This is a genomic window from Paracoccus thiocyanatus (genome assembly GCF_900156255.1).
Lineage (GTDB): Bacteria > Pseudomonadota > Alphaproteobacteria > Rhodobacterales > Rhodobacteraceae > Paracoccus > Paracoccus thiocyanatus.
Map to the genome: position 1 here is coordinate 55,715 of NZ_FTMK01000011.1, position 52,305 is coordinate 108,019.

General features: G+C 67.4%; 45 protein-coding genes, 1 tRNA gene and 2 pseudogenes (1 of these 48 running past the window's edge). 20 read left to right on the forward strand and 28 right to left on the reverse strand.

Going from position 1 to position 52,305, the window contains the following annotated elements; translation table 11 throughout:
• Both acnA and F3H32_RS09910 read left to right on the forward strand, forming a co-directional pair.
• Positions 1–1,948, forward strand: the 3' portion of a protein-coding gene (gene acnA / locus F3H32_RS09905) for an aconitate hydratase AcnA (protein WP_149765713.1). The gene continues 812 nt to the left of window position 1, outside the view; only the last 1,948 of its 2,760 coding nucleotides appear in the window; the start codon falls outside the window, past its left edge; the stop codon is at positions 1,946–1,948.
• A gap of 241 nt (positions 1,949–2,189) precedes the next feature.
• Entirely contained in the window at positions 2,190–2,804 is a 615-nt protein-coding gene (locus F3H32_RS09910; protein ID WP_149765714.1) for a hypothetical protein, read from the forward strand.
• A 169-nt stretch (positions 2,805–2,973) separates the two neighbouring features.
• On the opposite strand, the gene rpsD is transcribed toward F3H32_RS09910, so the two are convergent.
• On the reverse strand, positions 2,974–3,594 hold the full coding sequence (gene rpsD, locus F3H32_RS09915) for a 30S ribosomal protein S4 (protein ID WP_115754848.1): 621 nt from the start codon (positions 3,592–3,594) through the stop codon (positions 2,974–2,976).
• Positions 3,595–3,804: 210 nt separating this feature from the next.
• On the opposite strand from rpsD, the gene F3H32_RS09920 reads away from it, so the two are divergent.
• The 5 genes from F3H32_RS09920 to F3H32_RS09940 all read left to right on the forward strand — a co-directional run bounded on the left by F3H32_RS09920 (position 3,805) and on the right by F3H32_RS09940 (position 7,656).
• Positions 3,805–4,176: a HesB/IscA family protein gene (locus F3H32_RS09920; protein WP_115754849.1), complete on the forward strand. Its 372-nt coding sequence runs from the start codon at positions 3,805–3,807 to the stop codon at positions 4,174–4,176.
• 101 nt (positions 4,177–4,277) lie between these two features.
• Positions 4,278–5,018 (forward strand): triose-phosphate isomerase, encoded by a 741-nt coding sequence (gene tpiA / locus F3H32_RS09925; RefSeq protein WP_149765715.1) that lies wholly within the window; start codon positions 4,278–4,280, stop codon positions 5,016–5,018.
• Positions 5,019–5,148: 130 nt separating this feature from the next.
• Positions 5,149–6,195, forward strand: a complete 1,047-nt coding sequence (locus F3H32_RS09930) for a methionine ABC transporter ATP-binding protein (RefSeq protein WP_149765716.1) — start codon at positions 5,149–5,151, stop codon at positions 6,193–6,195.
• The gene (locus F3H32_RS09935) at positions 6,185–6,859 is read left to right on the forward strand and encodes a methionine ABC transporter permease (RefSeq protein WP_149765717.1); all 675 of its coding nucleotides are present in this window, start codon (positions 6,185–6,187) and stop codon (positions 6,857–6,859) included. The genes F3H32_RS09930 and F3H32_RS09935 overlap by 11 nt, the downstream gene beginning before the upstream one ends.
• A 17-nt stretch (positions 6,860–6,876) precedes the next feature.
• Positions 6,877–7,656 (forward strand): MetQ/NlpA family ABC transporter substrate-binding protein, encoded by a 780-nt coding sequence (locus F3H32_RS09940; RefSeq protein ID WP_149765718.1) that lies wholly within the window; start codon positions 6,877–6,879, stop codon positions 7,654–7,656.
• Between the two features lie 111 nt (positions 7,657–7,767).
• On the opposite strand, the gene F3H32_RS09945 is transcribed toward F3H32_RS09940, so the two are convergent.
• From F3H32_RS09945 to coxB, 10 genes are all read right to left on the reverse strand, one after another.
• Entirely contained in the window at positions 7,768–9,168 is a 1,401-nt protein-coding gene (locus F3H32_RS09945; RefSeq protein WP_149765719.1) for an FAD-binding oxidoreductase, read from the reverse strand.
• Positions 9,168–9,749, reverse strand: a complete 582-nt coding sequence (locus F3H32_RS09950; RefSeq protein WP_149765720.1) for a GNAT family N-acetyltransferase — start codon at positions 9,747–9,749, stop codon at positions 9,168–9,170. The genes F3H32_RS09945 and F3H32_RS09950 overlap by 1 nt, the downstream gene beginning before the upstream one ends.
• Positions 9,749–11,014 carry a M16 family metallopeptidase gene (locus F3H32_RS09955; RefSeq protein ID WP_149765721.1) on the reverse strand — a complete coding sequence of 422 codons (1,266 nt, stop codon included), beginning with the start codon at positions 11,012–11,014 and terminating at the stop codon, positions 9,749–9,751. Before F3H32_RS09955 ends, F3H32_RS09950 begins: the two co-directional genes overlap by 1 nt.
• Positions 11,011–12,399 (reverse strand): threonine synthase, encoded by a 1,389-nt coding sequence (gene thrC / locus F3H32_RS09960; protein ID WP_149765722.1) that lies wholly within the window; start codon positions 12,397–12,399, stop codon positions 11,011–11,013. Before thrC ends, F3H32_RS09955 begins: the two co-directional genes overlap by 4 nt.
• 10 nt (positions 12,400–12,409) lie before the next feature.
• The gene (locus tag F3H32_RS09965) at positions 12,410–13,081 is read right to left on the reverse strand and encodes an SURF1 family protein (RefSeq protein ID WP_149765723.1); all 672 of its coding nucleotides are present in this window, start codon (positions 13,079–13,081) and stop codon (positions 12,410–12,412) included.
• Between the two features lie 63 nt (positions 13,082–13,144).
• Complete coding sequence (locus F3H32_RS09970) at positions 13,145–13,969, reverse strand: cytochrome c oxidase subunit 3 (protein WP_115754859.1); 825 nt, start codon at positions 13,967–13,969, stop codon at positions 13,145–13,147.
• 34 nt (positions 13,970–14,003) lie between these two features.
• Positions 14,004–14,594 carry a cytochrome c oxidase assembly protein gene (locus F3H32_RS09975; protein ID WP_149765724.1) on the reverse strand — a complete coding sequence of 197 codons (591 nt, stop codon included), beginning with the start codon at positions 14,592–14,594 and terminating at the stop codon, positions 14,004–14,006.
• Entirely contained in the window at positions 14,591–14,875 is a 285-nt protein-coding gene (locus F3H32_RS09980) for a hypothetical protein (protein ID WP_223191404.1), read from the reverse strand. The genes F3H32_RS09975 and F3H32_RS09980 overlap by 4 nt, the downstream gene beginning before the upstream one ends.
• Positions 14,869–15,798 carry a heme o synthase gene (gene cyoE, locus F3H32_RS09985; RefSeq protein WP_149765725.1) on the reverse strand — a complete coding sequence of 310 codons (930 nt, stop codon included), beginning with the start codon at positions 15,796–15,798 and terminating at the stop codon, positions 14,869–14,871. The genes F3H32_RS09980 and cyoE overlap by 7 nt, the downstream gene beginning before the upstream one ends.
• A 9-nt stretch (positions 15,799–15,807) precedes the next feature.
• Positions 15,808–16,704 carry a cytochrome c oxidase subunit II gene (gene coxB, locus F3H32_RS09990; protein ID WP_149765726.1) on the reverse strand — a complete coding sequence of 299 codons (897 nt, stop codon included), beginning with the start codon at positions 16,702–16,704 and terminating at the stop codon, positions 15,808–15,810.
• 159 nt (positions 16,705–16,863) lie between these two features.
• Between coxB and tldD the strand changes: the two genes are divergently transcribed.
• The 3 genes from tldD to F3H32_RS10005 all read left to right on the forward strand — a co-directional run bounded on the left by tldD (position 16,864) and on the right by F3H32_RS10005 (position 21,997).
• Positions 16,864–18,285: a metalloprotease TldD gene (gene tldD, locus F3H32_RS09995; RefSeq protein WP_149765727.1), complete on the forward strand. Its 1,422-nt coding sequence runs from the start codon at positions 16,864–16,866 to the stop codon at positions 18,283–18,285.
• A 103-nt stretch (positions 18,286–18,388) separates the two neighbouring features.
• The gene (dprA, locus tag F3H32_RS10000; protein ID WP_394349618.1) at positions 18,389–19,657 is read left to right on the forward strand and encodes a DNA-processing protein DprA; all 1,269 of its coding nucleotides are present in this window, start codon (positions 18,389–18,391) and stop codon (positions 19,655–19,657) included.
• Between the two features lie 102 nt (positions 19,658–19,759).
• On the forward strand, positions 19,760–21,997 hold the full coding sequence (locus tag F3H32_RS10005) for an OmpA family protein (protein WP_149765729.1): 2,238 nt from the start codon (positions 19,760–19,762) through the stop codon (positions 21,995–21,997).
• 283 nt (positions 21,998–22,280) lie between these two features.
• Here the strand turns inward: F3H32_RS10005 and phoB are convergent, their stop codons facing one another.
• The 11 genes and pseudogenes from phoB to F3H32_RS10060 form a co-directional block, all read right to left on the reverse strand.
• A complete protein-coding gene (phoB, locus tag F3H32_RS10010) occupies positions 22,281–22,970 on the reverse strand; it encodes a phosphate regulon transcriptional regulator PhoB (RefSeq protein WP_115754865.1) in 690 nt (229 codons plus the stop codon).
• A 3-nt stretch (positions 22,971–22,973) separates the two neighbouring features.
• A pseudogene (gene phoU, locus F3H32_RS10015) lies at positions 22,974–23,456 on the reverse strand (phosphate signaling complex protein PhoU); the annotation flags it as partial.
• Positions 23,455–24,079: pseudogene (locus F3H32_RS10020) on the reverse strand (phosphate ABC transporter ATP-binding protein); the annotation flags it as partial. The pseudogenes F3H32_RS10020 and phoU, both read right to left, overlap by 2 nt.
• Positions 24,080–24,099: 20 nt before the next feature.
• Positions 24,100–25,443, reverse strand: coding sequence for a phosphate ABC transporter permease PstA (pstA, locus tag F3H32_RS10025; protein WP_149765730.1), 1,344 nt, complete (start codon positions 25,441–25,443; stop codon positions 24,100–24,102).
• Entirely contained in the window at positions 25,440–26,630 is a 1,191-nt protein-coding gene (pstC, locus tag F3H32_RS10030; RefSeq protein ID WP_149765731.1) for a phosphate ABC transporter permease subunit PstC, read from the reverse strand. Before pstC ends, pstA begins: the two co-directional genes overlap by 4 nt.
• Before the next feature lie 75 nt (positions 26,631–26,705).
• Complete coding sequence (locus F3H32_RS10035) at positions 26,706–27,740, reverse strand: substrate-binding domain-containing protein (protein WP_149765732.1); 1,035 nt, start codon at positions 27,738–27,740, stop codon at positions 26,706–26,708.
• Between the two features lie 276 nt (positions 27,741–28,016).
• Positions 28,017–29,117, reverse strand: a complete 1,101-nt coding sequence (gene aroC / locus F3H32_RS10040; protein WP_149765733.1) for a chorismate synthase — start codon at positions 29,115–29,117, stop codon at positions 28,017–28,019.
• Between the two features lie 135 nt (positions 29,118–29,252).
• Entirely contained in the window at positions 29,253–30,584 is a 1,332-nt protein-coding gene (locus tag F3H32_RS10045; protein WP_149765734.1) for an HlyD family type I secretion periplasmic adaptor subunit, read from the reverse strand.
• Positions 30,581–32,518, reverse strand: coding sequence for a type I secretion system permease/ATPase (locus tag F3H32_RS10050; RefSeq protein WP_223191405.1), 1,938 nt, complete (start codon positions 32,516–32,518; stop codon positions 30,581–30,583). Before F3H32_RS10050 ends, F3H32_RS10045 begins: the two co-directional genes overlap by 4 nt.
• Positions 32,515–34,551, reverse strand: coding sequence for a hypothetical protein (locus tag F3H32_RS10055; RefSeq protein WP_149765735.1), 2,037 nt, complete (start codon positions 34,549–34,551; stop codon positions 32,515–32,517). The genes F3H32_RS10050 and F3H32_RS10055 overlap by 4 nt, the downstream gene beginning before the upstream one ends.
• A 108-nt stretch (positions 34,552–34,659) precedes the next feature.
• A complete protein-coding gene (locus tag F3H32_RS10060; protein ID WP_149765736.1) occupies positions 34,660–36,465 on the reverse strand; it encodes a hypothetical protein in 1,806 nt (601 codons plus the stop codon).
• A 609-nt stretch (positions 36,466–37,074) separates the two neighbouring features.
• Between F3H32_RS10060 and F3H32_RS10065 the strand changes: the two genes are divergently transcribed.
• The 4 genes from F3H32_RS10065 to pdxY all read left to right on the forward strand — a co-directional run bounded on the left by F3H32_RS10065 (position 37,075) and on the right by pdxY (position 39,944).
• Complete coding sequence (locus tag F3H32_RS10065; RefSeq protein WP_149765737.1) at positions 37,075–37,779, forward strand: helix-turn-helix transcriptional regulator; 705 nt, start codon at positions 37,075–37,077, stop codon at positions 37,777–37,779.
• Positions 37,776–38,291 (forward strand): hypothetical protein, encoded by a 516-nt coding sequence (locus F3H32_RS10070; RefSeq protein WP_223191406.1) that lies wholly within the window; start codon positions 37,776–37,778, stop codon positions 38,289–38,291. The genes F3H32_RS10065 and F3H32_RS10070 overlap by 4 nt, the downstream gene beginning before the upstream one ends.
• 67 nt (positions 38,292–38,358) lie before the next feature.
• On the forward strand, positions 38,359–39,111 hold the full coding sequence (locus tag F3H32_RS10075) for an MOSC domain-containing protein (protein ID WP_149765738.1): 753 nt from the start codon (positions 38,359–38,361) through the stop codon (positions 39,109–39,111).
• Positions 39,108–39,944 carry a pyridoxal kinase gene (gene pdxY, locus F3H32_RS10080; protein ID WP_149765739.1) on the forward strand — a complete coding sequence of 279 codons (837 nt, stop codon included), beginning with the start codon at positions 39,108–39,110 and terminating at the stop codon, positions 39,942–39,944. Before F3H32_RS10075 ends, pdxY begins: the two co-directional genes overlap by 4 nt.
• A gap of 71 nt (positions 39,945–40,015) precedes the next feature.
• On the opposite strand, the gene F3H32_RS10085 is transcribed toward pdxY, so the two are convergent.
• The 5 genes from F3H32_RS10085 to F3H32_RS10105 form a co-directional block, all read right to left on the reverse strand.
• The gene (locus F3H32_RS10085) at positions 40,016–42,328 is read right to left on the reverse strand and encodes a Tex family protein (protein WP_149765740.1); all 2,313 of its coding nucleotides are present in this window, start codon (positions 42,326–42,328) and stop codon (positions 40,016–40,018) included.
• Positions 42,329–42,398: 70 nt separating this feature from the next.
• Positions 42,399–42,848: a hypothetical protein gene (locus tag F3H32_RS10090; RefSeq protein ID WP_223191407.1), complete on the reverse strand. Its 450-nt coding sequence runs from the start codon at positions 42,846–42,848 to the stop codon at positions 42,399–42,401.
• Positions 42,849–43,192: 344 nt separating this feature from the next.
• A complete protein-coding gene (locus F3H32_RS10095) occupies positions 43,193–43,381 on the reverse strand; it encodes a hypothetical protein (protein ID WP_149765741.1) in 189 nt (62 codons plus the stop codon).
• 171 nt (positions 43,382–43,552) lie between these two features.
• Positions 43,553–43,637 (reverse strand) — tRNA-Leu (locus tag F3H32_RS10100).
• Positions 43,638–43,685: 48 nt separating this feature from the next.
• Complete coding sequence (locus tag F3H32_RS10105; RefSeq protein WP_223191408.1) at positions 43,686–45,404, reverse strand: NAD(P)H-hydrate epimerase; 1,719 nt, start codon at positions 45,402–45,404, stop codon at positions 43,686–43,688.
• Between the two features lie 154 nt (positions 45,405–45,558).
• Here F3H32_RS10105 and F3H32_RS10110 point away from each other — a divergent pair, with 154 nt between their 5' ends.
• The 6 genes from F3H32_RS10110 (at position 45,559) to F3H32_RS17715 (ending at position 51,959) form a co-directional block, all read left to right on the forward strand.
• Positions 45,559–45,897 (forward strand): P-II family nitrogen regulator, encoded by a 339-nt coding sequence (locus F3H32_RS10110; protein ID WP_115756996.1) that lies wholly within the window; start codon positions 45,559–45,561, stop codon positions 45,895–45,897.
• Positions 45,898–45,974: 77 nt separating this feature from the next.
• Entirely contained in the window at positions 45,975–47,381 is a 1,407-nt protein-coding gene (gene glnA / locus F3H32_RS10115) for a type I glutamate--ammonia ligase (RefSeq protein ID WP_115756994.1), read from the forward strand.
• Between the two features lie 694 nt (positions 47,382–48,075).
• Complete coding sequence (locus F3H32_RS10125) at positions 48,076–49,002, forward strand: Hint domain-containing protein (RefSeq protein WP_223191409.1); 927 nt, start codon at positions 48,076–48,078, stop codon at positions 49,000–49,002.
• Between the two features lie 99 nt (positions 49,003–49,101).
• Entirely contained in the window at positions 49,102–50,418 is a 1,317-nt protein-coding gene (gene purB, locus F3H32_RS10130) for an adenylosuccinate lyase (protein ID WP_149765742.1), read from the forward strand.
• A gap of 59 nt (positions 50,419–50,477) precedes the next feature.
• Positions 50,478–51,536 (forward strand): flagellar motor switch protein FliG, encoded by a 1,059-nt coding sequence (locus tag F3H32_RS10135; protein ID WP_149765743.1) that lies wholly within the window; start codon positions 50,478–50,480, stop codon positions 51,534–51,536.
• A gap of 279 nt (positions 51,537–51,815) precedes the next feature.
• On the forward strand, positions 51,816–51,959 hold the full coding sequence (locus F3H32_RS17715; RefSeq protein WP_188128639.1) for a hypothetical protein: 144 nt from the start codon (positions 51,816–51,818) through the stop codon (positions 51,957–51,959).
• On the opposite strand, the gene F3H32_RS10140 is transcribed toward F3H32_RS17715, so the two are convergent.
• A partial coding sequence (locus F3H32_RS10140) for a transposase (protein ID WP_223191410.1) occupies positions 51,956–52,305 on the reverse strand: 350 nt, incomplete at its 5' end. The genes F3H32_RS17715 and F3H32_RS10140 overlap by 4 nt on opposite strands.

Consider the following 52,305-nt stretch of genomic DNA (forward strand, 5'->3'; position numbering starts at 1 on the left):
CACCGACCTGGTGCTGAAGGTCGTCCAGATGCTGCGCAAGAAGGGCGTCGTCGGCAAATTCGTGGAATTCTACGGCGAGGGGCTTGACCACCTGCCGCTGGCCGACCGCGCCACCATCGCCAACATGGCCCCCGAATACGGCGCGACCTGCGGCTTCTTCCCCATCGACGCCGAGACGCTGCGCTACCTGCGCAATACCGGCCGCGACGAGGACCGCATCGCCCTGGTCGAGGCTTACGCCAAGGAAAACGGCTTCTGGCGCGGCTCGGATTACCAGCCGATCTATACCGACACGCTGCACCTGGACATGAACGACATCGTCCCGGCGATCTCGGGGCCCAAGCGCCCGCAGGACTATACGCCGCTGAACCTGTCCGCCCGCGCCTTCTACAAGACCGTGGCCGAATATCGCGGCGTGGACATGTCGGTCGCCGCCGAGGAAATGATCGAGGAAGGCGGGGGCGTTGTCGCCGCCTCGGGCACGGATGTGCGCAAGACCGCCCCGGTCGAGGGCAAGGATTACACGATCCGCGACGGTTCGGTGGTGATCGCGGCGATCACCTCCTGCACCAACACCTCGAACCCCTATGTGATGATCGGGGCCGGGCTGGTGGCGCGCAAGGCGCGCGCGCTTGGCCTGACCCGCAAGCCCTGGGTCAAGACCTCGCTGGCCCCCGGCTCGCAAGTGGTGGGCGAATACCTGGAGGCCGCCGGGCTGCAAGAGGACCTGGACGCCATCGGCTTCAACCTGGTCGGCTATGGCTGCACCACCTGCATCGGCAACTCGGGACCGCTGGGCGATGCGGCGATCTCCAAGGCGATCCATGACAACGACCTGGTCGCCACCGCCGTGCTGTCGGGCAACCGCAACTTCGAGGGCCGCATTTCGCCCGACGTGCGCGCGAACTACCTGGCCTCGCCGCCGCTGGTCGTGGCCTATGCCCTCGCCGGCGACGTGAACATCAACCTGACCAAGGATCCCCTCGGCCAGACCCCCGAAGGCAAGGACGTCTATTTGAAGGACATCTGGCCCAGCTCGCAGGAGGTCGCGGAACTGGTCGAGGCCACGGTGACGCGCGAGGCGTTCCAGACGAAATATGCCGACGTGTTCAAGGGCGACGAACGCTGGCAGGCGGTCGAAATCACCGACAGCGAGACCTATGACTGGCCGCCCAGCTCGACCTATATCCAGAACCCGCCCTATTTCCGCGGCATGTCCAAGGAGCCGGGCCAGATCAGCGACATCCAGGGCGCCCGCATCCTGGCGATCCTGGGCGACATGATCACCACCGACCACATCTCGCCCGCCGGTTCGTTCAAGCCGACCACCCCGGCCGGCCAATACCTGACCGAGCGCCAGGTCGCGCCCAAGGACTTCAACAGCTACGGCTCGCGCCGCGGCAACCACGAAGTGATGATGCGCGGCACCTTCGCCAATATCCGCATCCGCAACGAGATGCTGGAGGGCGTCGAAGGCGGCTATACGCTGGGCCCGGACGGGCAGCAGACCTCGATCTTCGACGCCTCGATGGAATACCAGGCGCAGGGCACGCCGCTGGTCATCTTCGGCGGCGTGGAATACGGCGCCGGCTCGTCGCGCGACTGGGCGGCCAAGGGCACCAACCTCTTGGGCGTCAAGGCGGTCATCGCCGAAAGCTTCGAGCGCATCCACCGCTCGAACCTGGTTGGCATGGGCGTCATCCCCTTCGAGTTCACCGGCGGCGAGACCCGCAAGTCGCTGAACCTGAAAGGGGACGAGGTGATCTCGATCGACGGGCTGGCGGGCGCGTTCAAGCCGCTGTCACTGGTCCCCTGCACCATCCGCTATGCCGATGGCAGCGAAAAGGTGATCCAGCTCAGGGCCCGCGTCGATACCGAGGTCGAGATCGAATACCTGGAAAATGGCGGCGTGCTGCATTACGTGCTGCGCAACCTGGCAAAAGCCTGAGCCAGGGCCATCGGGCAGGAATGACCGGCCGTCCCTTCGGGGGCGGCCTTTGCTTTTGCGCCGCCGTCCCAGGCGTATTTGAAGAACGAAGAAGGCCGGGGCCAGCCGGATCGGCCGGCGGAGTATTTGGGAAACGGTGAAACGCAGCGCCGTTCACAATCGGGCAAGCGCAGAGCGAGCGGCTTGCAGGGCGACGAGGCATTCTGGCAAATCGGCACGCAGGGCAGATATGGGGCAGGCGATGCGCGGGCTGGTGGTGGCTTTGATCGGGACGATGGGATTTTCGCTGCCCGTGGCGGCGCAGGAGAAGCCGGCCAGGGACGAGCGGCTCTGGACCTGCGAGACCTCGATCGCCGGTGAGAAGACCGAGATCAACTATGTCCGCGACGACGCGTTTCGCGCGAATGTCGGTCGGCTGGAGAAGAACTTCTCCGGCTGGGGGCGGATCTCCTGCCCCGGCTACGTCACCCTGCGCGAGATCCTGCGGCGCAACCAGATGGCGGATGACGGCAGCTATTGCCTGCTTTGGGACAAGCAGCACGACACCTATGTCGGCGCGCAGAAAGGGCCGCGCAAAGGCAATGCGCTATGCCGCAAGACCTTTTGCGAACGGGTGAACACGGCGCGGCAGGCGACCTTCCGCAATGCCAATGCGCTGGCGCTGGCCGGCTACGACACGGTGACGCAGCGGCCCGGCGCCACGATCCTGGCCGCGACCTCGGGGCAGATGGTCGGCACGCTCGAGACGGCGGGGGCGGCGGCCATGGGCATGGCAGCCTCGCCGGTGGCGGTGGGTTCGCTGGTGATCGGCTCGGCCGCCGTGGGCGGAAGCCTATGGTATTGCGCCGAGGAATAGGCCCGCCGCTTCGGGGCGCGGCACCCGCCTTCACCGTTTTCCAAATACTCCGCCGGCCGATCCGGCAGGCGCCGGCCGTCTTCGTTCCGCAAACACCCCCGCAACGATGCCACAAAAGCAAAGGCCGCCCCCAAAGGGACGGCCCATAATTCCTGTCGATCGCGAAGGATCAGTTCTTGGCGTAGAATTCGACGACCAGGTTCGGCTCCATCTGCACGGCATAGGGCACGTCGCCCAGGGCCGGGGTGCGCACGAAGCTTGCGGTCATCTTGTTGTGGTCCACTTCCAGATAGTCCGGCACGTCGCGTTCGGCCAGGCCCACCGCTTCCAGCACGATGGCCAGTTGGCGCGACCGTTCGCGGATCGAGACCACGTCGCCCTCTTTCACGCGATAGGAGGCGATGTTGACGCGCTTGCCGTTCACCTCGACATGGCCGTGGTTCACGAACTGGCGGGCGGCAAAGATGGTCGGCACGAACTTGGCGCGATAGACCACCGCGTCCAGGCGGCGTTCCAGAAGGCCGATCAGGTTCTCGCTGGTGTCGCCGCGGACGCGCTCGGCCTCGGCATAGATGCGGCGGAACTGCTTTTCGGTCAGGTCGCCGTAATAGCCCTTGAGCTTCTGCTTGGCGCGCAGCTGGGTGCCATAGTCGGACAGCTTGCCCTTGCGGCGCTGGCCGTGCTGGCCGGGGCCGTATTCGCGGCGGTTGAGCGGCGACTTGGCGCGGCCCCAGATATTTTCGCCCATGCGGCGGTCGATCTTGTACTTGGCAGCGGTGCGTTTGGTCATCGCTGATCTCCTTCTTTAAATCATATTCTCGAAGGGCGTTGTCCTTTGGCATATTGCCCGACAGGATTCCCCTTGCGGGGTCCACCAACACCAATGAAGCGGCGCTTATAGCCGGCCGGATGGCGGAGTCAAGCACCCCCTGCCCCTGGCCGCCCCTTGAGCAAGGGCCGACTTCCCCCTACATCTGGATCAGCAAGCAAGGAAGACGCGATGTTCTCGATCCCCGGCAAATCCCCCGTCTCCATCACCCCGGCGGCCGAGCGCCAGATCGCCCGGCTGATGGCGCAGAAATCCGCGGGCGGGCTGCGCATCGGCCTGAAGAAGGGCGGCTGCGCCGGCATGGAATACACCATGGAACTGGCCGAGGCCGCCGCCCCCGGCGACGAGGTGATCGAACAAGGCCAGGCACGGGTGCTGATCGCCCCCACCGCGCAGATGTTCCTGTTCGGGACCGAGATCGACTATGAATCCGGCCTGCTGGAATCCGGCTTCAAGTTCCGCAACCCCAATGTCACCGACAGTTGCGGCTGCGGCGAATCGATCAGCTTCGCCCCGTTCGAGGGGACGGCGGCAAAACCCTGATGCCTTTCGTCGCAAGTTAGCGCCCACATCGGCACTGCCGGCTTGATCGCGCGAAGCCCTCGGCCTACTCCGTTGACGGGACACGACAAGGGAGAGAAGGCATGGCCCCGCGCAAACTCGCTGCCGGCAATTGGAAGATGAACGGAACCCTGGCCGCGCTGGCCGAGATCGACCGGCTGCTGGCCGACCATCCGCAACCCGGCTGCGATGTGCTGCTATGCCCGCCTGCGACGCTGGTCCATGCCGCGGCGGCGCGCGCCGGCCATATCGCCATCGGCGGGCAGGATTGCCACGCGCAAGCCTCGGGCGCCCATACCGGCGACATCGCTGCGGCGCAGCTTGTGGACGCGGGCGCCAGCCATGTCATCATCGGCCATTCCGAGCGCCGCAGCGACCATGGCGAAACCGACATCCAGATCGCCGCCAAGGCCGTGGCCGCGCATCAGGCCGGCCTGGTCGCGGTGATCTGCGTCGGCGAGACCGAGGCGCAGCGCGACGCCGGCCAGACGCTGGACGTGATCTCGGCCCAGCTTGCCGGCTCGATGCCCGAGGGCGCCACTGCCGCGAACACCGTGATCGCTTATGAGCCGGTCTGGGCCATCGGCACCGGCCGCACCCCCACCAGCGACCAGATCGCCGAGGTCCATGCCCTGATGCGCCAGCGCCTGTCCGACCGCTTCGCCGACGGGGGGGACGTGGCGCTGCTTTATGGCGGCTCGGTCAAGCCCGGCAACGCCGCCGAGATCTTTGCCATCCCGCATGTCAACGGCGCGCTGGTGGGCGGGGCCAGTCTCAAGGCGCAGGATTTCGGCCCGATCATCGCCGCGCTTTCCGCAGCGTAATAAAGGGGAAAAGAACGCCATTCCGCCCCGCCCGGCGGTTTTGGAATGGCGTTTCCCCTTTGCCGGGCCGCAGCCCTTGCCAAGCCCGGCCCTGCGGGCATAGGTCTCGGCCGGTATTCGGGACGGGACGATGACAGAGCAGGCAATCTCTTTCCAGGGCGTGACGCGCCGCTATCCGCAAAAGGGTGGCGGCGACGTCGTGGCGCTGCACGAGATCCGGCTGGACGTGCCGCAGGGCGCGATCACCGGCATCATCGGCCGGTCCGGCGCGGGAAAATCCACGCTCTTGCGCATGGTGAACGGGTTGGAGCGGCCCAGTTCCGGCAAGGTGATGGTGAACGGGCGCGACGTGGGCGCCGCCTCGGATGCCAGCCTGCGCCGCATCCGGCGCGAAGTCGGCATGATCTTCCAGCATTTCAACCTGCTGGCCAGCCGCACCGTGGCCGAAAACATCGCCCTGCCGCTGGAGATCGCCGGCGAGGACCGCGCCCGGATCGGTCCCCGCGTGGTGGAACTGGTCGAGCGCGTCGGCCTGACCGCGCAGGCCGGCCGCTATCCGGCCGAACTGTCGGGCGGCCAGAAACAGCGCGTCGGCATCGCCCGCGCCCTGGCGACCGGCCCGCGCGTGCTGTTGTCGGACGAGGCGACATCGGCGCTGGACCCGGACACGACGCGGCAGGTGCTGGCGCTTTTGCAGGACATCAACCGCGACCTGGGGCTGACCATCCTGCTGATCACCCATGAAATGGCGGTGGTGCGCGACATCTGCTCGCATGTGGCGGTGATCGAGGCCGGCCGCATCGTCGAGGCAGGGGAAACCTATGCCGTCTTCTCGAAACCGGCCCATCCGACCACGCGGTCCTTCCTGACCGGCGTGACCGGTGTCGCGGTGCCGCAATTCATCGCCGACCGGATGCGGGATGCGCCGCAAGATTCCCAGGCGCAGGCGGTGGTGCAGGTCACCTTTGTCGGCAGCCATGCCACCGACCCGATGCTGGCGCGGCTGACCGCCGAACGCCGCGTCACCGTCAACATCCTGGCCGGCGCCATCGAGGAAATCGGGGACAAGCCCTTTGGCAGCCTGATCGTCGCCCTGCCCGCGGCGCGGCTGGATGAATCGCGCCGCTTCCTGCAAGAACACGGGCTTCTGACCGAGGTGCTTGGCCATGTCGGCTAACCTGATCCCCGTCCTGTGGCAGGCGACGCTGCAAACGCTTTACATGGTCGCCCTGTCCACCCTGCTCGGCACGTTGATCGGCGGGCCGCTGGGCGTGTTCCTGGCCACATCGCGCCGGGGCGAGCTGCTGTCGGCGCCCTGGCTGAACAGCGTCCTGGGGCTTATCGTGAACGCCGCGCGCTCGACCCCCTTCATCATCCTGGTGGTCGCGATCATTCCCTTTACCCGGCTGATCGCCGGCACCTCGATCGGCACCACCGCCGCCATCGTGCCGCTGACCATCGCGGCCGCCCCCTTTATCGCCCGCCTGATCGAAACCGCCATCCGCGAGGTCGATGCCGGCCTGATCGAGGCCGCCCGCGCCATGGGCGCGACACCCATGCAGATCGTGCGCAAGGTGCTGATCCCCGAGGCGATGCCCGGCATCATCCTGGGCCTGACGCTGGCCGTGGTCAGCCTGATCGGCTATTCCGCCATGGTCGGCGCGGTCGGCGGCGAGGGCCTGGGCGATCTGGGCATCCGCTACGGCTACCAGCGCTTCATGCCCGAGGTGATGCTGGCCGTGGTGGTGATCCTGATCGTGCTGGTGCAACTGGTGCAATCGGCCGGCGAATGGATCGCCTCGCGCTTCGACAAACGTGCGCCCCGCAACCGGGGCCGATAACAGAAAGGATCTGACCCATGCGCAAATTCAGCCTTACGCTTGCCTCGGCGCTCGCCTTGACCGCAGGCATCGCCGCGGCCCAGGACATCAAGGTCGGCGTCTCGCCGGGCGAACATGGCGAGATCATGGAAAAGGTCGCCGAGGTCGCCAAGGACAGGGGCCTGACCATCGACATCGTCGAATTCACCGATTACGTGGTGCCGAACCAGGCCCTGGCCGATGGCGATCTGCAAGCCAACAGCTTCCAGCACCAGCCCTATCTGGACAACCAGATCAAGGATCGCGGCTTTGACCTGGTGGCCATCGCCCGGACCATCACCACGCCAATGGGGGTCTATTCGGACAAGCTGAAATCGCTTGATGACCTGCCCGAAGGCGCCAAGGTCGCGATCCCGAACGACCCGACCAATGGCGGCCGCGCGCTGTTGCTGTTGCAGGACAAGGGCGCGATCACCCTGGCCGCGGAAACCGGCCTTACCCCCTCGCCGCTGGATGTGACCGGGAATCCGAAGAACCTGAAGTTCCTGGAACTCGACGCCGCGCAATTGCCGCGCGCGCTTGCCGATGCCGACATCGCCATCATCAACACCAACTATGCGCTGGATGCCGGGCTGAACCCGAACCAGGACGCCATCGCCATGGAAAAGCCCGACAGCCCCTATGCCAATATCATCGTGGTGCGCCAGGGCGACAAGGACGCGCCTTGGGCCAAGGAACTGGTCGAGGCCTATCACGACCCGGCGGTCAAGCAGTTCATCGAGGAAAAATACCAGGGCGCCGTCATCCCGGCCTGGTGATCTTCTTCGTTGTTCAAATACCCGTCTGAACGCTTTCCGGGTCCCGTCACGGGGCCTGGAAGCAGCGCGTCCTGCGGGTGACGGGCTGCCTGGTCCACCTTCGGGCGGCGCTTAGGCCGGGGCTGAAAGAACCGCGCCCGGATTCATGATCCCCAGCGGGTCCAGCGTGCCCTTGATCGCCCGCATGGCCGCCAGCCGCGCCGGATCGCCCCAGCGTTCCAGATCGCCCACCTTCAGCCGCCCGACCCCGTGTTCGGCCGAAAAAGAGCCGCCGCGCGCGATCACCATGCTATGCACCCGGTCCGATAGCGCCTTGCGCCGCAGGTCATAATCCGCGCGGCTGCGGCCCGGCGCGGGGAACAGGTTGTAATGCAGGTTGCCGTCGCCCAGATGGCCAAAGCAGTTGATCCGCAGCCCCTCGCCCGCAAGCTGCTTGTCGGCGTCGCGGATGAAACCGGCGATTTCCGACAGCGGCAGGCTGATGTCATGGCTGGCGATGGCGCCGATGCGGCGGTTCGCCTCGGGGATATGTTCGCGCAACTGCCAGAAGCTTGCCGCCTGCGCGCCCGATTGCGCGATCAGCCCATCGGTGACCAGGCCACGCTCCATCGCGTCCACCAGCAGCCCCTCCAGCGCCGCCTCGGGGGGCAGCCCCTCGGGCAGGCCGACCTCGACCAGCACCGACCATTCGGCGCCGGGCAAGGGCTGGCGGATCTCGGGCAGCACCTCGGCCAGGAAGGCCAGACCCTGCCCGCCGATCAACTCGAAGGCGGTGACGCAGCCGGCCATGCGCCCCTCGGCCAGCGACAGAAGCGTCAGCGCTGCATCGGGGCCGGGCACCTGCAACAGGGCGGTGCCGATATTCGGCGGCGGCACCACCAGCTTCAGGCTGGCGGCGGTGATGATGCCCAGGCTGCCCTCGGCCCCGATCAGCAGGTCGCGGATGTCGTAGCCGGTATTGTCCTTGCGCAGCCGTTTCAGGTCGTGGACGACCGACCCGTCCGGCAGCACCGCCTCGATCCCCAGGCAAAGCGCCCGCGCCGTGCCATAGCGCAGCGCGGTCACGCCGCCGGCATTGGTCGCAAGGCAGCCGCCGATGGCCGCGGTGCCTTGGCTCGCCAGCGACAGCGGGAACAGCCGGCCGGCGGTTTGGGCCGCGTCGCGCGCGGCTTGCAGGGTCATGCCGGCCTCGGCCACCAACACGTTTTCTTCGGGAAAGACCGCCCGCAGCGCCGTCATCCGTTCCAGCGACAGGATCAGCGGCGCCGGGCCTTCGGGCATCACCTGGCCCGCGACCAGCCCGGTGCCGCCGCCGCGCGGGACGATCCCCACCCGCGCCGCGGCACAGGCGCGGACCACGGCGGCGACCTCATCGGTGCTGCGCGGCGCGGCGACCAGCCCGGCCCGGCCCAGGTAGCGGCCGCGCGGTTCCTCCAGATAGGCGGGCGTCACGTCGCGCAGCACGCCCTGGGGCAGGCGCGCGGCCAGGGCGTCGTCGGCCGCATTCAGCATCAGCGCACCTCGGTCTTGCCGCGCCGGTCGTGGCGCAGGTTGGAATAAAGCACGTGATTGCGCCAGCGCCCGTTGATTTGCAGATAGCTTTGCGCCACGCCTTCGTATTTGAAGCCGGAACGCTCAAGCACCCCGCGCGAAGGGGTGTTTTCCGGCAGGCAGGCGGCCTCGATCCGGCTCAGCTCCATCTCGGTAAAGGCGTGCTGGACCACGGCGCCGATCGCTTCGCGCATATAGCCCTGGCGGGCAAAGGGCTGGCCGATCCAATAGCCGATGGTGGCGGATTGCGCCGGGCCGCGGCGGATGGTGTCCAGCGTGATCGCCCCCAGAAGCGCGCCGTCGCGCCGGACCAGGAACAACGGCAGCGCGCTGCCGTTGCGGCTGGCGCGCTGCGCCCAATAGACCCGGTTCGTGAAGCTGCGCTTGGTCAGGTGATCGGGCGCCCAGACCGGCTCCCACGGGGTCAGAAAGGCGCGGCTTTCCACCCGCAGCGCCGTCCAGGCGACGAAATCCGCATGCACGGGCAGGCGCAGCACCATCCGCTCGGTTTCCAGACGCGGCGGACGGCGGCGCAAGAACATCAGGCGGCAAGCCTTTCGGCCAGCACCTCGCGCGAGGGCGCGCCCTGGACCGGCCCGTAAAGCGCCAGCGCCGGGCGGGCATGGGCGATCAGATGCTCGGCATGGGCGCGGATGTCGGCCACGCTGACCGCGTCGATCCGCGCCGCCACCTCGGCCGGGTCGGGCACCCGGCCCCAGATCGCCAGCGACCGCGCCATGCGCTCGGCCTGGCCGGTCGGGCTTTCCAGCCCCATCAGCAGCCCGGCTTTCAGTTGCGCGCGGGCACGGGCCACTTCCGCCTCGGTCATGTCCTCGGCCGAGCGTTTCAGTTCGTCCACGGTCAGCGTGGCCAGGTCGGCCACCTGCTCGCCCGACGTGCCGGCATAGATCGTCACCATCCCGGTATCGTCGTGGAACCCGGACTGCGCGAAGATGGAATAGCACAGGCCCTTTTCCTCGCGCAGCTTCTGGAACAGCCGCGAGGACATGCCGCCCCCCAGGGCCGAGGTCCAGATCTGCGCGGCATAGAAATCCGGCGCCTGATAGCCCGGCCCTTCGAAGGCCAAGGCGAAATGCGCCTGCTCCAGCGCCTTGACGCGCCGTGCCTCGGCGCCCTGCCAGCGGGCGGGTTCGCGGCGTGTCAGCTTGCGCGCGGCAAGATGGCCGAAAATCGCCTCGACCTGGCGCAGGATGCGGTCGTGATCCACCGCACCGGCGGCGGCGATGATCATGCGCTCGGGGCCGTAATGTTCCCCGATGAAGCCCGACAGGTCGGCGCGATCAAAGCTGCTGACGCGTTCGGCCGGGCCCAGGATGGTGCGGCCCATGGGCTGGTCGGGATAGGCAGCCTCTTGCAGCCAGTCGAAGATCACGTCGTCGGGTGTGTCCAGCGCCTGGCCGATCTCTTGCAGGATCACGCCGCGCTCGACCTCGATCTCGCGCTGCTCGAAGACCGGGTTCATGACGATGTCCGCGATCACGTCCAGCGCCAGTTCCACATCCCCCGCCAGCACCCGCGCGTAATAAGAGGTCACGTCGCGCGAGGTATAGGCGTTGATATAGCCGCCGACATTCTCGATCGACTCGACGATCTCCAGCGCACTGCGCCGGGCCGTGCCCTTGAAGGCCATGTGTTCCAGGAAATGGGCGATGCCGTTCTGTTCGGCGCGCTCGTCGCGGCAGCCGGCATTGACCCAGATGCCGATGGCGGCGGAATGCAGGCCGGGCATGTCGCGGCTGACGACGCGCAGCCCGTTCCCCAGGGTGCTGATGCGGATCTGGCTCACACGGTTCTCCGTTCAAGGATCAGCGATTTAATGGCATCGGCGTCGTTTTCAATGCGGGTGATGCGTTCTTCGCGCTCGAAAAGGTCCGCCATATGCGGCGGCAGGGCCGGGCGGATGCCGATCGCGGCTTCGACCGCGTCGGGGAATTTCGCCGGATGCGCGGTGGACAGGCTGATCATCGGCACGCCGGGGCGCAGATGTTCGCGCGCCACCTTGACCGCGACGGCGGTGTGCGGGCAGATCACCTCGCCGGTCTCGGCGCGGATGGTGGCGATCATCGCCATCGTCTCCTCTTCCGAGGCGCGGCCCGAGACATAGGTTTCGCGCAGGGCCTGCAACGCACCCTGGCTGATGGCGAAACCGCCGGATTGCAATTCCTCCATCAGTCGCGACACGGCCTTGCCGTCCTGGCCATAGGCCAGCCACAGCGCGCGTTCGAAATTCGAACTGACCTGGATGTCCATCGACGGGCTGATCGAGGGGCGGGCGGTGCCGACCCGGTATTCGCCGCCGCTGAGCGCCCGGTGCAGGATGTCGTTCTGGTTGGTGGCGACGACCAGCTTGCCGATGGGCAGGCCCATGGTCCTGGCGATCGAGCCGGCGAAAACGTCGCCGAAATTGCCGGTCGGCACGGTGAAGTCGACCTCGCGATGCGGCGCCCCAAGGCTGACCGCGGCGCTGAAGTAATAGACGATCTGCGCCAGCACCCGCGCCCAGTTGATCGAGTTGACGCCGGCAAGCCCGACCGCGTCGCGGAAATCGTGGTCGTTGAACAGGTCCTTCAGCCGCGCCTGGCAATCGTCGAAAGTGCCGTCCACCGCCAGCGCATGCACATTGGCGTCGGCCGGCGTGGACATCTGCCGGCGCTGCACCTCGCTGACGCGGCCATGCGGATACATGATGAACACATCGACATTGGACAGGCCCTTGAACGCCTCGATGGCGGCCGAGCCGGTGTCGCCCGAGGTCGCGCCCAGGATCGTCACCCGCTGCCCCGAACGGGCCAGCGCAAGCTGGAACAGCTGGCCGATCAGCTGCATGGCGAAATCCTTGAAGGCCAGGGTCGGCCCGTGGAACAGTTCCAGCAGGTGGTGGCCGGGGGCAAGCTGGACCAGGGGCGCGCGGGCGACATGGTCGAAGCCGGCATAGGCCCGCGCCACCGCCTCGCGCAGTTCGGTATCGCTGAAACTGTCGCCGACAAAGGGACGGACGACGCGGCGCGCGACCTCTTCATAGGGCAGGCCCTCGAAGCGGGCGATCTCATCGGCCGAGAACATCGGCATCGCCTCGGGCAGGTAAAGCCCGCCATCCCGCGCCAGCCCGGTCATCATCGCCTGTTCGAAGTCCAGGGCCGGAGCCCGACCCCGAGTCGAAACGTAACGCATCGCGTTCCCCCTAGAATTTCCGCTGCCTGATACGCCAGATCAGCGCCACTGTCATCCCTGCCCAAACCGCAGCGATCAGGAACCATTGCACGGCATAGCTGAGGTGGTTGTTCGGGATGCCCTCGACCGCGACGGGGATCGGCTGCACGCCTTGCGTGTCGCCGCGCAGCTCGGCCGCGACGACCAGGACCGGCTCGGTCCCCAGTTGCGCCGCCATGGCCGGCACGTCGCGGGCGAACCAGACATTCTCGGCCAGGTTGGGCGCGGGGGTGGCGCTGCCCTTTTCGTCGGGCCAATGCAGGTTGCCTGCGACCTCAAGCCGCACGGGCGGGCGCGGGTCGTGCTTGTGGTCCTGATCGACGAAACCCCGGTCCAGCATGATCCGGCGCCCGTCATCGGTGACGAAGGCCGAGATCACCTGATAGCCGCCGCCGGCATCGCGCATGCCCGACAGCATGTTGATTTCCTGGCCCGTGGTCTGCCCGGAAACCAGCACCGGCAGATATTTCATCGAAGGATCCACCGCCTGGGGCAAGGGCACCGGCCGGGCCTCGATCCTTTGCTGGATCTGGGCGATCAGCCCCTCTTTCCAGTCCAGCCGCTTGAGCTGCCACAAGCCCAGCGAGATCAGGATCGCCGAGCCGAGCACCCCGATAAGCAGCGGGAACAGGTATCGGCGCATGCGGGTCTCCAAAGCAAACGGCGCGGGAGCCGCTGTCCCGCGCCGTGTTCATGTCAGCCGCGTTCAGCGGCCCCAGACATAGATCACGACAAACAGGAACAGCCAGACCACATCGACGAAGTGCCAATACCAGGCGGCGGCTTCAAAGCCGACATGCTGTTGCTGGGTCATCTGGCCGCGCAGCATGCGCACCAGGCAGACGAACAGGAAGATGGTGCCGATGATCACGTGAAAGCCGTGAAAGCCGGTGGCCATGAAGAAGGTGCCGGCATAGACCGTATCGGCCATGCCAAAGGCGGCGTGGCTGTATTCATAGGCTTGCAGCCCGGTGAAGCAGACCCCCAGGATCACCGCGACGATCAGCCCGTTGATGGTGGTGCGCCGGTCGCCTTCGTGGACAAAGGCATGGTGCGCCCAGGTGACGGCGACGCCCGACAAAAGCAGGATCAGCGTATTGATCAGCGGCAGGTGCCAGGGGTCGAAGGTCACGATGCCCTCGGGCGGCCAGACGCCGTCGCGGATCGGGCTTTCCGGTCCCATCGGATACAGCGCGTTCTTGATGAAGGCCCAGAACCAGGCGACGAAGAACATCACCTCGGAGATGATGAACAGGATGAAGCCGTATTGCAGGCCGATGCGGACCACCGGCGTATGCTCGCCCGATTCGCCTTCGCGCACGACATCGGCCCACCAGCCGAACATGGTGTAGAAAACGCCAGCCAGACCGATCAGGAACAGCCAGGGCCCTTCGACCGGAAGGCCGAAAACGGTGATCCCCTTCATCCAGGCGACGGCGCCGCTCAGCATCACGAAGGCGCAGACAGCGCCAAAAAGCGGCCAGATCGACGGCGGCAGGATCTGATAGTCGTGGTTCTTTACATGGGCCATGGCTGCGTTCCCGGCTGTTGCTGGTTCTTGTTGCTCAGTTGACGGTGGGCGCCGTCGTCGTCTTCAGCGCCGCCTGTTTCGGCGCCGGCGGATCGGTCCGATGGAAGGTATAAGACAAGGTGATGTCGCGGATGCGACCGGCATCGCGGTCGTCCACCAGGTCGGCATCGACGTAGAAGCTGACCGGCATCTCGACCCGCTCGCCCGGTTGCAGGACCTGTTCGGTAAAGCAGAAGCATTCGATCTTGTTGAAGAAATATCCCGCCGCATCGGGGGCGACGTTATAGCTGGCCGTGCCGGTGACAGGCTGGTCGGTATTGTTGATCGCCTCGTAGAAGGCGATGGCGTTCTCGCCGATCTTCAGCTCGATCTCGCGCTGCATCGGCCGGAAGGTCCAGCCCAGGTTGCTGTCGACATTGGCGTCGAAGCGCACGCGGATGGTTTCGTCCAGCACCCGGTCCGAGGCCGCTTCGGCCACATTGGTCGTGCCGGCAAAGCCCGTCACCCGGCAGAACCAGGAATAGAACGGCACCGCCGCCCAGCTAAGCGCCCCCATCAGAACCACGACGCCCAGTAGCATGCCGACAAGACGTCCGTTCGACCGTGCAGGTTTGTTCGCGTTCATTGCCCTAACCCCTGGCTTGCGCCGGCCACCCCCTGCTGGGCCGCGGGCGTGCCCGGCGCGGCCACGGGCGCGGTATTTTGCCCCGGCGGCGCCGGATCCTTGGGCAGCATCGAGGCACGCGGACGGTGATCATAGCCCTGCATCATGTCGCCCTGGGTGATCTTGACCACCGACAGGCCGAAGACCAGCGCGACAAAGGCCAGCAGCACGACCAGCAGGCCGATGTTGCGGCTGCGGCGGCGCTTGTGCAATTCATGTTCGACCTGCGGCAGCATCACCATGCCCCCACCCAATGCTGCACCAGCAGCGCCAGGAAATGCAGGAAGGTGTAGTAAAGCGACAGGCGGAAATAGCGCTTTTCCACCAGGTAGCCGTCGGCCTGCGCCTGTTCTTCGTTGCGCCGCAGGATGCGCCAGCCGCCGGCGATGAACAGCGCGTTCAGCACCACCGCAACCGCCAGGTAAAGCGGCCCGCCGACCGAGGTGAAGCCCAGCCAGATCGCAAAGGGCGCCAGCACCAGCGTATAGGCAAAGATATGGGCGCGCGTCGCCTTGCGGCCGTGCGTCACGGTCAGCATCGGCACGCCGGCCTTGGAATAGTCGTCCTTCATGAACAGCGCCAGCGCCCAGAAATGCGGCGGGGTCCAGAAAAACACCAGTGCGAACATCAGCAGAGATTCCAGGCCGATGCTGCCCGTGGCGCAGGCCCAGCCGATCATCGGGGGAAAGGCGCCCGCGGCGCCGCCGATGACGATGTTCTGCGGGGTCGAGCGCTTCAGCCAGATCGTATAGACCACCGCATAGAAGAAGATGGTAAAGGCCAGGAACCCGGCCGCGAACCAGTTCGCCGCCAGCCCCAGCATCATCACCGACAGGCCCGACAAGGCAATGCCGAGCGCCAGTGCCTCTTGCGAGGACACCCGGCCGGCAGGCACCGGGCGGCCGGCGGTGCGTTTCATGACCGCGTCGATATCGGCGTCATACCACATGTTGAGCGCGCCCGAGGCCCCGCCGCCAAGCGCGATGAACAGCACCGCGCAGAAGCCCACGAAGGGGTTGACCGGCTGCGGCGCGATCCACAGCCCCACCAGGGCCGTGAACACCACCAGCGACATGACGCGCGGCTTCAGAAGGGCGACGTAATCGCCGAAGCCTGCCTCGAAACCGCCCTCGCGGCTGCCCTCATATGCGTTGATATCGGCCACGGCCCATCCTTACTCTGCCAGCGCCAACTGCACGGGCTTGGCCGGCAGATAATCCGAGGCGTCGGCGGCGAATTCCTCTTTCGCTCCGGTCAGCCAGGCGTCGTATTTTTCCTGGCTCACCGCCTTCACCACGATCGGCATATAGGCATGGTTGATGCCGCAAAGCTCGGAGCACTGGCCGAAATAGACCCCCTCCTGATCGACCGAGAACCACAGTTGCGCGATGCGGCCCGGAACGGCGTCCTGCTTGACCGCAAAGGCGGGGATGGTCCAGCTATGGATCACGTCCGTGGCCGTGACCTGGACAAGCACCTTCTTGCCCACCGGAACGACGACCGCATTGTCGGTTGCCAGCAGGTATTCGTCCTCGGAATAGCCGGCATCGGCCAGGGCCTCTTTCTCCAGCATCAGCGCGTCAAAGGCGATGCCGTCATCGGGGTATTCATAGGACCAGTACCATTGGTGGCCGATGGCCTTGATCACCAGGTCGGGATCGTTCGGCATCTCCTGGCTGCGGAACAGGATCGGCAGCGAAAAGGCGCCGATGGCGACCAGGATCAGCACCGGGACCAGGGTCCAGACGACCTCGATCGGGGTGTTGTGGGTAAAGCGCGCCGGCACGGGATTCGCGCGGCGGTTGAAGCGGACGATGCAGATCAGCAGCAGCAGGCAGACGAAAATCGTCACGGCCGAGATGATATAAAGCACGAAAAGGTCCAGCCATTGCTGGTCCTGCGCCAGCGGGCTCGACGCCGGCTGGAAGTTCATTCCGCCATTCACCGGCTTGCCGATCGAAGGCAGATCGCCCAGCACATCCTGCGCCATGGCCGGAACCGCCGCCAGAGTCGCAACTCCCAGGCTCATCACCGCCGCCGCCCCGCGGCGCTTGGTCGCAATTGCCATCATCCCATCCCGTTGCTTATCATGCCACCGGCATACCCCTGTCCACGGGGCGCCGGCATTCGGTCCTGCACCAGAACCATATCTTACCCCTGCGGGCAAGCCATACCTATCGACTTCTTGCCAAAAAACCCCTAGGCGGGCAGCAGGACAAGGACCGGCCGGATGACTGACGCTTCGTTTTCGCCCTTTCACACGCATCTTAATCAGGACGCTGCGTTGCGCATCCTGCGCACCGCCTTGGCGGGGGCCGATGACGGCGAACTTTTCCTGGAGCGCGCCCGCTCCGAAGCGCTGGTTTTCGACGACGGCCGGCTGCGCACCGCAAGCTATGACGCCGAGCAAGGCTTTGGTTTGCGTGCGATATGCGGCGAAGTCACCGGCTATGCCCATTCGACCGAGATCGACTTGGCGTCCTTGGCGAAGGCCGCCGAAACCGTGCGTCTAGCGGTGGGCGCAGGGGGGGGCACCCTGGCGCTGCCGCCCCAGGGCGAAATCCGGCCGCTTTACGCCGCCATCGACCCGGCCGAGGGCGTTCCCTTTGCCGAGCGGGTCGCGCTTCTGCGGCAAATCGACGCATTCGCGCGCGACCTGGATCCACGGGTCGTGCAGGTTTCGGCCAGCATCGCCACGTCGGTGCAAGAGGTGGCGATCCTGCGCCCCGAAGGTGGGCTGGCGACCGACATCCGCCCGATGGCGCGCCTGAACGTCTCGGTGATCGTGGAATCGAATACCCGGCGCGAATCGGGAACCGCAGGCGGCGGCGGCCGCATCGCCCTGGCGGGGCTGGTCACGCCCGACCATTGGCAGGGCCTGGTGCGCGAAGCGCTGCGCATCGCGCTGGTCAACCTGCGCTCGGTTCCCGCACCCGCGGGGGTGATGGATGTGGTGCTGGGGCCGGGCTGGCCCGGCATCCTGCTGCACGAGGCCGTGGGCCACGGGCTGGAGGGGGATTTCAACCGCAAGGGCCACTCCGCCTTTGCCGGCCTGATGGGCCAGCGCGTCGCCGCGCCCGGCGTGACGGTGGTCGACGACGGCACGATGCCCGATCGCCGCGGCTCGATCTCGGTCGATGACGAGGGCACGCCCCCCGGCCGCAACGTGCTGATCGAGGACGGCATCCTGACCGGCTATATGCAGGACCGGCAAAGCGCGCGGCTGATGGGCGTCGCGCCGACCGGCAACGGACGCCGGCAAAGCTATGCCCATGCGCCCATGCCGCGCATGACCAATACCTTCATGCTGGCCGGCTCGGAAGATCCCGCCTCGATCCTGGCCGGGCTGGAAGATGGCATCTATGCGGTCGGCTTTGGCGGCGGACAGGTGGACATCACCAACGGGAAATTCGTCTTTTCCTGCACCGAGGCCTATCGGGTCAGGAATGGGCAGATCGGCGACCCGATCCGCGGCGCGACGCTGATCGGCGACGGCGCCACCGCCTTGCAGCAGATTCGCGCCATCGGCAACGATCTGGCGCTTGATCCCGGTATCGGCAATTGCGGCAAGCAGGGACAGTGGGTTCCTGTGGGTGTCGGCCTGCCTACGCTGCGCATCGGCGGGCTGACGATCGGCGGATCGGCCGCATAGGCGGCATTCCTTTCGACTGCCTGAGAGAAATTCGGCGCGGCTAACCCATTCTTAACCTTTGCCATGCGATGACTCGGCCTGCGAATGAGGCAAAGGCAGGGACATGATGGCAAGACCGCTTTCTTTCGACCTCCACCCTACCCCTCCCAGGCAAAAGGGGGACGGGCTTGCGGCCCTGCGCCTCATTCGTTCGCGGCGCGTCGGTCCGGCGACCTATCACCGCCTGCTGGCCGAACACGGCTCGGCCGAAGCGGCCCTGGCCGCCCTGCCCCAGATCGCCCGCGCCGCCGGGGTCGAAGATTACGCCCCCTGCCCCGCCGCCGCGGCCGAGGCAGAGATGGCGGCGGGCCAGCGCGCCGGTGCCCGGCTGCTGACCTGGGGCGACGCGGATTATCCCGCCCTGCTGCGCGACCTGGCCGAAGCGCCGCCGGTGCTATGGCTGCGCGGCGACCTGTCGGTGCTGGACCGCATGCCGGTGGCGGTGATCGGGGCGCGCAACGCTTCGTCGCTGGGCCTGCGCATGGCGCGCGGCCTGGCGCTGGGGCTGTCGCAGTCGGGCGCGGCGGTCATCGCCGGGCTGGCGCGCGGCATCGACACCGTTGCCCATGACGCGGCGCTGCATGGCGGCACCATTGCGGTGATGGCCGGCGGCATCGACAAGATCTATCCCAGCGAAAACGCCGCCCTGGCCGAGGCGATCTGCGAAACCGGCCTGCTGGTCACGGAACAGCCGCCGGGGACCGAGCCGGTGGCAAGGCATTTTCCGGCCCGCAACCGCATCATCTCGGGCCTGTCGCGCGCCGTTGTGGTGGTCGAGGCCGCGCACCGCTCGGGCAGCCTGATCACCGCGCGCTGCGCGCTGGACCAGGGACGAGAGGTGATGGCGGTGCCGGGCCATCCCATGGACGCGCGGGCAGCCGGCTGCAATGCGCTGATCCGCGATGGCGCGGTTCTGGTGCGCAACTCGGCGGATGTGCTGGCGGCGCTGCAATCCAACGGCTGCGCGAATGCGGGCGCGGACCGTGTCGAAAGGCCCGACCCGCCGGCGACGCAACCCGCCGCCGCCCCTGCGCCCGCGCCGGCGAGAAGCGCGCGCCCGCTGCAACCTGCCGCCGTGGCCCGCCGGCTGGCCGATCTGGGCCATGGCATTTCCCGCCAGCCCGCAGCGACCCGTCCGCGCGACGCAGGCGGGCCAGCGAATCTGGAGGGGCGGATCCTGGCCCGGCTGGGACCCAGCCCGACCGAGGAAAACCTGCTGATCCGCGATCTGGGCGTGCCGGCGGCCGTGCTTGCCCCGGCCATCCTTGCGCTGGAACTGTCCGGCAGGGTGCAGCGCATGGCAGGCGGCCGGCTGGCCCTGTCTGGGGCCTGACCGGCGGCGGCGGATCACGGGTCGGTCACGGGCTTGTTTGGGAACCGCCGCGCCCGGCGAAGGTTGACGGACGATCCCGCGACCATCGCAAAGAGGACAGTCATGCGCCGCATCTTCCAGACAACGACTTCGATCGTGACCTGCCTTTCGCTCATCGCCCCGCAACTGGCGGTGGCCCAGGAAGAACAGGTCCAAGGCGCTGACGGGCAGGTGGTCCTGCCCCCCGAAACCTCTGCCAGCCCGCCGGGGCAGGACGCGCCCGAACCCCCGCCGCAGCCTGAATCTGACACGGCCGCGCCCGCGGCCCAGGCCGAGACCCAGCCCCTCGCCGCCGAGGCCGCGCCAGAACAAGCCCCGCCTCGCCGCCAGCAAGCGCAGCCGGAACAGCCGTCCGAGGCGCCAGGCCAGGCGGCAGGCCAGCCGGGCGATCAAGCCGGGAATGACGCAGAAAGCCCCGCGGCCGGCGCAGATGCAGCCGCGCCGGAACCGTCGCCGGCACCCCCTGCGGCACCCCCCGACGAAAAGCCCGCACCATCCGCTGCGGCCGAGCCGGGCGATGCTCCGGCCCCTGCTGCCAAACCCGAGGTGACACAGGCCGAAGAGCCCCAACCCAAGCCGCCGGTGGTCCAGGCAGAGGAACCGCCCGCCAAGCCCGCCGCCAGCCAGGCCGGGCAGGACGCGGCCCCGCCCGCGGCCAAGCCGGAAGCCCCCGCCCCGCAGCCCGAGGCTTCAGCACCCGCATCCGCCGCCGATTCGGCCCAGCCGTCCGGCGCGGGGGACGATGCCCCCTCGTCAGAAGCTGCGGACGATACGGCAGCCCCGGCGGAACCTCAGGAGCAGGGGACGGACCCCGACACGACCGCTCCGGCCGAAGATGCGACCCAGCCGCCCCAGCCCGCGCCCGAATCGCAGGATGAGGCCGAGACGCCCCCGGCAGCCGAAGCGGCCCCAGAGCCGCGCCCCGACGCCGAGACCGCGGACACAGCGCCCCAGGCCGATCCCGCCACGGAAGGCAACCCGCCCGCCACCCCTGACGCGCAAGAACTGGAACAGCGGTTGCAGGAAAAGGCCCAGCAGCAGCCCCAGCAACCGCAGGCCGGCGACGGCCAGAGCCAGCCCCCCGGCGCGCAGGAACCTGAAAGCGGCGCGCAGGAGCAGGCCGAGGATCAGGCGCAGGCACAGCCCGGACAGCCGAACGAGGTGCAGGCGCCCGAGGCGCAGGCCCAGCAGAACGCCGTCGCGCAACGCGCCGCCGAAAAGACCCAACCCGACGCGGCTGCCGCGTTGTCCGCCAGCGAAGACGATGCAGGCGCAGGCGAGGCCAGCGAAATCCAGATCACCGATGAAAACGCCCGCAGCTCGGCCGAGGAATTTGCCACCGCGATCACGCAGCAGCAACAGCAACAGCAGCAGTCGGCCCAGGACCAGGTCGAGCAGCGCGCCGAGGAAAGCGACGATGACGACAAGCTGAAGAACATCGCCGGCATGCTGCTTGCCGGGGCGGCCGGCATGGCGGTCGGCAAGATGCTGTCCAACGACCGGCAGGTGGCCTTGAACACCGGCGACCGCGTGGTCGTCACCCTGCCCGATGGCAGCCAGCAACTGATCAAGGACGACAATATCCTGCTTTACCAGCCCGGCTCGAACGTGCGGACCCAGACCTTTGACGACGGCTCGACCCGGACCACGGTGCTGCGCCAGGATGGCAGCCGCGTCGTCACCATCCGCGACGCGAACATGAATGTCCTGCGCCGCACATTGGTGCGCGAAGATGGCAGCGAAACCCGGCTCATCGACGATACCGAGGCGCAGCCGGTGCAGATCTCGGACCTGCCCGCCCCGCCGCCGGTCCGCATCAACCGCGAGCGGCTGGACGAAGCCGCCCTGCGCGAGGCGCTGCGCCGCGAGGCGGTTGTCGACCGACGCTTCAGCCTGGGCCAGATCCGCAACATTCCCGAGGTGCGCGCCCTGGTCGCGCCGGTCAACGTGCCCGAGATCACATTCGAGACTGGCTCGGCGGCGATCAGCCCGGATCAGGCGCAGGAATTGGCCACGCTGGGCAAGGTCATCCGCGACAGCATCGACCAGGACCCGCGCGAGATCTACATGATCGAAGGCTATACCGATGCCGTCGGCTCGGACGCGGCCAACCTGGCCCTGTCGGATCGCCGGGCAGAGTCGGTGGCGCTGGCCTTGACGGAATATTTCCAGGTGCCGCCCGAGAACATGGTGGTTCAGGGTTATGGCGAACAGTTCCTGCTGGTCCCCTCGGACGGGCCGGAGCGGCAGAACCGCCGCGTCGCGCTGCGCCGCATCACCGACCTGCTGGCACAGAACTGAACCGACGGGACCGGGTGCGAAAGCGCCCGGTTCGCGCAGCGCCGGCATCTTTCCCGCGGAAAGAAAGGCCGGCGCGGCGCAACAGGTTCGCAACCCGAGCCGGTCCGGCGGCGGCGCCCTCCTCCCTCAACGCCGCCGCCGGGCCAAGGCCGGGCAACGGAAACCGCGGGCCATGCCCGCGGTTTCCATCATATAGGCGGCAGGATGCAGGTGCCGGCGCGGCAGGCATTGGGGCTTGTCCATCCTGGCGGCGATGACCACCTCAAGCCCCGACCGCCGGCGATCAGCCCAGCGAATAGCCGGTGCCGCGCACGGTGCGCACCGGATTGTCGCCGCCATGCGTCATCAGTGCCTTGCGCAGCCGGCCGACATGCACGTCGATGGTGCGGGTGTCGACATAGATGTCGCGGCCCCAGACCCGGTCCAGCAATTGCTCGCGCGTCCAGACCCGGCCGGGCTTTTCCATCAGCGTGGACAGCAGGCGGAACTCGGTCGGGCCCAGGTGCAGCGGCTGGCCGGCACGAAACACCCGATGCTCGCCCGCATCCAGGATGATGTCGCCGAAGCTGAGCCTTTCGCCCATCGAGGCCGGGCGGGTGCGGCGCAGCTGGGTGCGCAGCCGCGCCATCAGCTCGACCACGGAATAGGGCTTGACCACATAGTCGTCGGCGCCGGTTTCCAGCCCGCGCACCCGGTCCACCTCTTCGGAACGTGCCGACAGCATGATGATCGGGATCTGCCGGGTCGAGGGGTCGGCCTTGACCCGGCGGCAGACTTCGATGCCGCTGACATTGGGCAGCATCCAGTCCAGCACGATCAGGTCGGGCTGTTCCTCGGCGACCAGCAGCATCGCCTCGTCGCCGTTCTCGGCCAGGACGACGCCGAAACCCTCGGCTTCCAGGTTGTATTTCAGCACCTCGCGCTGTGCGCCCTCGTCCTCGACGACCAGGACGCAGGGTTGGGTCTGTGCCATGGCTCAGCCCCCCTCCATGCGCGGGACGCTTTCGCCCTTGGGCCGCGGCTCTTCGGGCAGTTCGCCGGTGGCCAGGTAGATCACCTGCTCGGCGATGCCAGTGGCGTGGTCGCCCATGCGCTCGATGTTCTTGGCGATGAAATGCAGGTGCATGCAGGCGGTGATATTGCGCGGATCCTCCATCATATGGGTCAGGAATTCGCGAAACAGCGCGTTATACATCTGGTCCACTTCCAGGTCGCGCTGGCGCACGTCGCCCGCCAGCGCCGCGTCGCGCTGGATATAGCTATCCAGCGCGTCCTTCATCATCGCCTCGACCGTGGCGGACATGCGCTTGAGCGCCATGCCGGCCCCGTCGATCGGCGGCATCTCGGACAGAACATGGCTGCGCTTGGCGATGTTCTTGGCGTAATCGCCGACGCGTTCCAGGATATGCGAGATCTTGATCACCGACAGCACCATGCGCAGGTCGGTCGCCCGCGGCGCGCAACTGGTCGATCAGCTCTTCGACCTGGCTGGTGGCGATGGGGTCCAGCGCCGAGCAAGGCTCGTCCATCAACAGCACCTCGGGCTGGGTCGCCACGGCGCGGGCGATGCAAAGCCGCTGCTGCTGGCCGCCCGACAGGCCGGTGCCGGGATCGTTCAGCCGGTCCTTGACCTCGTTCCACAGCGCCGCGCCGCGCAGCGATTTCTCGACGATCTCGTCCAGTTCGGCGCGGTTGGCGGGCCAGGCCGTGGATGCGCGGGCCATAGGCCACATTGTCATAGATCGACTTGGGAAAGGGGTTGGGTTTCTGGAACACCATGCCGACGCGGGCACGCAACTGCACCGGGTCGACGCGCTTGTCATAGATATCCTCGCCGTCCAGCGTGATCTTGCCCTCGACCCGGCTGATGTCGATGGTGTCGTTCATGCGGTTCAGGCAGCGCAGGAAGGTCGACTTGCCGCAGCCCGAGGGGCCGATGAAGGCGGTGACGGTCTTGTCCAGCAGGTCGACATCCACGTCCTTGATCGCGTGCTTGTCGCCATACCAGACCTGAACGTCGCGGGCCGAGATCTTGATTTCCGTCTGCTCCACAGCGCGCTCCAGGATTCTCATGTCGTTCATATCGGGTCTCCTTCCCGAGTTTACCACCGGCGCTCGAACTTGCGGCGCAGAAGGATGGCAAGCAGGTTCATGCAAAGCAGGAACACCAGCAGCACGATGATCGCCCCCGACGCGCGCTCGATAAAGGCGGGGTCGGCGCGCTGGGTCCAGTTGTAGACCTGGACCGGCAGGGCCGAGGCGGGCTCGAACAGCCCGTCCGGGGGCGCCGAGGGGACGTTGCGGACAAAGGCCACCATGCCGATCAGCAAAAGCGGCGCGGTTTCGCCCAATGCCTGCGCCAGGCCGATGATGGTGCCGGTCAGGATGCCCGGCATGGCCAGCGGCAGGACGTGATGGAACACCGACTGCATCTTGGACGCGCCCACCCCCAGCGCCGCGTCGCGGATCGAGGGCGGCACCGCCTTGAGCGCGGCGCGGGTGGCGATGATGATGGTGGGCAGCGTCATCAGCGTCAGCACCAACCCGCCGACGATCGGCGCCGATTGCGGCAGGCCGGCGAAGTTGATGAAGGCGGCAAGGCCCAGGATGCCGAAGACGATGGACGGCACCGCGGCCAGGTTCGAGATATTGACCTCGATGATGTCGGTCCAGCGGTTCTGGGGCGCGAATTCTTCCAGATAGATCGAGGCGGCGACGCCGATCGGCACCGCAAGCACCAGCACCACCAGCATCATGTAGAGCGAGCCCAGGATGGCGATGCCCACCCCCGCGGCCTCGGGGCGCTGGTCCGAGGCGTCGGGCCGGGTCAGGAACGACCAGTTCCACTGCGTCGCCAGCATGCCCTGCGCCTTCAGCGCATCGGCAAGCTGCAACTGCGCGGGCGAGGTATTGGCGTCGCGCGCCGCGCTTTCCATGCTGACGCGGCCCTTGTAATAGCCGTCCACCCGGCCGTTCACCAGCACGCGGGCCGTGACGGTCTGGCCGATCAGTTCGGGATCGGCCAACACGCGATTGCGCAGTTGCGCCGACGCCTCTTTCGAGATCATGCCGGTGACGTCCTTGTCCGAAAGCCCGGCGATGGCGATGCCCTTGTCGGCGATGGTCTGTTCCAGCGCCTGTTGCAGGATCTTGCCATAGGTCAGGGTCAGGATCTTGCGGATATCCTGGGGGTCGCGGTTGCCGTTCTTGTCAAGCTGCGCGGCATCAAGCGCCACCGGGATTTCCAGATAGGTCTGGCGAAAGGCGCTGACGCCGCCGCCCAGGATGGTCGACAGCAGGATCACCAACATGATCATCGAGATCACGATGGCGCCCAGGCCATAGGCGCGGAACCGCGCCTCGGCCGCATTGCGCTTGCGGGTATGGGGGTCGGCGACCAGCAGCGAGTTGCGGGGCTTGGCGCCGTCCAGGGATGCGTCGCTCATTCGTATTGCTCCCGGTATTTGCGCACGACGTAAAGCGCGACGATGTTCAGCCCCAGCGTGATGACGAACAGCGTCAGGCCCAGGGCAAAGGCCACCAGCGTCTCGGGCGCGGCGAAATCGTTGTCGCCGGTCAACTGGCTGACGATCTTGACGGTGATGGTGGTCATGGCCTCGAACGGGTTCAGGTCCATGCGCGCGGCGGCCCCCGCGCCCAGCACGACGATCATCGTCTCGCCGATGGCGCGCGACGCGGCCAGCAGCACCGCGCCGACGATGCCCGGCAGGGCGGCGGGCAACACCACCTTGCGCACGGTTTCCGATTGCGTCGAGCCAAGCCCCAGCGCGCCGTCGCGCAGGGATTGCGGCACGGCGTTGATGATGTCGTCCGACAGCGAACTGACAAAGGGGATCAGCATGATGCCCATGACCAGCCCCGCTGTCATCACCGAGGAACCGGAACTGCCCAGGCCCAGCGGCTGGGCGAAATAGTCGCGCAGCATCGGCCCCACGGTGATCAGCGCGAAAAGCCCGTAGACGATGGTCGGGATCCCGGCCAGCACCTCGATCATCGGCTTGGCCACGCCGCGCAGCCGGGGCGTGGCGTATTCGGACATGTAGATCGCCGCGAACAGCCCGATGGGCACCGAAACCGCCAGCGCGATCAGCGAGATGTAAAGCGTGCCCCAAAGCAGCGGCAGGATGCCCAATTGCGAGCCGCCGCCGAAGCGCGGCGACCAGGTCGTGCCGAAGAAGAAATCATGCCAGGGATATTGGCGAAAGAACTGCCCGGTCTCGAACAGCATCGAAAAGACGATCCCGGCGGTGGTCAGGATGGCGATGCTGGAACACAGGATCAAAAGCCCCTTGACCGTGGCTTCGACCGCGTTGCGGGCGCGAAAGCCCGGCGCGCTGCGCATCAGCGCCAGGCCCATGCCCGCCGCGGCCAGCACAAGCGCCAGGATGGCCACCGGCGTCACATTCGCCGCCGGCTGCACGAAGCGCCAGATCGCGATCAGGAAAAGCGCCGGCAGCGCCGTCAGCAGCGCCGCGTTCCAGCCGTGATAGCTGGGGCGCGAATGCAGCCGCCGCACATCGCCCCCCGCCTGCGCGATGACGCGCGCACGGGTGACGAAATAGCCGGCGCCTGCAAGGGCGAGGACGATCAGCAAGGTCCATGAAGCTGGCATGTGGGCCCTCGGAACGGGAAACGGAAAAAGGGCGCGGGGCGCGCACTTGAACGGATGCCCCCCGCGCCCGTCAGGTCATTGCGCCGCGGCCATGGTCTTTTCGTCGGCAACGGCGGCCTGGGTGGCGGCCAGTTCGGGATCGGCCACCAGCCCATAGGCGGCCAGCGGGCCTTCGGCCCCGGCCAGCTCGTCCGAGACGAAGAATTCCGTGAATTCCTTCAGCCCCGGAATGGTGCCGATATGCTGTTTCTTGACATAGAAGAACAGCGGCCGCGACACCGGGTATTCGCCCGAGGCGATGCTTTCGGTCGAAGGCTGGACGCCGGCGATGGTCGCGACCTTCAGCTTGTCGGTGTTGTTTTCATAGAAGGACAGGCCGAAGATGCCGATGCCGTTCTTGGCCGACTGGATGCGGGCCAGGGTCTCGGTATAGTCGCCGTCGATGTCGATGGACTTGCCGTCGGTGCGCAGCGCCATGCAGGCCGATTCGGCCTCGTCCTCGCCCTTCTCGGCCTTGAACACCTCGGCGGCGCCCGATTCCTCGCAGCCCGCGGCGATCACCTTTTCCTCGAAGACTTCGCGGGTGCCGTGCTTGGTGCCGGGCACGAAGGCCAGGATTTCCTGTTCGGGCAGGTCGGCGCGGATCTCGCTCCATTTGGTATGCGGGTTCGCTACGACCTTGCCGTCGACCACCACCTCGGCGGCCAGGGCGTTGAACCAGTCGGCCGGGGTGAACTGAAAGTCGTTTCCGGCGATGTCGCTGGCAAAGACGATGCCGTCATAGCCGATGCGGACTTCCATGATGTCGGTCACGCCATTGGCCTTGCAGGCCTCGATCTCGCTGTCCTTGATGGCGCGCGAGGCATTGGCGATGTCGGTGGTGTTCTCGCCCACGCCTTCGCAGAATTTCTTGAGCCCGGCCGACGAGCCGCCGGATTCGACCACCGGGGTCGGGAAGTCGGTGTTTTCGCCAAAGGCTTCGGCAACGATGGTCGCATAGGGCAGCACCGTGGACGATCCCGAGACCTGGATCTGGTCGCGGGCCGAAGCCGCCGACGCCGAAGCAGCGATCACGGCAAGCGCCGACACGGTGAATTTCGCGGATTTCATAGGATCACTCCTGACATTTCCATGGGGCCGGATGCGGCCTGCGCGTTCTCTAATGCGCTGGTGCGACGGTTATGCGAAAGGAATGTAACAGTTCCGCGACAAAGCTGGAGTATTTGCGAAACGGTGAAAAGCGGAAATCCGCCGCGCCGGGCTTTCGCCGTTTTCCAAATACTCCATGGGGTGAATTGGCCCGGCACGGGCCAAGAGGGGAACAGCGTTCCCCTTTTCTTCCCCCCGATTGCCGCCGCCCCATTGCCGCCACCCATTGCACCCGGCCTAGCCGATGCGGCCGCGCCGGCCGCCGGTCTGCGCGCGGTCCAGCAACAGGTGGTCCAGCACGACACAGGCCGCCATCGCCTCGGCGATGGGCACGGCGCGGATGCCGACGCAGGGGTCGTGCCGGCCCTTGGTGATCAGCTCGATCTCTTCGCCGCGCCGGTCGATGGTGCGGCGCGGGGTCAGGATGGAACTGGTCGGCTTGACGGCGAATCGCACCACGATGTCCTGCCCGGTCGAGATGCCGCCCAGAATCCCGCCGGCATGGTTCGACAGAAAGCGCGGCCCTTCGTTGCCCATGCGGATCTCGTCGGCATTCGCGGTCCCGGTCAGGGCGGCGGCGGCCATGCCCTCGCCGATCTCGACGCCCTTGACCGCGTTGATCGACATCATGGCGGCGGCCAGGTCGGTGTCCAGCTTGGCATAGACCGGCGCGCCCAGCCCGGCCGGGCAGCCCTGGACCAGCACCTCGACGGCGGCGCCGACGCTGTCCTGGGCCTTGCGGATGGCGTTCAGATAGTCCTCCCATGCCGGCACGGCCGCGGCATCGGGCAGGAAGAACGGGTTCGCGTCGATCGCCGCCGCGTCGAAATTCGCCCGGTCCAGGTGCAATTCGCCCATCTGCACCATGTAGCCGGTGATCTTCAGCCCTGGCGCCAGGTCGCGCAGCACCGCCTGCGCGACGCCCCCCGCCGCGACCCGCGCCGCCGTCTCGCGCGCGCTGGAACGGCCGCCGCCGCGATAGTCGCGGATGCCGTATTTCAGGTGATAGGCGATATCGGCATGGCCGGGGCGGAAGGCCTGGGCGATCTCGCCATAATCCTTGCTGCGCTGGTCGGTATTCTCGATCATCAACTGGATCGGGGTGCCGGTGGTTTTCCCCTCGAACACGCCCGACAGGATGCGCACCCGGTCGGCTTCCTGCCGCTGGGTGGTGAATTTCGAACTGCCGGGCCGGCGGCGGTCCAGGAATTGCTGGATCCAGCCCTCGTCCAGCGCCACGCCGGGCGGGCAGCCGTCCACGGTCGCGCCCAAGGCCGGGCCGTGGCTTTCGCCCCAAGTGGTAAAGGTGAAGACGCGGCCGAAGGTGTTGACGCTCATGGTTCCCGGATCCCCTTTTTGCCTGCGATAGCCGCAGGCCGGGCAAGGGGCAATCCCCAGCGCCGTCTTGCGGCATGGCGGCGCACCCGACGCCGGCAGGTTCCCGGCGCGGGCGGGTGCCAGGGGCGCCGCGCCTCAGTTTTCGCGAAAGGCCCGCGACAGGCTGTCCTCGATCGGCTTGATCAGGTATTGCGCGAAAGTCCGGGCCGAGGTCTCGATCATCACCTCGGCCGGCATGCCCGGCGTGGGGCGAAAGCCCCGCACCCGCTCCAGTTCCGAAGGCGGCAGGTCGATGCGCACCACATAGACCTCGCGCGCGATGCCGTCGGTTTCGGTGGTCAGCGCATCGGCCGAGACATAGACCAGATGGCCCTGAAGCACCGGCGTGGTGCGCTGGTTCAGCGAGGTCATGCGCACCGCCGCCTTCTGGCCGATCTCGATCTCGTCGATATCGGTGCGCGAGATATAGGTCTCGATGATCAGCGGCGCGTCCAGGGGCAGGATTTCCAGGATCGGCTTGCCCGCCTCGATCACCCCGCCGGGGGTGTGGTAATGCATGCGCACGATGGTCCCCGAGACGGGCGAGACGATCTGGGATCGTTCCAGCACGTCCTGGGCCTTGAGCGACTGTTCGCGGACGCTGTCCAGCTCGGCCTCGATGCCCTGGCTTTCGTCCAGCGCCGTCTGCTTGTGCTGGGTCAGCGCCTGCTCGATCTCGCTTTCGGCCTTGCGCACCGCCTCTTGCGTCTCGGCGATGAGCGAGCGCATGCGGCCGGCCTCGCCCTCGGCATCGGCGATGGCGCGCGCCAGGGCATTGACCTCGCTGCGCCGCACCAGTCCGCGCCCCAGCAGCAGATCGCGCGCGTCATGGTCTTCGCGCAGCAGGGCAAGCTGGGTCACGATGGCGGCAAGCTGCCCCTCATAGCCCTGGATGCGGGACCGGCTGGCGGCGATGTTGCTTTCCAGCAGGGTGATTTCGCCCTTCAGCCGGGCACGGGCGGCGCGAAAGGCCGCCTGCTGCTCGGCCATGATGGCGGCAAAGCTGGCATCCTCGCGCCGGGTTTGCAGGAAGTCGCCGAAGGCCAGCGCATCGGCGGCGACATATTCGGCCCGCAGCCGGGCGCTGATCGCTTCCAGCCGGGCGCGGCGCAGCTCCAGCTCGCGCCGGTTGGCGATCGAGGCGGTGCGATCCAGCCGCACCAGCGCCTGGCCGGCGCTGACCGCATCGCCCTCGGCCACCAGGATCTCGCGGATGATGCCGCCTTCCAGGTGCTGGACGATCTTGTTGCGCCCGGTGGCGACGAAACTGCCCGGCGCCATGACCGCGGCCGCCAGCGGCGCGCGCAACGCCCAGGTGCCGAAGCCGCCCAGCGACACCACCAGCAGCGCAAGCCCCGCCACCAGATGCGCCGTGACCGAGCGCGGCACCCGGTCGTAAAGCCCGTCGGGATCGACGCTGCCGGTCATGGCCGCGCCGCCGGGGCCGTGCGCGGATCGGCCGGGCCGGACCCGCCGCCCGCCTGCTTGCCCGCCGCCAGGCGCTGCAACATCTGCGCGCGCGCGCCAAAGGCCGCGATCTGCCCGTCGGCCAGCAGCATGATGTTGTCCACATCCTGCAAAAGCTGGTATTTCTGCGTCACCACGATCATCGTGATCCCGTCCTTTTTGGCCAGGGCCATCGCCCGCGACAGCGCCCGGTCCCCGGCGGTGTCCAGATTCGAATTCGGCTCGTCCAGGACCACCAGGCGGGGGCTGCCGAAAAAGGCCCGCGCCAGGCCGATGCGCTGCTTTTGCCCGCCCGACAGGGGCGATCCGTCGGCGGCCACGATGGTCTCATAGCCTTCGGGCAGCTTGGCGATCATGTCATGGACATCGGCCAGCACCGCGGCCTGATAGATTTCCTGGTCGCCGGCATCGGGGCGCATCCGGGCGATATTGTCCTTGATGCTGCCCGGAAACAGCTGCACATCCTGCGGCAGGTAGCCGATGCACTGGCCCAGTTGGCGCTGGTCCCAGTTGCGCAGGTCCATCAGGTCCAGCCGCACGCTGCCCGATGTGGGCAGGATCGAGCCGACCAGCATCTTGCCCAGCGTGGTCTTGCCGGCCCCGGACTTGCCGACGATGGCCAATGACGCGCCGGGATTGAGCGAAAAGGTGATCGCGTTCAGCACCACTCGCTTGGTGCCGCCGGGCACGTAAAGCAGCCGCTCGACATCCAGCCGCCCCTGGGGATGGGGCAGTTTCAGCCGCTGCTGGTTCAAGGGCGAGGATTTCAGCAGCGACGCGATGCGCCCATAGGCGGCGCGCGACAGAAGCACGCTGTTCCAGCCCTCGATGGCGCCCTCGATCGGGGCCAGGGCGCGCCCGGCGATGATCGAGGCGGCGATGACCATGCCTCCGGTGATCTCGCCGCGCAGCGCCAGATGGGCGCCCCAGCCCAAAAGCCCGACCTGGGTCAGCAGCCGCACGGCGCGGGATGCGCCGGCGAACAGGATGTTGCGGTCCTGCGCGCGCACCTGCGCCGCCATCGAGCCGGCGGCGTCGCGGCCCCAGATGTTCACCGCCTCGGGGATCATCGCCAGCGCATTGATGATCTGCGAATTGCGCATCATCGAATCCAGGTGCAGGTTCGCGCGGCTCAGGTGCCGGTTCGCCTCGGCAAAGGATTTCGCCGTGGCGCGCTGGTTCATCAGCGCGATGGCCACCAGCATCCCGGCCGTGGTCAGCACGATCATGCCCAGATGCGGATGCACCAGAAAGATCGCCAGGATGAACAGCGGCGCAAAGGGCAGGTCCAGAAAGGACAGCAGCGTTCCCGACACCAGGAAGCTGCGCACCTGCTGCAAGTCGCCCAGCGTCTGGTATTCCTTGCCGTTGCTTTGCAGCGAGGCACGCGCCGCCGCCGCCAGGATGGGTGCGCCCAGCCTGGCCGAGATATCGACCGAACTGCGCAGCAGCATGCCGCGGCGGATGGCGTCGAAGACCACCTGCAACAGCACGGCGCCCACGATCACCACCGTCAGCATGACCAGCGTATCGACCGAGCGGCTGGTCAGCACCCGGTCGGAAATCTGGAACAGGTAGATCGGGATCGCCAGGACCAGAAGATTGGTCACGCCGCTGAACAGCAGCACGCCCAGGATATTGGCCCAGATCCTGCGGATCGTGGCCCCCAGCGCGCCGGCGATGTCGGGTTCGGACACGCGCTTGTGAAAGCCGGTCCCCTTGCCGTCATGCGCGCCGGCTGCGGGCGCGGCCGGGATGCGCCCGGCCTGCGCCTCGATGGTCGGGCCGGTGCCGGTGGGTTTGGCGGCCGGCGCGCGGCGGGCGCCCGCCTGCCAGTCCACGTTCATTTCCGGCTCAAGCAGCAGCCGCCCGCCGGTCTTGTCCTGGGTCGTCATGCAAGCACCGTTTCCATGGCATCGACGGACAGTTCGGCATGCGTGCCGATCGGCACGAACTCGCCCTGGGGCCCGTCATCGCCCAGCATGCCGTCGGCCAGGAAAAGCACCGCCTCGGTCGCCAGCCCGCCGGGCGGGCCCGGCAACAGCGGATCGCCCGGCAGGACCAGTTCGGCCTGGTGCAGCAGCGCGTCCGAATAGACCTCGCCGCCGGAATGGATGGTGGCATCGACGCCGAATTCGGCGATGGTCGCGGCATTGACCAGCAGGTTCGATCCGGTGACCAGCCTGACCTCGCCCCCCGCCAGCACAAGATCGTCGCGGTAAAGCTCGATCTGGTCGGCATCGCCCAGGACATTCGTCTGGCGCACGATATTGACCGAAACCAGGTCGCCCTGGATATGCAGCACCCGCACCACGTCCAGCCCCTGGAAAGCGGGATCGTTCAGGACCGAATCCGGCAAGGCCACCTTGCCCGCGGCCGCGGCGGCCAGCATCGCGTCCTGGGCGGCGCTGGTTGCCACGATGCCGGATTGGCCGGACTGAAGGATGGTCGCATCGTTGATCAGCAGGTTGTCGCCCGACCCGATCGCCCCGCCCGGCGCGCCATCGACCATGATGCGGTCGTCATCCAGCAGCACATTGGTTTGCAGCACCGCATTCAGGTTGATGATCTGGCCGTCGACGATGACAAGATCGTAATGCATCCCCAGTTCGGCCAGCGACACCTGGTTCAGCGCGCCGTTCTCGCCCATCAGCAGCAAGGTCTTGCCGGCCTGGAGCGTGATCGAGGCGATGTCCCCATCCGACATCAGATTGTACTGGTCGATCCAGTTCATCCCGACCAGGCTGCCCTCCAGCGTCGCGGTCAGCCAGTATTGCGGCGCCGCCCCGTCCCCGCCCTCGGGCAGCGGCATTGGATTCGAGAAGGACGCATGGCTGGCATAGTTGACCCCTTGGGTCGGGGCGTCCTGGGGCTGGCCCGCGGCCATGCCCGCGCCGAAAAGCGTGTCGGCATCGCTCCACAGGTTGACCTGGCTGACGATGCTGTAGCTGTAGACACCCCCCGCCACCACCACGACCGGCGCGCTAAGCACGGCAGAGTTGATCACCACCTCATTGACCAGCGTGTTGTTGCCCAGGATCAGGTCATGGCCCTGGCCCCCGTCGGGGGTGGCCGGCGCGGTGGTCGGGTTGGCCGAACTGGGCCCGTCCTGCCGGGGGGCTGCGGCCTGTTGCCCGGCCTGCTGCTCGGCCAGGCGCGCGGCCTCCTGGCGATAGGCCGGCATCAGCGCGTCCATGTCGGGGCGGGCATCGACCTTGACCCCGTCCAGATAATTCCCCTGGACGTCCGCGCCCTGCCGGCCGTGGATCTCCGCCGGGCCGGTGCCGGGACCCTGCGCCGGCAATTCGGCCTGGCGGAAGGCTTCGGCGATCAGCCGAAAGGCCGGCTCGTCCGCCGGCATGGCAATCGGCAGCGCGATGCCCAGCCCTTCGGCCTGCGCCGCCATGGCCTCCAGCCGGGACGCGATCTGGGCCGCATCGGCCAGCCCGCCGCGCATCGCCTGCGGGTCAAGCTGGTCGTCGTCGGCCAGCCGGGTCTTTTGAACGGCAATCACCGCCACCGAACCCGGCACCGGCAGGATCCAATCGGGCGGCGGGGGCGGGAACGCGCCCGGCGGCAGGGCCGTCCAGGCCGGGTGCGCGGGCAATGCCGGCTCGTACACGGTGCCTGGCGCGGACGCGCCCTGCGGGGCCTGTGACGGCGACGTCATCGCCGGCGGCCTGGGATCGGCCGCAAGCCCCTCGGCCGGCCAGGCGGGCGGGGCATGGCGTATCTCGGGCAGGTGATCGAGCGGGCGATAGGGATGCCATGCCGCCAGGTCGAGCGTCTGGATGGGACCCAGGTCGGGATCGGCGCTGCGCGGCACCAGCCGGTCGTAGTCGATCCGCATCCGGCCGCATTCCTGGGCCATATGAAAGACGCCGACGAAATGCCAGATCGCCTCTTCTGCGGCGTCTATCGTCAACATGGCTGCCCCCTTTCCCGACCAGGCAAAAATTCGGCGGGGAGTCCCGAAAAATCATTAAAAGCGAACCTGCGCGGGCTGCCCCGCGCAGGTCTTTTGCCATGCGGCCCGTCAGGCCAGGTCGTCGTCGCCGACCGAAGTCGAGCTAAGATCGCCGCCGACCACGGTCATGTCGACGGTGTTGCCCAGCACGTTCGCACCCATGATGATGCTTTGGTTGAAGGCCGAGGTTTCCAGCAGCGCGTCGGCCGAGGCCGTCGAATAGCCGGTGATGAAGCCGTCATCGCCGTTGTTCGACCCCCAGGTGCCGGCATGGGCATAGCCGCCGTCACCGGACATCACCTGGCCACCATCGCCGCCATTGCCGCTGTTGGTGTTCATGCCGTCGCCGCCCACGGCATGGCCGCCGGTCGCGCCGGCCGCGCCGCCATAGCCGCCGGCGGTGCCGTTCGCGGCGCCGCCGATGCCATTGCCGCCAAGCGCGTCGCCATAGCCTTCGCCCATGCCATCGGCACGGCCGCCAGCACCGGCCGCGGACCAGACGGCGCCCAGGCCCGCGCCCCCGGCATCGCCCGAGGTCGCGTCGCCGGCCATGGCCGCAGCCGCAGACAATGCCGCGCCGATCCCGGCGCCCATGCCGCCGTCGCCGCCGGCCGCGCCCGCGCCGCCAGCACCGCCGTCGCCGGTCATGCCGCCATTGCCGCTGTCATTGTTGAGCCCCAGGCCGACCAGCCCCAGGCCAAGCGCCCCGGCCGGCCCGCCATCGGCCGCGCCGCTGCCGCTGCCCGCGCCCCCGGCACCGCCAGCGCCGCCGTCGCCGCCTGCGCCGGCACCAAGGCCCGCAGCCAGGCTGCCCGCCCCGGCATCGCCGCCATTGGCCGGGCCGCTAAGCCCCGCACCGATGCCTGCGCCAAGCCCGGCCGCATCGCCGCCATCGGCCGAGCCGCCATGCCCGGCGCCAAGGCCGATGCCCAGCGCGTCGCCGCCCGCGCCATCGCCGCCGATCGCGCCCGCAGCACCGCCGGCGCCGCCGCCGGCATGGCTGCCGGCCGCCAGGGCCGTGCCGCCATCGGCATTGCTGTCGCCCACGCCGCCATCGGCGCTGCCGCCAGTGCCGCCGCTGCCGCCGGCGCCGCCGGCGTCAATGCCGCGGCCCGCGGTCGCCGACCCGGCCGAAACGCTGCCGTTCTGATTGAAATCGGCATTGTTGCTGACGGTCGGATCGCTCAGATCGTCCTGATCGTTCATCGTCGCGGATTGCGGGATGATCATGCCGACATCGTTTCCGCCACCGCCCAGCGCATCGTTCAGCACATTGCTGATATTGATGTCATCGGTGCCGATGCTGATATTGCCGTCCCGGTTGACCAGGAAATCGCCCATGGTGCCATCGGCATTGTCCAGGTCGATATCGGCATAGTCGTTGTCGCTGGGCTCCCAGCCGTCCAGGTCCAGGCCGACGCTGACATTGGTCGAGACGTTGGTCTGGACATCGGTGTCGTTATAGGCGGCGTTCACGGCCTTGTTGTAGGCCTCGTTGGCCGCGTCATTGGCTGCCGCGTTGCCGGCGGCATTGTCGGCGGCGTTCGAGGCCTCGTTGCCGGCGGCGTTCGCCGCGGCATTGCCCGCCAGGTTCCCGGCCGCATTGCCCGCAGCATTATAGGCATGGGTTTCCGAGGTGCTGCTGTTGGCATTCGCGTTGGAATTGGCGTTGTCGTTGGAATTGCTCTGGCTTTGCGCCTGGTCCTGGCCTTGGCCCTGGTCCTGACCTTGGTCCTGGCCCTGACCTTGATCCTGGTCCTGGTCCTGCAAGTTCAACTGGCCTTGGCCCTGTCCCTGGCCTTGGCCCTGGTCTTGATCCTGTCCCTGGTCCTGGTCCTGATCCTGGCTGTCGATGGGCCAGGCAAAAAGATTCATGTTACGGCTACCGGACATGGTCGTTACCTCTTGTCAAAGGGCGGGTGGTCTGCGGCCGCAATCATTCTCAAGCGCGCATGCCCGCCTGGTTGTGGTGGATGAAAGGCAAGCCGGTTCCGGTCGCCGAGCCAAGGCTCACCGTCGCGACGGCACGACCGTCCTCGTCTTGCTGCTGATCCGGGACGGCTGCGCACCACCTCGCGCGGCTCCCGCCGGGCCGGCCGGGAAATCGCCCGCGGCCGACCTTCGAAAGGCTACGCCGCGCCCGGCGATTCGGCCTAGCTGCCCGAAAAGGCTAGGCCGGCCATCCCGCCGGCGGCACAGGTTCATAGCCGTTAAGCCGCGTTCCCCGGCTTTCCTGCCCGGAGGGATTAATCCTTTCCGGCAGGGTGCGCCGGCCCGTTTGCCAAGCGGTCGCTCAATTGCGGGCCGAGCCGGGGCCTGCACCACCCTGGATAGCAGGCCGCGCAACTTTACAACCAAACCATGGTGATTCGTGAACTAATCAGTCCATCTCGGCTTTATGGGATGCCGAAAACTTGATAGGGTGGATGGCGGCGGCCCCGGCCGCGGTGTGGGAAAATCCATACGCAAGAAGGTAGAAACGACATGAACCTGATCTCTTGCGATGGCGTATCGAGTGATATTCGCGCCTTGTCCAACCGGCCCGCGCGGGCCACGGCCGAGGTGCTGTTCGTCGGCACGCAGTGCAACTTTTCGCAAAGCCTGATTTCTGCGACCAGCCAGGAACTGGGGCATATCACCGTCGGCGCGGCGTCATCGCTTGGCGATGTCCGCGGCCTGACCGAAACGACCGGCGAATGGCCGTCCCTGCTGGTCCTGGACGAACCGACCATGCGCGGCCTGGCCCCCCAGGACCGCGCCTGCCTGCTGGGGCTGCCCGACATGGCGCTGGCCGTGGCTTTTTGCAGCAGCGCCTTTGCCCGCGCCTGCTACGAGGACGAGGGGCTGCGGCAGCGCATGATCAGTCTTTTCCCGCTGAATGTCAGGCTGGACGTCTGGCTGTCGGTGGTCAAGCTGGTGGCGCATGGCGGCAATTACATTCCGCCCGAGATCATGGCCACCGCCCCGGCCGCGACACCACCCGGCGCGGCCGGGGACGAAACCGGCCTGACCCAGCGCCAGCACGACGTGCTGCGCCTGGTCGCCGACGGCCAGTCGAACAAGCGTATCGCCCTGATGCTGGGGCTGTCGGTGCATACGGTCAAGCTGCATCTTCGCAATGCCAGCCAGCGTCTGGGCGCCCATAACCGCACCGATGCGGCGATGCGCTATCGCGCCCTGCGGCCGTGACCGCGCCGCCCGCCTCTGCCGCACCGGCCGAGCCTGGCCTGGACGCGATGCTGCTGCGGGTCGGGCGGCTGAACTATGCCTGGAGCAATACGGAAAGCCTGCTGATCCACCTGCTGGCCGGGTTGACGGGCATGGACAAGGCCGCCGCGGTAGTGGTGTTCCTGTCGGTGTCCTCGACCCGCGGCCGGATCGAGATGGTCGAACGCCTGGCGAAGCTGCGCCTGGGGGCCGGGCCCGAGCAGCAGGAGCTGCTGGACCTGACCGGGCGTTTCACCAAGCTTTCCGCGGTCCGGCACCGCTATAATCACAGCATCTGGTCCTTTCAGGAGGACGGCTCGGTCTCGACCATCCTGATGCGGATCGCCGACCGGCGCGACCGCATCCACATGGGACGCAAGCAGCCCCTGGGCGAGGACGAGATGCAGCGGCTGGACCGCGATCTGGACCTGCTTTCCCAGTTGAACCGCAACATCTGGCGCTTCTTGCTGAAATACCACTATCCGGTGGCCTGACAGGCACCGTCTTGAGCCCGCCGCGGCTTTGGCTAATCTGTCCGCGATGCGCGACAAGGGGCAAGCCATGGCGGAAATCATCCTGTTGACGGGCAAGGTCGCCCCCCTGTCCGGAAGCGGCCACGAAAGCGGTATCGACAAGCGGCAGGTGGCGCGGCCGCTGGCCCTTGGCACGGAGGGGTTCGAGGGCGACGAGCAGGCGGATCGGCGCGCGCATGGCGGGCCGGAAAAGGCCGTGCACCACTATCCCTTGGACCATTACCCGGCCTGGCGCCAGGAACTGGCGGCGCTGCGCCCGGCGGAACCACCGGGGGTTTCACACCCCCGGACCCCCGTGGGGTATTTGCAAAACGGAGAAGGCGCGGGCCTGCTGGATGCGCCCGGCGCCTTTGGCGAGAATATCTCGACCCAAGGGCTGACCGAGGCGGATGTCGCGGTGGGCGACATCTTCCGGCTTGGCAGGGCGCTGGTGCAGGTGTCGCAGGGCCGGCAGCCCTGCTGGAAGCTGAACCACCGCTTCGGCATCCGGGACATGGCGCGCCGCGTGCAGGAAAGCGGCCGCACCGGCTGGTATTACCGGGTGCTGGAGACGGGAATCGCCAAGCCCGGCGACCGGCTGGAACGCGTCGACCGCCTGGCGCCGGACTGGACGCTGCGCCGGCTTTGGCATGCGCTTTATGTGGACCGGCTGAACCAGGCCGAGCTGCGGGGCATCGCCGCGCTGGACGTCCTGGCCGAGGGCTGGCGGCGCCATGCCATCCGCCGCCTGGAAAGCGGCCAGGTCGAGGATTGGTCGAAGCGGCTGGACGGCCGCGCATGAGCCGGCCGCTGGTTGTCTCGATCCAAAGCCAGGTGGTGCTGGGCCATGTCGGCAATTCGGCGGCGGTCTTTCCGATGCTTGCGGCCGGGCTGGAAGTGGCGCCGATCCCCACGGTGATCTTTTCCAACACGCCCGATTACCAGACCCTGCGCGGCCGGGCGCTGCCGGCCGATTTCTTCGCCGATCTGTTGCAGGGGGCCTGGGACCGCGGCCTGCCGGAACGGGCGGATTTCCTGCTGACCGGCTATATCGGTTCGGCCGAGGTGGCGCGGCTGACCGCCGATTTCGTCGCCCGCGCCAAGGCGGCGAACCCGCGGCTGCGCTATTATTGCGACCCGGTGCTGGGCGACGAACAGCCTGGTCTTTACGTGCCCAGGGAAATCGCCGAGACCTTTCGCGACCGGCTGCTGCCCATGGCCGACATCGCCTCGCCCAACCCGTTCGAGGTCGCCTGGTTGACGGGCCAGCCCGTCGCCAAGCTGGCCGATATCCATCGCGCCGCGGCGGCCCTGCGCATGGCGCCCCAGGCGCAATTGATCGTCACCGGCTGCAAGCTGCGCGAAACCGCGCCGGGGATGCTGGAAAGCGTCATCCTGGGTCCCCAAGGCATGACCCGCCACCCGACGCCGCATCTGCCCGTCGCCCTGGCCGGGACCGGCGACCTGTTCGCCGGGCTGGTGATCGCGGGGCTGGGAACCGGGCGCAGCCTCGGTCCGGCGGTCGAATTCGCCCAGGCCCAGACCGCCCGCGCCCTTGCCAGGGCCGCGGAATTGGGCACCAAAGAGGTGGTGCTGTCGGACCCGGAATTCCGCCGCGCGTTGCTCTGCCCCTGAACGGCCTGCTTCTTTCGTGGGATAAATATCCTGGGGGAGTCGCGCCGCAGGCGCGGCGGGGGCAAAGCCCCCTATTCCCGGCGCAGCGCGTTCAGCAGCGCCGCGCCCAGGGCCCCCGGCTGTTCCTTGCCGGCGGGCGCGGCGGATTTCGGGCCTCGCGCCGGCTGGGGCTTGGGGCCACGCTCTTTCTGCGCATCGCGGGCCGTGGCGCCGCCATCCTTGCGCATGGTCAGGCCGATGCGCTTGCGGGCCACGTCCACCTCGGTCACGCGCACCTTGACCACGTCGCCGACCTTGACCACCTCGTTCGGATCCTTGACGAAACGGTCGGCAAGCTGGCTGATATGCACCAGCCCGTCCTGGTGTACGCCGATATCGACGAAGGCGCCGAAGGCCGCGACATTGGTCACCGTGCCCTCCAGCGCCATGCCGGGGTGCAGGTCGCCGATCGACTCGATGCCTTCGGCAAAGCTTGCGGTGACGAAGCTGGGGCGCGGGTCGCGGCCGGGCTTTTCCAGTTCGGCCAGGATGTCGCGCACCGTCGGCAGGCCGAAATGCGCGTCCACGAATTGTTCGGCGCGCAGCCCCTTCAGCGCCGCGCCCTGGCCCATGATCTGGCGGATGTCGCGGCCGCAGGCGGCGACGATGCGGCGGGCGACGCCGTAAGCCTCGGGGTGGACGGCCGAGGCATCCAGCGGCTCCTCGCCCTCGCGGATGCGCAAAAAGCCCGCGCATTGCTCGAAGGCGCGCGGGCCGAGGCCCGTCACCTTCTTCAAACCCGCGCGCGAACGAAAGGCGCCCGCGGCGTCGCGATGCGCGACGATGCTTTGCGCCAGCGACGGCCCCAGCCCGGCGACATGCGCCAAAAGCGGCGCCGAGGCGGTGTTCAGGTCCACCCCCACCGCGTTCACCGCATCCTCGACCACCGCCTCCAGCGTCTTGGCCAATTGCCGCTGGTCCACGTCATGCTGATACTGGCCGACGCCGATGGATTCGGGCGGCACCTTGACCAGTTCCGCCAGCGGATCCTGCAAGCGCCGGGCGATCGAGACCGCGCCGCGCAAGGACACGTCGAGGCCCGGAAACTCCTTGGCCGCCAGTTCGGATGCCGAATAGACCGAGGCGCCGGCCTCGCTGACGATCACCTTCACCGGCTGCTTCACCCCCTGGGGTAGGCGCTTCAGCACCTCGGCCACGAAACGCTCGGTCTCGCGGCTGGCGGTGCCGTTGCCGATGGCGATCAGTTCGATCTTGTGGCGGGTGATGGCGGCGGCCAGCGCGGCCTCGGCCCCGCGCAGGTCGGTTTTCGGCGGGAACGGGTAAAGCGTCGCCGTCTCGACCAGCTTGCCGGTGCCGTCCACCGCGGCCAACTTGACCCCGGTGCGGATGCCGGGGTCCAGGCCGATGGTCGGGCGCGGCCCGGCGGGCGAGGCCAGCAGCAGGTCGCGCAGGTTGCGGGCAAAGACCCGGATCGCCTCGGCATGGGCGCGGGTGCGCAGCTCGGTCAGCAGGTCGATATACATGGTATTGGACAGCCGCACCCGCCAGCACCAGCCGGCCACCTTGCGCAGCCAGCGGTCGCCGGGGCCGTCGCCCAGCCGTCCCAGGGCCGAGGCGACGATGCCCTCGGCCCGCGCCGCGCCGGTTTCCGGCTCGGGGGCGATCTCGATGGTCAGCACCTCTTCCTTGGCGCCGCGCAGGACCGCCAGCGCCCGATGCGCCGGGATCGCCGCCCATTTCTCGGACTGGTCGAAATAATCGCTGAACTTGGCGCCGACCTGTTCCTTGCCCGGCACCACCTTGGCGGAAATGATCGCCTCGGCCTGCATGAATTCGCGCAGCCGACCCAAAAGCGCCGCATTCTCGGACAGTTCCTCGACCAGGATGTCGCGCGCCCCGTCCAGCGCCGATTTCACCTCCGGCACCGCTTCCGAGACATAGCCCGCCGCCAGCGCCTCGGGCTCGGCGGCGCGGTTCTCCTGGATCGCGCGCAACAGCGGCTCCAGCCCGTTTTCGCGCGCGATCATCGCCTTGGTGCGGCGCTTGGGCTTGAAGGGCAGGTAGATGTCTTCCAGCGTGGCCTTGGTTTCCGCGCCGGCGATGGCGCGGCCCAGATCCTCGGTCAGCTTGCCCTGCCCCTTGACGGATTCCAGGATCGCCGCCCGCCGCGATTCAAGCTCGCGCAGATAGGCCAGGCGTTCGGCCAGCCTGCGCAACTGGGTGTCGTCCAGCCCGCCGGTCACCTCTTTGCGATAGCGCGCGACAAAGGGCACTGTCGCGCCCCCGTCCAGCAACGCCGTCGCCGCGGCCACCTGGGCGGGGCTGGCGCCGATCTCGGCGGCGATGGTGCGGGCGATGCGGTCGGTTGCGTCCACGGGCGGCATCCTTTGCTGACTGGAACGCCGTCTTAGACAAAACCGGCCGCCGATCCAAGCTTGGCGATGCGCCGGCCGCTCAGGACAGCCGCATCGCCGCCCGCATGCGTTTGTCGAACTGCGGATCCAGGCGCGGCATGCGCATGTCGCCCTTGGTCGTCTCCATCGCGCACCACAGGTTGGCGATGGCGACCCAGTTCAGGCCCAGGGGCGACTCGCCGGTCTCGACCAGCAGCAGGCGCCCGGCGCGGCGCTGGAACGCCACCCCCTTGAGCAGCGCGTCGGCATGACGCAGCACCGCATCGGAAAGATCGGCATCGAACTGCGCTTCTGCCATGGCCACAAAGCCGGAAAGATCGCCCTGGATGAACAGGCTCTGCGCCTCGATCAGGTAGCTTTCGCAGATCGAGAAGCCCTGTTCGCACCATTCCGCGATGGTCCCCGAAAAAGCACGGACGGCACCGCCAGCCTCGATCCCCGCCAGGGGCAGGAAAGCCAGAGCGCCGTTATTGCCTTGGGGATATTGCATGCCTGCGGCATGCGTGATCTTGCCATTTACCAGCATCACTCACCAACCAATAATAGAGACTACACAATGGGATACAATTAAAACGAACCGTTCGGTTCTGGCTAGTTGCCCTTTGAGACAGGTTAACAGAATCGGATGGTTTTATTTCAAGCCATTGGTTGGATGTGATTTTTCCGCAGCAAATCGTTATCCCGGCGAACACTCGCAGGTTGCAGGCGATTTTCGAATCCCTGACGGTGCAGGACAGGACGCCCCGCCCGCTATGACGCGGGGCAAGGTGGCACGCGGCCACGGCGGGCCGGCCGCCGACGCGACGCCCGGTGGACGCGCCGGTCGCGCTTTCGCTAGTCCATGCCGTCTTTGAGCGTTCGGGCGACATACCAGGTGATCGGCAGCGCGATGATTGCGCCCGCCGCGGCCGCCAGCAGAATGGCGCGCGTATCGTAAAAGCCCATGGCCAGAACGATGGTGACGCCGATCCCGGCGAGCGTCGTCAGGCTGATGGACAGCAGCATGATGAAAAGACGGGTCATTTCAATCCCCCAGACCAATTACCCGTCCATCTTGGGGCATATCCCGCGGCAGGGCGCTTTGACAGGGATCAAAACCGCATCAGGTCGCAGGCTTGTCTGGGCCGGCGGGGCCGTCCGCTTCGCAAAGGCCGCAAACGCGGCGCGGCTTTTTTGAACGGAGCATTTACCGATTGGTGCGGGTGGAGGGACTTGAACCCCCACGCCTTTCGGCGCCAGAACCTAAATCTGGTGCGTCTGCCAATTTCGCCACACCCGCAATGGCGCGCTGTCTAGCAAAGCCATGGCGCACATGCGAGGGGTAATTTCAACCGCCCAGCCCGCGCAGCAGGGCAGGCAGCGCCTCGGGCAGGTCGTCGGCGATCAGGCCGGGGCCGAAAGCGCGCGCCGCCGCGGCGTGAAGCCGGGCAGACGTCGCCGCCGCATCCAGCGCCGGCAGGCCGCGGGCCAGAAGCCCGGTGATGATCCCCGCCAGCACGTCGCCCGCGCCCGCCGTCCCCAGCCAGGGCACGTCAAAGGCGGAATGGAGGCGCGCCCGCCCGTCGGGGGCGGCGATCACCGTGTCCGGCCCCTTCAGCAGCACCACAGCACCGCAGCGCGCCGCCGCGTCGCGGGCAGCGTCCAGGCGCGAATAAAGCGGCCCGCGCATGGCATCCAGCGCCTCGCGATAGGCGGCCTGCCGGGCCTGGTGGCGCGCCCACTGGCCCGGCTCGGCGGCCTCGGCGGCGGGCGGGCGCGGATGGTCAAGGCGCGCGGCCAGATCGGGAAAGACGCGCCCGAACTCGCCCGCATGCGGGGTCAGCACGCAGTCCCGGTGCAACAGCGCCATCAGGCCGGGATCGCGCGACAGGGCGGTCAGCGCATCGGCATCCAGCACCGTCGCCCGCCCCGCGCCCAGGATCGCGGGCAGCAGCGCCGCCGCGCGCTCGACCCCGCAGCCGGGACCGATGCAAAGCGCGTTGATCCGACGGTCCGCCAGCATGTCCCGCAGCCCGGCCGCATCGTCCACGCCTTGACGCATCAGCGCGTCGGGCGGGCCGGCATGGTCCGGCAAGGCGCCGGATGGCGGCGCAAGCGTCACCAGCCCGGCGCCGATGCGCAAGGCGGCGCGGGCCGACAAGCGCGCCGCCCCGCCGCGGGCCAGCCCCCCGGCGACGATCAGCGCGTGGCCGTGGCTGAACTTGTGGCCGCCGCCGGCCTGTTCCTTGCGCAGCCACGATGCCTCGGATCTTGCGCGGGCCGGATTGCGGCGGGAATCGGGAATGGCAAAGTCGGGCCAGATGGCTTCGACGGCGGGATAGCGGATGCCCCGCGACAGGGTCCCGTCGGCATTGCGGTTGCGGACCCGCCACGCCGCCAAGCCGATATCGGCGATGACCAGTTCGCCGCAGCATTCCGGCCCGCGCTCCAGCAGGTGCCCCGGCTTGGGACTGTCAAAAGCGATGGTCAGGCGGGCGCGCGGGTCATGGCTGCCGGGCTTGCGCGGACGGCCGGGAAAGGCGCCGCTGTCCAAGCATAGCCCGCTGGGACAGTCCACAGCCACCAGCCTTTCGCGGAAGAATGCCCAGTCCCCGCCCGAGCCGCCCAGATAGGCCAGGATCGCGGCGATCTCGCCCTGGGGCGGGCGGGTCAGGCCGGTGCCGAAGATTGCGTCCACATAGACATCGGCATCGGGACCGGCGCGCAGCGCGTCCCTGGTCAGGGGCAGGATCGGCCCAAGCGCCAGCCATTCGGCCTTCATCCGCGCCGCGTCCGGGCCGGGGGCGTTGTCGAGCCCCAGCACCCGCACCCGCCAGCCCGCCTGGTGCAGATACCGCGCCACCACATAGCCGTCGCCGCCATTGTTGCCCGGACCGCACAGCACCGTTGCCCGGCCCGGCTTGGGCCAGCGCAGGCGGATCTGGCCGGCGACGGCGCGGCCCGCCCGCTCCATCAGTTCCTGTCCTGTCACCTGACCGCTGGCCATGGCGGCGGATTCGATGGCGCGCATTTCCGCGGTCGTCAGGATCTCGGCACCGTGCAGCATGATGATTGCCTAATTTATGATCGGGCTGCATGAATTATATGCATATCGCCCCGGCAGAGGCGATGGCCCCGGCCATCCTGCCCCTGCCCCATTTACCCGCATCATCAAACCGGCCAATCAGGTCCCAGGCAAGTCGCGAAAGAAGGATCAGGCGATGAAGAAAGTCGAAGCCATCATCAAGCCCTTCAAGCTGGACGATGTGAAAGAGGCCCTTCAGGAAGTCGGCGTCCAGGGCCTTTCGGTCACAGAGGTCAAGGGCTTCGGCCGGCAAAAGGGCCATACCGAGCTTTATCGCGGCGCCGAATACGTGGTGGATTTCCTGCCCAAGGTTAAGATCGAACTGGTGCTGGCCGACGACATGGTCGAGGCGGCCGTGGACGCCATCATCTCGGCCGCCCGCACCGAAAAGATCGGCGACGGCAAGATCTTCATCCTGCCGGTCGAGCAGGCGATCCGCATCCGCACCGGCGAAACCGGCGACGACGCCCTCTGACCCGCGGCCCGGCAAAGCCGACAGGATATATCTTGCCTGGCCGCAGCGCCGGGCAAACCGATGAAGAAAGGTTCCAAATGACAGTCAAGGACGTTCTGGATCTGATGGCGGCGGAAGAGGTCGAATATGTCGATGTCCGCTTCACCGATCCCAAGGGCAAGTTGCAGCATGTGACGCTGGTCGTCGATCTGGTGGACGAGGACTTTTTCGAGGAAGGCTTCATGTTCGACGGCTCTTCGATCGCCGGCTGGAAGTCGATCGACCAGTCCGACATGAAGCTGATGCCGGACGCATCCTCGGCCTATATCGACCCGTTCTATGCCGAAAAGACCCTGTGCGTGCATTGCAACGTGGTCGAGCCGGACACGGGCGAACCCTATGCCCGCGATCCCCGCGGCACCGCGCTGAAGGCGGAAGCCTATCTGAAATCCAGCGGCATCGGCGACACCGCCTATTTCGGCCCCGAGGCCGAGTTCTTCCTGTTCGACGACGTGCGCTATTCGGTGACGCCGCAAAAGGTCGCATTCGAGCTTGATTCGGTCGATGCCGCCTGGAACACCGACACGGTCTATGAAGTCGGCAACCAGGCCCATCGCGCGGCCCACAAGGGCGGCTATTTCCCGGTGAACCCGGTCGACGCCGCCCAGGACATCCGCGGCGAGATGCTGTCCACGATGAAGCGCATGGGCATCAAGGTCGACAAGCACCACCACGAGGTCGCCACCGCCCAGCACGAGCTTGGCATGATCTTCGGCGGGCTGGTCGAACAGGCCGACAACATCCAGAAATACAAATACGTCATCCACAACGTGGCCGCCGCCTATGGCAAGACCGCGACCTTCATGCCCAAGCCGATGAAGGGCGACAACGGTTCGGGCATGCATGTGAACATGTCGATCTGGAAAGATGGCAAGCCCCTGTTCTCGGGTGACAAATATGCCGATCTAAGCCAAGAGGCGCTGTGGTTCATCGGCGGCATCCTCAAGCATGCCAAGGCGCTCAATGCGCTGACCAACCCGTCCACCAACAGCTACAAGCGGCTGATCCCCGGCTTCGAGGCGCCGGTGCTGCGCGCCTATTCGGCCCGCAACCGTTCGGGCTGCGTGCGCATTCCGTGGACCGAATCGCCGAAAGCCAAGCGGGTCGAGGCGCGTTTCCCCGACCCGGCCGCCAACCCCTATCTGGCCTTTGCGGCGCTGTTGATGGCCGGGCTTGACGGGATCAAGAACAAGATCGACCCCGGCCCGGCCTCGGACAAGGATCTGTATGACCTGCCGCCCGAGGAACTGGCCGAGATCCCGACCGTCTGCGGCAGCCTGCGCGAGGCGCTGGAAGAGCTGGAAAAGGACATGGACTTTCTGCTGGCCGGCGACGTCTTCACCCGCGACCAGGTCGAGGGCTATATCAAGCTGAAATGGGAAGAGGTCTATGCCTATGAGCATACCCCCCATCCCATTGAATATGCTATGTATTATAGCTGCTGAACCGCAGCGCCGGAACCCACGGGAAAGCCGCCTTTCGGGGCGGCTTTTTCATTTCCCGAACCGGGATACCGGCGGACCGGTGCCGCGCGGCCGGCAGGCAGGGGCCGCCGAGTCCACATCCCGGAACCAGCCCGTGCTTTGGGATGCTCCGCCGGATAGTTCTCAATAGGTCAATTTGTCTGCAAAATGGGTGGAACTCGGGGCGCAAAACCGGCTATAGTGCCCTGGCGCCAGACGTATGGCGTTCTGGTCGCAAAACGTGCGGGCATCCGTCTTCTGGGGTCGGCGGATGCCTGGTTTCCAGCCTACGGCATGGGCGCAGCCCTGCCTGCTACAGGATGTTATAATGCCTTATTTCACTAAGATACCCGACGCGACTATCGACCTGGAGGCCGAGACCCCGGTCCTGGGTCTGGGGAACAACCTGCTGCTGAATGAACTCAGCGGCTCTACGCCGTTCGCTCAGTACGACCTCGGCGGCTCGCCCCCCCCCCCCCCCCCCCCCCCCCCCCCCCCCCCCCCCCCCCCCCCCCCCCCCCCCCCCCCCCCCCCCCCCCCCCCCCCCCCCCCCCCCCCCCCAGATAACACACTATCCCTAGGGGAGGAGGTTTCGCTGGTAGACGGCGACGGCAAGCCGCTGCTGTCGGACGGCACCTTTGCCGGCACCGGCACGCTGTCTTCGGCGGCGGTCGGGGTGAACGTTCTGGGGCTCGCCAAGCTGACGGTGCAGTTGAACCCGATCGGCGGCTCTTTCGTCGTCGATGGCGAAGACACTTATTTCCTTACCGACCAGCCCCTGGACAAGGACCATATCAGCGTCAGTATCACCGGCACCCTGCTGGGGCTACCGCTTAACCTGGCGAATGTGAACATCTCGGAGCTTGGCGACCATCTGAGCGGCTCGGTCCTGTCTGCGGTGCAGGGCCTGCTCGACACGCTGGTGGTCAACGTCGCCTACAATCCCGCCGGTACGCTGGCCCTTGACGATGGCGACATCTTCCCCTGCTTCACCGCCGGCACCCTGATCGACACGCCCCATGGCCCGGTTCCGGTCGAAAGCCTGTCGGTCGGCGACCTGGTGCTGACGGCCGATCACGGCCCGCAGCCGGTCCGCTGGATCGGCCGCCGCCGCTTTTCCGCGGAACGGCTGGCCGCGCATGAGGCGCGGCTGACGCCCATCCGAATCAAGGCCGGTGCGTTGGGGCCGAACGTGCCCTTGGCGGATCTGGTCGTCTCGCCGCAGCACCGGATCCTGCTGCGTTCGCGCGCGGCGCTGCGGATGTTCGGCACCAACGAAATCCTGGCCGCCGCCAAGCAGCTTTTGCAGATCGACGGCGTCGATCTGGCTACGGACCTGCCCGAGGTGGAGTATGTCCATATCCTGTTTGACCGGCACGAGGTGGTCTGGGCCAATGGCACCGCGACCGAATCGCTGTATCTGGGTCCGCAGGCCCTTGCCGCCCTGCCCCCCAAGGCGGTCGAGGAAATCCTGGCCATCTTTCCCGAACTGACCGAGCGCACCCATGTTCCAGAAGGGGCGCGGATGCTGGTTTCGGGGCGCAAGGCGCGCAAACTGGCCAATCGCCACGCCAAGAACGGCCGGCCGCTGGTCCTGGCCTGACGCGGCAACAGCCTGGCAGGGGCCGTCACGGCCCCTGCCGCCGCAGTTGCGGGTCCGGAGCCTTGCCGCTAAAACCCCGGCAAACCCCCAGGAGGTCCCATGATCCCGCGCTATGCCCGCCCCGAAATGACCGCCATCTGGTCGCCCGAGACCAAGTTCCGCATCTGGTACGAGATCGAGGCGCATGCCTGCGACGCCCAGGCCGATCTGGGCGTGATCCCGCGCGAGAATGCCGAAGCCGTCTGGCGCGCGAAGGACGTCGAATTCGACGTCGCCCGCATCGACGAGATCGAGGCCGTGACCAAGCATGACGTCATCGCCTTCCTGACCCATCTGGCCGAACATATCGGCAGCGATCAGGCGCGCTTTGTCCACCAGGGCATGACCAGCTCGGACGTGCTGGACACCACGCTGAACGTGCAACTGGTGCGCGCCGCCGACATCCTGCTGGCCGACATGGACCGCGTGCTGGCCGCGCTGAAGCGCCGCGCCTATGAGCACAAGGATACCGTCCGCATCGGCCGCAGCCACGGCATCCATGCCGAGCCCACGACCATGGGCCTGACCTTTGCCCGCTTTTACGCCGAAATGGCGCGGGGCAAGGCCCGGCTGGAACGCGCCCGCGACGAAGTGGCGACCGGGGCCATTTCCGGCGCGGTCGGCACCTTCGCCAATATCGACCCCGCGGTCGAAGACCATGTCTGCGCGAAAATGGGCCTGCGCCCCGAGCCGATCAGCACCCAGGTCATCCCGCGCGACCGCCACGCGATGTTCTTCGCCACGCTGGGCGTGATTGCCTCCAGCATCGAGAACGTCGCCACCGAGATCCGCCACATGCAGCGCACCGAGGTGCTGGAGGCCGAGGAATATTTCAGCCCCGGCCAAAAGGGCAGCTCGGCCATGCCGCATAAAAGGAACCCGGTCCTGACCGAGAACCTGACCGGCCTGGCCCGTCTGGTGCGCATGGCCGTGGTCCCGGCGATGGAGAACGTGGCGCTGTGGCACGAACGCGACATCAGCCATTCCTCGGTCGAGCGCGGCATCGCGCCGGATGCGACGATTACCCTGGACTTCGCCCTGAACCGCCTGGCCGGTGTCATCGACAAGCTGGTGGTCTATCCCGAAAACATGCTGAAGAACATGAACAAGTTCAATGGCCTGGTCATGTCGCAGCGCGTGCTGCTGGCCCTGACCCAGGCCGGCGTCAGCCGCGAGGATGCCTATCGCCTGGTCCAGCGCAATGCGATGAAGGTCTGGGAACAGGGCGCCGATTTCAAGACCGAACTGCTGGCCGATGCCGAGGTGACGGCGGCGCTGTCCCCCGCCGAGATCGAGGAGAAATTCGACCTGGGCTATCACACCAAGCATGTCGACACGATTTTCGCCCGCGTTTTCGGTGAAAGCGGCGCGCATTAACCGCCTGTTCGCTTTTTGCTGCCAGATTGCCCCTGAGAAATTGGAATCGGGGGCAATCCATGGGTGTGCCGGCGCTTGAAACGACGGCGGGGCTCAGCCCGCGGCAAAAGGCTGCGGTGATCGTGCGGCTGGTGCTGGCCGAAGGCGGGGACATCGACCTTGCCCGGCTTCCGCCGGAATTGCAGACCGACCTGGCGCAGGAAATGGCGCTGATGGGGATGATCGACCGCGACACCCGCAATGCCATCGTGGCCGAGTTCTGCGACCGGCTGGAAGGCGTGGGCCTGTCCTTTCCCGGCGATATCGACGGCACGCTGGATCTGCTGGACGGGCATCTGTCGCCCGACACCACCGATCAGCTGCGCCGGCTGGCGGCGCTGAACGGCGCGGGCGATCCCTGGGACCGGATTGCCGCTATGACGCCCGCCCTGCTGGCCGAACTGGCCCGCACCGAAGCGGTCGAAATCGCGGCGGTGATGTTTTCCAAGCTGCCAGTGCCGCGCGCGGCCGAAGTGTTCGGCCTGCTGGACCAGGAACGCGCGCGCCAGATCGCCTATGCCATGTCGCTGACCGGCGGCATTGCGCCTGCGGCCCTGCAACGCATCGGCCGGGCGCTGATCCAGGCGGCCGACGCCGTGCCCCAGCCGGCACTAGAGGGCAAGGCGGGCGAAAAGGTCGGCGCCATCCTGAACTTTTCGCCGTCCAGCATGCGCGACGGGGTGCTGGCCGGCCTGGAAGACGACGATGCCGCCTTCGCCGGCGAGGTGCGCAAGACCATCTTCACCTGGGCCCATATCCCGCGCCGGATCGACCGGCGCGACATTTCGCGCCTCATGCGCGAGGTAGACAATCCCGTCCTGCTCAAGGCGCTGACGGGCGCGCGGGGCGCGGCGCGCGAAACGGCCGAGTTCCTGCTGGGCGGCATCTCCTCCCGCCTGGCCGAATCGATGCGCGAAGAGATGGAGGCGCTTGGCAAGGTCTCGGCCCGAGACGCAGAGGAGGCGATGGACCAGGTGGTGATCACCATCCGCCGCATGGAGGCGGCGGGGGATCTGTTCCTGATTGCCCAGGAACCCGAGGAAGAGGCGCAGGAAGACGGGGAAGCCCCACCCGGCTGACGGGGGCTTCTCGGCAAGACCGCTGGCCGGCGATCCCCGACCTGTCCCATCCTGTTGCGGCACGACCCACCGGCGCGCCGCGTTCCGGCACCGGGGTCCTGTCGCCAAGGCGGCCGCGATCCCTTGTCGGACGGTGCGGCGCCCGCGCATGATCACCCAGCTCCCGCGCCAGATCCTGCAAGCGCCAAGGCGGCGGTGAAGGCTTGCCTCGTTCCCGGCTCTGCCCTAGCAGGGGACGGCGGCCGGGACCGGCCGCAAGGGCGCAAGCAGGGGCGGAACATGACAAATCAGATCGCGCTGGTGCTGGGCCTTCTGATCCTGGGGCTGTTCGCCGCCGATGCGCTGGTGCTGCATTGGGGCCTGCCGGTGCTTTTGGGCAAGGAATTGGCCAGCATGATCGAATATCTCAGCTTCTGGCACTAGGCTGCGGACTCATAATTCCTCATCCACAGCCTTGAGCATGCCATGAGGACGGCGGCGAGGTAGTTTTCCGCCGTCTTCTCGTATCGGGTGGCGATCTTTCGGAACTGCTTGAGCTTGGAGAAGAACCTCTCCACGAGGTTGCGCTGGCGGTAGAGGACCGGATCGACCTGCCGCTGCACCTTGCGGTCGCGTTGGGTCGGGATATGGCCGCGTCCGCCGCGCGCCGCGATCAGGTCGAGCACGGCGCGGGCATCGTAGCCGCGATCGGCCACCACATCGCCGGGTCGAGGATGCGTCGCCAGAAGCTCCTCGACCGCCGCCTTGTCGGACGCCTGCCCGGCAGAGA

What these genes read in the sequence shown, in the direction of transcription:
- coxB (WP_149765726.1), bottom strand. Translation starts at nt 16,704, where the DNA reads ATGATGGCAATTGCGACCAAGCGCCGCGGGGCGGCGGCGGTGATGAGC.
- F3H32_RS09980 (WP_223191404.1), bottom strand. Translation starts at nt 14,875, where the DNA reads ATGGTGATGCTGCCGCAGGTCGAACATGAATTGCACAAGCGCCGCCGC.
- dprA (WP_394349618.1), top strand. Translation starts at nt 18,389, where the DNA reads ATGATGGCAAGACCGCTTTCTTTCGACCTCCACCCTACCCCTCCCAGG.
- glnA (WP_115756994.1), top strand. Translation starts at nt 45,975, where the DNA reads ATGACAGTCAAGGACGTTCTGGATCTGATGGCGGCGGAAGAGGTCGAA.
- F3H32_RS09975 (WP_149765724.1), bottom strand. Translation starts at nt 14,594, where the DNA reads ATGAACGCGAACAAACCTGCACGGTCGAACGGACGTCTTGTCGGCATG.
- F3H32_RS10060 (WP_149765736.1), bottom strand. Translation starts at nt 36,465, where the DNA reads ATGAATCTTTTTGCCTGGCCCATCGACAGCCAGGATCAGGACCAGGAC.
- F3H32_RS10110 (WP_115756996.1), top strand. Translation starts at nt 45,559, where the DNA reads ATGAAGAAAGTCGAAGCCATCATCAAGCCCTTCAAGCTGGACGATGTG.
- F3H32_RS09920 (WP_115754849.1), top strand. Translation starts at nt 3,805, where the DNA reads ATGTTCTCGATCCCCGGCAAATCCCCCGTCTCCATCACCCCGGCGGCC.
- F3H32_RS17715 (WP_188128639.1), top strand. Translation starts at nt 51,816, where the DNA reads ATGACAAATCAGATCGCGCTGGTGCTGGGCCTTCTGATCCTGGGGCTG.
- F3H32_RS09965 (WP_149765723.1), bottom strand. Translation starts at nt 13,081, where the DNA reads ATGCGCCGATACCTGTTCCCGCTGCTTATCGGGGTGCTCGGCTCGGCG.
- F3H32_RS10135 (WP_149765743.1), top strand. Translation starts at nt 50,478, where the DNA reads ATGGGTGTGCCGGCGCTTGAAACGACGGCGGGGCTCAGCCCGCGGCAA.
- F3H32_RS10045 (WP_149765734.1), bottom strand. Translation starts at nt 30,584, where the DNA reads ATGACCGGCAGCGTCGATCCCGACGGGCTTTACGACCGGGTGCCGCGC.
- F3H32_RS10105 (WP_223191408.1), bottom strand. Translation starts at nt 45,404, where the DNA reads ATGCTGCACGGTGCCGAGATCCTGACGACCGCGGAAATGCGCGCCATC.
- F3H32_RS10075 (WP_149765738.1), top strand. Translation starts at nt 38,359, where the DNA reads ATGGCGGAAATCATCCTGTTGACGGGCAAGGTCGCCCCCCTGTCCGGA.
- F3H32_RS10065 (WP_149765737.1), top strand. Translation starts at nt 37,075, where the DNA reads ATGAACCTGATCTCTTGCGATGGCGTATCGAGTGATATTCGCGCCTTG.
- purB (WP_149765742.1), top strand. Translation starts at nt 49,102, where the DNA reads ATGATCCCGCGCTATGCCCGCCCCGAAATGACCGCCATCTGGTCGCCC.
- F3H32_RS10085 (WP_149765740.1), bottom strand. Translation starts at nt 42,328, where the DNA reads ATGCCGCCCGTGGACGCAACCGACCGCATCGCCCGCACCATCGCCGCC.
- F3H32_RS10095 (WP_149765741.1), bottom strand. Translation starts at nt 43,381, where the DNA reads ATGACCCGTCTTTTCATCATGCTGCTGTCCATCAGCCTGACGACGCTC.
- thrC (WP_149765722.1), bottom strand. Translation starts at nt 12,399, where the DNA reads ATGCGTTACGTTTCGACTCGGGGTCGGGCTCCGGCCCTGGACTTCGAA.
- rpsD (WP_115754848.1), bottom strand. Translation starts at nt 3,594, where the DNA reads ATGACCAAACGCACCGCTGCCAAGTACAAGATCGACCGCCGCATGGGC.
- phoB (WP_115754865.1), bottom strand. Translation starts at nt 22,970, where the DNA reads ATGGCACAGACCCAACCCTGCGTCCTGGTCGTCGAGGACGAGGGCGCA.
- F3H32_RS09930 (WP_149765716.1), top strand. Translation starts at nt 5,149, where the DNA reads ATGACAGAGCAGGCAATCTCTTTCCAGGGCGTGACGCGCCGCTATCCG.
- F3H32_RS10005 (WP_149765729.1), top strand. Translation starts at nt 19,760, where the DNA reads ATGCGCCGCATCTTCCAGACAACGACTTCGATCGTGACCTGCCTTTCG.
- F3H32_RS09945 (WP_149765719.1), bottom strand. Translation starts at nt 9,168, where the DNA reads ATGCTGAATGCGGCCGACGACGCCCTGGCCGCGCGCCTGCCCCAGGGC.
- pstC (WP_149765731.1), bottom strand. Translation starts at nt 26,630, where the DNA reads ATGCCAGCTTCATGGACCTTGCTGATCGTCCTCGCCCTTGCAGGCGCC.
- tpiA (WP_149765715.1), top strand. Translation starts at nt 4,278, where the DNA reads ATGGCCCCGCGCAAACTCGCTGCCGGCAATTGGAAGATGAACGGAACC.
- F3H32_RS10035 (WP_149765732.1), bottom strand. Translation starts at nt 27,740, where the DNA reads ATGAAATCCGCGAAATTCACCGTGTCGGCGCTTGCCGTGATCGCTGCT.
- tldD (WP_149765727.1), top strand. Translation starts at nt 16,864, where the DNA reads ATGACTGACGCTTCGTTTTCGCCCTTTCACACGCATCTTAATCAGGAC.
- pstA (WP_149765730.1), bottom strand. Translation starts at nt 25,443, where the DNA reads ATGAGCGACGCATCCCTGGACGGCGCCAAGCCCCGCAACTCGCTGCTG.
- aroC (WP_149765733.1), bottom strand. Translation starts at nt 29,117, where the DNA reads ATGAGCGTCAACACCTTCGGCCGCGTCTTCACCTTTACCACTTGGGGC.
- F3H32_RS09910 (WP_149765714.1), top strand. Translation starts at nt 2,190, where the DNA reads ATGCGCGGGCTGGTGGTGGCTTTGATCGGGACGATGGGATTTTCGCTG.
- F3H32_RS10055 (WP_149765735.1), bottom strand. Translation starts at nt 34,551, where the DNA reads ATGTTGACGATAGACGCCGCAGAAGAGGCGATCTGGCATTTCGTCGGC.
- F3H32_RS09940 (WP_149765718.1), top strand. Translation starts at nt 6,877, where the DNA reads ATGCGCAAATTCAGCCTTACGCTTGCCTCGGCGCTCGCCTTGACCGCA.
- F3H32_RS09935 (WP_149765717.1), top strand. Translation starts at nt 6,185, where the DNA reads ATGTCGGCTAACCTGATCCCCGTCCTGTGGCAGGCGACGCTGCAAACG.
- F3H32_RS09950 (WP_149765720.1), bottom strand. Translation starts at nt 9,749, where the DNA reads ATGTTCTTGCGCCGCCGTCCGCCGCGTCTGGAAACCGAGCGGATGGTG.
- F3H32_RS09970 (WP_115754859.1), bottom strand. Translation starts at nt 13,969, where the DNA reads ATGGCCCATGTAAAGAACCACGACTATCAGATCCTGCCGCCGTCGATC.
- pdxY (WP_149765739.1), top strand. Translation starts at nt 39,108, where the DNA reads ATGAGCCGGCCGCTGGTTGTCTCGATCCAAAGCCAGGTGGTGCTGGGC.
- F3H32_RS10090 (WP_223191407.1), bottom strand. Translation starts at nt 42,848, where the DNA reads ATGCAATATCCCCAAGGCAATAACGGCGCTCTGGCTTTCCTGCCCCTG.
- F3H32_RS10050 (WP_223191405.1), bottom strand. Translation starts at nt 32,518, where the DNA reads ATGACGACCCAGGACAAGACCGGCGGGCGGCTGCTGCTTGAGCCGGAA.